This is a genomic window from Streptomyces sp. NPDC051310, assembly GCF_044455245.1.
Lineage (GTDB): Bacteria > Actinomycetota > Actinomycetes > Streptomycetales > Streptomycetaceae > Streptomyces.
In genome coordinates this window covers 224,460-271,456 of record NZ_JBITEO010000011.1, presented here as the reverse complement: position 1 = coordinate 271,456, position 46,997 = coordinate 224,460, and the positions used below count along the sequence as shown (strand labels likewise).

41 protein-coding genes and 1 pseudogene (1 of these 42 only partly in view) are annotated in these 46,997 nt (G+C 69.2%); 19 read left to right on the top strand and 23 right to left on the bottom strand.

Annotation, left to right across the window (positions count from 1 at the left end):
* Positions 1–120 (top strand): annotated as a pseudogene (locus ACIA79_RS18865) (molybdopterin molybdenumtransferase MoeA); the annotation flags it as partial.
* A gap of 910 nt (positions 121–1,030) precedes the next feature.
* Here the strand turns inward: ACIA79_RS18865 and ACIA79_RS18860 are convergent.
* On the bottom strand, positions 1,031–1,459 hold the full coding sequence (locus tag ACIA79_RS18860; protein WP_399429418.1) for a heme-binding protein: 429 nt from the start codon (positions 1,457–1,459) through the stop codon (positions 1,031–1,033).
* Positions 1,460–1,571: 112 nt separating this feature from the next.
* On the bottom strand, positions 1,572–2,792 hold the full coding sequence (locus ACIA79_RS18855; protein WP_399429417.1) for an MFS transporter: 1,221 nt from the start codon (positions 2,790–2,792) through the stop codon (positions 1,572–1,574).
* A gap of 140 nt (positions 2,793–2,932) precedes the next feature.
* Here ACIA79_RS18855 and ACIA79_RS18850 point away from each other — a divergent pair, with 140 nt between their 5' ends.
* On the top strand, positions 2,933–3,394 hold the full coding sequence (locus tag ACIA79_RS18850) for a MarR family winged helix-turn-helix transcriptional regulator (RefSeq protein ID WP_399429416.1): 462 nt from the start codon (positions 2,933–2,935) through the stop codon (positions 3,392–3,394).
* Between the two features lie 64 nt (positions 3,395–3,458).
* Here the strand turns inward: ACIA79_RS18850 and ACIA79_RS18845 are convergent, their stop codons facing one another.
* The 5 genes from ACIA79_RS18845 to dnaB form a co-directional block, all read right to left on the bottom strand.
* The gene (locus ACIA79_RS18845; protein WP_399429415.1) at positions 3,459–4,835 is read right to left on the bottom strand and encodes a serine hydrolase domain-containing protein; all 1,377 of its coding nucleotides are present in this window, start codon (positions 4,833–4,835) and stop codon (positions 3,459–3,461) included.
* A 242-nt stretch (positions 4,836–5,077) separates the two neighbouring features.
* Complete coding sequence (locus ACIA79_RS18840; RefSeq protein ID WP_399429414.1) at positions 5,078–5,764, bottom strand: maleylpyruvate isomerase family mycothiol-dependent enzyme; 687 nt, start codon at positions 5,762–5,764, stop codon at positions 5,078–5,080.
* Complete coding sequence (locus ACIA79_RS18835) at positions 5,761–6,423, bottom strand: M15 family metallopeptidase (protein ID WP_399429413.1); 663 nt, start codon at positions 6,421–6,423, stop codon at positions 5,761–5,763. Before ACIA79_RS18835 ends, ACIA79_RS18840 begins: the two co-directional genes overlap by 4 nt.
* A gap of 45 nt (positions 6,424–6,468) precedes the next feature.
* The gene (locus ACIA79_RS18830; RefSeq protein ID WP_399429428.1) at positions 6,469–6,891 is read right to left on the bottom strand and encodes a LysR family transcriptional regulator; all 423 of its coding nucleotides are present in this window, start codon (positions 6,889–6,891) and stop codon (positions 6,469–6,471) included.
* Between the two features lie 295 nt (positions 6,892–7,186).
* Positions 7,187–8,677: a replicative DNA helicase gene (gene dnaB / locus ACIA79_RS18825; RefSeq protein WP_399429412.1), complete on the bottom strand. Its 1,491-nt coding sequence runs from the start codon at positions 8,675–8,677 to the stop codon at positions 7,187–7,189.
* 422 nt (positions 8,678–9,099) lie between these two features.
* On the opposite strand from dnaB, the gene ACIA79_RS18820 reads away from it, so the two are divergent.
* Positions 9,100–10,437: an MATE family efflux transporter gene (locus ACIA79_RS18820; RefSeq protein WP_399429411.1), complete on the top strand. Its 1,338-nt coding sequence runs from the start codon at positions 9,100–9,102 to the stop codon at positions 10,435–10,437.
* A gap of 108 nt (positions 10,438–10,545) precedes the next feature.
* Here the strand turns inward: ACIA79_RS18820 and rplI are convergent, their stop codons facing one another.
* The 4 genes from rplI to rpsF form a co-directional block, all read right to left on the bottom strand.
* A complete protein-coding gene (gene rplI, locus ACIA79_RS18815; protein ID WP_399429410.1) occupies positions 10,546–10,992 on the bottom strand; it encodes a 50S ribosomal protein L9 in 447 nt (148 codons plus the stop codon).
* A gap of 18 nt (positions 10,993–11,010) precedes the next feature.
* Complete coding sequence (gene rpsR / locus ACIA79_RS18810) at positions 11,011–11,247, bottom strand: 30S ribosomal protein S18 (RefSeq protein WP_005315025.1); 237 nt, start codon at positions 11,245–11,247, stop codon at positions 11,011–11,013.
* Positions 11,248–11,310: 63 nt separating this feature from the next.
* A complete protein-coding gene (locus tag ACIA79_RS18805; RefSeq protein WP_399429409.1) occupies positions 11,311–11,883 on the bottom strand; it encodes a single-stranded DNA-binding protein in 573 nt (190 codons plus the stop codon).
* A 74-nt stretch (positions 11,884–11,957) separates the two neighbouring features.
* A complete protein-coding gene (gene rpsF / locus ACIA79_RS18800) occupies positions 11,958–12,248 on the bottom strand; it encodes a 30S ribosomal protein S6 (protein WP_003956532.1) in 291 nt (96 codons plus the stop codon).
* 281 nt (positions 12,249–12,529) lie between these two features.
* Between rpsF and ACIA79_RS18795 the strand changes: the two genes are divergently transcribed.
* The 3 genes from ACIA79_RS18795 (at position 12,530) to ACIA79_RS18785 (ending at position 15,231) form a co-directional block, all read left to right on the top strand.
* Positions 12,530–12,844 (top strand): hypothetical protein, encoded by a 315-nt coding sequence (locus ACIA79_RS18795; RefSeq protein WP_399429408.1) that lies wholly within the window; start codon positions 12,530–12,532, stop codon positions 12,842–12,844.
* 172 nt (positions 12,845–13,016) lie between these two features.
* Complete coding sequence (locus ACIA79_RS18790; RefSeq protein ID WP_031071894.1) at positions 13,017–14,135, top strand: peptidoglycan bridge formation glycyltransferase FemA/FemB family protein; 1,119 nt, start codon at positions 13,017–13,019, stop codon at positions 14,133–14,135.
* Between the two features lie 64 nt (positions 14,136–14,199).
* Positions 14,200–15,231, top strand: a complete 1,032-nt coding sequence (locus tag ACIA79_RS18785) for an alanine racemase (protein ID WP_399429407.1) — start codon at positions 14,200–14,202, stop codon at positions 15,229–15,231.
* Positions 15,232–15,301: 70 nt separating this feature from the next.
* Here ACIA79_RS18785 and ACIA79_RS18780 read toward each other — a convergent pair whose 3' ends face one another.
* Together ACIA79_RS18780 and ACIA79_RS18775 are read right to left on the bottom strand one after the other, a co-directional pair.
* Positions 15,302–16,786, bottom strand: coding sequence for a glycosyltransferase family 87 protein (locus ACIA79_RS18780; RefSeq protein ID WP_399429406.1), 1,485 nt, complete (start codon positions 16,784–16,786; stop codon positions 15,302–15,304).
* Between the two features lie 247 nt (positions 16,787–17,033).
* A complete protein-coding gene (locus ACIA79_RS18775) occupies positions 17,034–19,721 on the bottom strand; it encodes a transglycosylase domain-containing protein (protein ID WP_399429405.1) in 2,688 nt (895 codons plus the stop codon).
* Between the two features lie 384 nt (positions 19,722–20,105).
* Between ACIA79_RS18775 and ACIA79_RS18770 the strand changes: the two genes are divergently transcribed.
* The 3 genes from ACIA79_RS18770 (at position 20,106) to ACIA79_RS18760 (ending at position 23,422) form a co-directional block, all read left to right on the top strand.
* On the top strand, positions 20,106–20,828 hold the full coding sequence (locus ACIA79_RS18770; protein ID WP_399429404.1) for a helix-turn-helix transcriptional regulator: 723 nt from the start codon (positions 20,106–20,108) through the stop codon (positions 20,826–20,828).
* A gap of 50 nt (positions 20,829–20,878) precedes the next feature.
* Entirely contained in the window at positions 20,879–21,961 is a 1,083-nt protein-coding gene (locus ACIA79_RS18765; RefSeq protein WP_399429403.1) for an inositol-3-phosphate synthase, read from the top strand.
* Positions 21,962–22,153: 192 nt separating this feature from the next.
* Positions 22,154–23,422: an MFS transporter gene (locus ACIA79_RS18760; protein WP_399429402.1), complete on the top strand. Its 1,269-nt coding sequence runs from the start codon at positions 22,154–22,156 to the stop codon at positions 23,420–23,422.
* Positions 23,423–23,551: 129 nt separating this feature from the next.
* Here the strand turns inward: ACIA79_RS18760 and ACIA79_RS18755 are convergent, their stop codons facing one another.
* On the bottom strand, positions 23,552–25,018 hold the full coding sequence (locus ACIA79_RS18755) for a CCA tRNA nucleotidyltransferase (RefSeq protein WP_399429401.1): 1,467 nt from the start codon (positions 25,016–25,018) through the stop codon (positions 23,552–23,554).
* A gap of 161 nt (positions 25,019–25,179) precedes the next feature.
* Between ACIA79_RS18755 and ACIA79_RS18750 the strand changes: the two genes are divergently transcribed.
* The 7 genes from ACIA79_RS18750 to trxA all read left to right on the top strand — a co-directional run bounded on the left by ACIA79_RS18750 (position 25,180) and on the right by trxA (position 34,814).
* Positions 25,180–27,576 carry a DUF6049 family protein gene (locus ACIA79_RS18750; protein WP_399429400.1) on the top strand — a complete coding sequence of 799 codons (2,397 nt, stop codon included), beginning with the start codon at positions 25,180–25,182 and terminating at the stop codon, positions 27,574–27,576.
* Between the two features lie 45 nt (positions 27,577–27,621).
* Positions 27,622–29,841 carry a murein biosynthesis integral membrane protein MurJ gene (murJ, locus tag ACIA79_RS18745; protein ID WP_399429399.1) on the top strand — a complete coding sequence of 740 codons (2,220 nt, stop codon included), beginning with the start codon at positions 27,622–27,624 and terminating at the stop codon, positions 29,839–29,841.
* Between the two features lie 138 nt (positions 29,842–29,979).
* Positions 29,980–31,707, top strand: coding sequence for a protein kinase family protein (locus ACIA79_RS18740; protein WP_399429398.1), 1,728 nt, complete (start codon positions 29,980–29,982; stop codon positions 31,705–31,707).
* A gap of 28 nt (positions 31,708–31,735) precedes the next feature.
* Entirely contained in the window at positions 31,736–32,443 is a 708-nt protein-coding gene (gene sigM, locus ACIA79_RS18735) for an RNA polymerase sigma factor SigM (protein WP_399429397.1), read from the top strand.
* Positions 32,440–33,324 (top strand): hypothetical protein, encoded by an 885-nt coding sequence (locus tag ACIA79_RS18730; RefSeq protein WP_399429395.1) that lies wholly within the window; start codon positions 32,440–32,442, stop codon positions 33,322–33,324. Before sigM ends, ACIA79_RS18730 begins: the two co-directional genes overlap by 4 nt.
* Before the next feature lie 124 nt (positions 33,325–33,448).
* Positions 33,449–34,423 (top strand): thioredoxin-disulfide reductase, encoded by a 975-nt coding sequence (gene trxB / locus ACIA79_RS18725; RefSeq protein ID WP_399429394.1) that lies wholly within the window; start codon positions 33,449–33,451, stop codon positions 34,421–34,423.
* A 49-nt stretch (positions 34,424–34,472) separates the two neighbouring features.
* Positions 34,473–34,814, top strand: coding sequence for a thioredoxin (gene trxA, locus ACIA79_RS18720; protein WP_399429393.1), 342 nt, complete (start codon positions 34,473–34,475; stop codon positions 34,812–34,814).
* An 82-nt stretch (positions 34,815–34,896) separates the two neighbouring features.
* On the opposite strand, the gene ACIA79_RS18715 is transcribed toward trxA, so the two are convergent.
* From ACIA79_RS18715 to rpmH, 9 genes are all read right to left on the bottom strand, one after another.
* Positions 34,897–35,514, bottom strand: a complete 618-nt coding sequence (locus tag ACIA79_RS18715) for a GNAT family N-acetyltransferase (RefSeq protein WP_399429392.1) — start codon at positions 35,512–35,514, stop codon at positions 34,897–34,899.
* Positions 35,515–35,817: 303 nt separating this feature from the next.
* Positions 35,818–36,918 carry a ParB/RepB/Spo0J family partition protein gene (locus ACIA79_RS18710; protein WP_399429391.1) on the bottom strand — a complete coding sequence of 367 codons (1,101 nt, stop codon included), beginning with the start codon at positions 36,916–36,918 and terminating at the stop codon, positions 35,818–35,820.
* Complete coding sequence (locus ACIA79_RS18705) at positions 36,915–37,991, bottom strand: ParA family protein (RefSeq protein ID WP_399429427.1); 1,077 nt, start codon at positions 37,989–37,991, stop codon at positions 36,915–36,917. The genes ACIA79_RS18710 and ACIA79_RS18705 overlap by 4 nt, the downstream gene beginning before the upstream one ends.
* Positions 37,992–38,453: 462 nt before the next feature.
* Positions 38,454–39,164 (bottom strand): 16S rRNA (guanine(527)-N(7))-methyltransferase RsmG, encoded by a 711-nt coding sequence (gene rsmG / locus ACIA79_RS18700; protein WP_399429390.1) that lies wholly within the window; start codon positions 39,162–39,164, stop codon positions 38,454–38,456.
* Positions 39,165–39,282: 118 nt separating this feature from the next.
* Positions 39,283–39,795, bottom strand: a complete 513-nt coding sequence (locus ACIA79_RS18695) for a protein jag (RefSeq protein WP_399429389.1) — start codon at positions 39,793–39,795, stop codon at positions 39,283–39,285.
* A gap of 14 nt (positions 39,796–39,809) precedes the next feature.
* Positions 39,810–41,051 carry a membrane protein insertase YidC gene (gene yidC / locus ACIA79_RS18690; protein ID WP_399429388.1) on the bottom strand — a complete coding sequence of 414 codons (1,242 nt, stop codon included), beginning with the start codon at positions 41,049–41,051 and terminating at the stop codon, positions 39,810–39,812.
* Positions 41,052–41,054: 3 nt separating this feature from the next.
* Positions 41,055–41,378, bottom strand: coding sequence for a membrane protein insertion efficiency factor YidD (gene yidD, locus ACIA79_RS18685; RefSeq protein WP_078887668.1), 324 nt, complete (start codon positions 41,376–41,378; stop codon positions 41,055–41,057).
* Positions 41,375–41,746 carry a ribonuclease P protein component gene (gene rnpA, locus ACIA79_RS18680; RefSeq protein ID WP_399429387.1) on the bottom strand — a complete coding sequence of 124 codons (372 nt, stop codon included), beginning with the start codon at positions 41,744–41,746 and terminating at the stop codon, positions 41,375–41,377. The genes yidD and rnpA overlap by 4 nt, the downstream gene beginning before the upstream one ends.
* A gap of 18 nt (positions 41,747–41,764) precedes the next feature.
* Entirely contained in the window at positions 41,765–41,902 is a 138-nt protein-coding gene (gene rpmH, locus ACIA79_RS18675; protein ID WP_003956500.1) for a 50S ribosomal protein L34, read from the bottom strand.
* A gap of 360 nt (positions 41,903–42,262) precedes the next feature.
* Between rpmH and dnaA the strand changes: the two genes are divergently transcribed.
* The 3 genes from dnaA to gnd all read left to right on the top strand — a co-directional run.
* Complete coding sequence (gene dnaA / locus ACIA79_RS18670; protein WP_399429386.1) at positions 42,263–43,999, top strand: chromosomal replication initiator protein DnaA; 1,737 nt, start codon at positions 42,263–42,265, stop codon at positions 43,997–43,999.
* A 985-nt stretch (positions 44,000–44,984) separates the two neighbouring features.
* Entirely contained in the window at positions 44,985–46,115 is a 1,131-nt protein-coding gene (gene dnaN, locus ACIA79_RS18665) for a DNA polymerase III subunit beta (protein WP_031071944.1), read from the top strand.
* A 148-nt stretch (positions 46,116–46,263) separates the two neighbouring features.
* On the top strand, positions 46,264–46,997 hold the 5' portion of the coding sequence (gnd, locus tag ACIA79_RS18660; RefSeq protein WP_399429385.1) for a phosphogluconate dehydrogenase (NAD(+)-dependent, decarboxylating). It continues 145 nt past the right edge of the window; 734 of the gene's 879 nt are visible here — the first part of the coding sequence; it begins with the start codon at positions 46,264–46,266; the stop codon falls past the right edge of the window.

Genomic DNA, 46,997 nt, shown 5'->3' with positions numbered 1-46,997 from the left:
CGGTTGCACGCCGAGCGCGAGGTGCTGCCGGGGCAGGACATCCGGCCGCGGGGCCAGGAGTGCCGCTCCGGTGACGAGCTGCTGCCGGGGGGGGGGCGCCGCCCCCCCCCCCCGCGGGGGCCCCCCCCCCCCCCCCCGGCCGGCCCCCGCGGGGGGGGGGGGGGGGGGGGGGGGGGGGGGGGGGGGGGGGGGGCGGGGGGGGGGGCGGGGGGGGGGGGGGGGGGGGGCGGGGCGCCCCCGCCCCCCCCCCGGGCGGGGGGCGCCCCCCGCCCCCCCCCCCCCCCCCCCCCCCCCCCCCCAGCCGTATGGAGGTCAGAAGACGGCGTGGGCCCTCCATGCGCTCTCGGCCCGCTCCGGCATCCCCGCCGGTTTCCTGGTCCGGCGCGGCAGGCCGGTCCGACACGGGCCGGCGCGGCGTGAACCAGCCTCCGCCACTGCCGCTGTCACCGGAAGTTCCGTTGTCGGCCGACGTGGTGGTCGGAGCGTCCATAGAGTGCCTCGCCTCGAACGTCTAGCGGTCGGTGTCCGGACTTCCGACCATCCGGAACATGACTCGATTCCCCGCGCTGCCCCGTCATCCGCTCACTGGCCCCCCGTCACCGCGGCGCGCCATGAATCGGGATGACCGTCACCTCTGCGCGACACGGGCGGGAGTGGCCGTCGTCGCAGCATGCCAGCGCCTTCCGGTCCGTCGGACCGAGTGCGGAAAGCCCGCGTTTTCCCATGCGTTTCCCGTTAGGCTGCCTTGCCTCCATGCCCTGGGAACCAGCGGCGACCGCACCGGTCGTGGGCCCCTCGGAGAAGCACCTCCCGCACATCCGCATGCCGTGCGGACCCGGTCTCCGCGTCGGACATGGAATCACCGGATGCAGCGCACTCGTCCAGCCGTACCTCCAACTCTGCACAGAGCCGGTCCCTGATCTTCACTTCGGCAGTTGCCCGCATGCCTGGCGTTCATGCGTGTGCTCCCGCCGTCGGATGTCGCTGACGGCGGGAGCACAGGTGTGTTTCACGTGAAACCGTGACGTCCTCAGGCGAGCGCCTGCACGGCTGCGGAAGCGAACTCGTGGTCCTGGGCGGGGGCGCCGCCGCCCACACCGATGGCGCCGATAAGGCGGCCGTCGCGGTGAATCGGGACGCCGCCCGCGATGAACAGCAGCGGGCGGTCCAGCGCTGTCGGCAGCGTGTGGAACGGGCCACCCGGCTGGACGGCGTCAACCAGCTCGGCCGTGGGGGCGTTCAGCTGGAGGGCGGTGAACGCCTTGCGCGTGCTCGTTTCACCGGCGATGAGGACGGCACGGTCATCGCGGCGGAAGGCCAGCAGGTGGCCGCCGGCATCGAGAACGCTGACAGCGACCGTGACCCCGGCCGCCTCGGCGGCGCGGCGGGCGGTGTCGAGGAGCGTCTCCGCGTCCTGAGTGGTGAGCGGGGCGACGGCGATGGTGGAGGCGGTGCTCATGAGGGTGCTCCTTGGTGCGGGGGTTCTTCTGAGGGGTTGTGATGGCGGGACGGGGGCACGGCCTCTCGTTCCGGGCGACGCGCCCCGGTCAGGACGTGCTCGGGGCGGCTGGTCAGTGGCGCGCCGTCGCGGCGGGCACCACCGTCGGCTCAGGAGTGGCCCCGGCGACGACCCGGCTACCGCGGCGGCCGTCCCGGCGCTCGAGGGCACTGGAGAGAACGGCCAGGGCGAGGGCCGAGGCGGCGAGCACGGCACCGACCCAGTTCGGGGCGGTGATGCCCAGCCCGGCCGAGATGACGATGCCGCCGAGCCATGCGGACAGCGCGTTACCGAGGTTGAAGGCACCGATGTTGACGGCCGAGGCGAGGGTCGGCGCTCCGGCTGCCTGGTCCAGAACCCTCTTCTGCAGCGGCGGTACGGTCGCGAAGCCGAGCGCACCGATCAGTGTGATCGTGACAGCGGCCGCCACCTGGTGGTGCGCGGTGAAGGTGAAGAGCGCCAGCACGAGGGCGAGGGCTCCCAGCGAGACGTAGAGCAGCGGCATCAGCGCACGGTCGGCGAACTTGCCGCCGATCAGGTTGCCGCCGACCATCCCGAGGCCGAACAGAACGAGCAGCCAGGTGACGGAGGACTCCGCGAAGCCGGCCGCCTCGGTCATCATCGGCGTGATGTAGGTGATCGCGGCGAACACGCCCCCGAAGCCCAGCACCGTCATCGCCATGGCGAGCAGTACCTGCACATTGCGGAACGCGGCGAGCTCATGGCGCAGCCGTACGCCTTCGGGCCGGGGCTGCTCGGGCACCAGCTTGGCCACGCCGAGCAGGCCGAGGACGCCCAGCACGGCAACGATGAAGAAGGTCGCCCGCCAGCCCGCGGTCTGGCCGATGAACGTTCCGGCCGGCACACCGACGACGTTGGCGACGGTCAGACCGGTGAACATCATGGCGATCGCGCCGGCCTTCTTCTCCGGGGCGACCAGGTCGGCCGCGACCACGGAGCCGATGCCGAAGAACGCCCCGTGCGCGAGTGATGCCACGACACGGCCCAGCAGCATCAGCCCGAAGACCGGTGCCACGGCCGACACGATGTTGCCGGCGATGAAGAGCCCCATCAGCAGCATCAGCATGCGCTTGCGGGAGACCTTGGTGCCCAGGACGGTCATCAGGGGCGCGCCGAGCACGACGCCGAGTGCGTAGCCGGTGACGAGGTAACCGGCGGTCGGGATCGAGACTCCGTAGTCACCGGCGACCTGGGGCAGCAGACCCATGATCACGAACTCGGTTGTTCCGATACCGAAGGCCCCGATGGCCAGGGCGAGGAGCGCGAGCGGCATGGGTTCTACCTTCCAAAGATGTTGCGTCTGCGCCTTACGAGCGTCCACAATAATTGCAGACGCGGGTTATTTGCAAGCGCTGGCTATTGCAGCCGTCATCTATGCTGAGGTGAAGCCGCTCCGGGACGGAGGAGACCCCCATGACAGCGACAGACCCGGCCCTCACCGCCCTCTCCCAGGGGTGGTGCGCCCTCTCTCTGCTGCACGGGAAGATCGAGGCCCACATCGAGCGCGCGCTGGAGGCGGGACACGGCCTGAGCATGCGCGAGTACTCCCTGCTCGACGTTCTCAGCCGCCAGCACAACGGACCGGGCGGCCATCTGCAGATGAAGCAGGTCGCCGACGCCGTCGTCCTCAGCCAGAGCGCGACCACCCGCCTGGTCAGCCGGCTGGAGGACCGCGGACTCCTCACGCGGTACCTGTGCGACACCGACCGGCGCGGCATCTACACGGATGTGACAGAGGCGGGCCTGGCCCTCCTCGAGGAAGCCAGGCCCACCAATGACGCCGCCCTGCGCGAGGCGCTCGACGAAGCCGCCAAGAACCCGGCGCTCGCCCCGCTGGTCAGAGTGGTCGAAGAGCTGCACGCTCCGGCCGTGTGACGGCCCTCCTGCGGCGGTGCGGACCGGCGCTGTCCCACGTTTCACGTGAAACAGCGCTGTGGTCTCACAGGCCGCGCCATCCGCCCTCGTCCACTCCGCCCGGCACAGCGTCACCGGGCGCGTACGGCTCTCGTGTGAAGACGAACGAGCCCAGGTCCAGATGGCTCACCGATCCATCGTCCCGACGCACCACCCGCAGGGTCTCCCCGGCGAAATAGCCGTCCAGGCCGGTCCAGGTCCCGTCGCCCCCGGCCCGGAAGCGGGAGGCCCGTCCCGGCCCCCGCAGGGGACGCAGCTCCACGCCGCTGTCGGCCACGAGCGCCAGGCCGTAGGCGTACGTCCCCCAGTACCAGGGACCGGTCAGGGCCAGCAGGGCCGGATCGACCTCGGGCAGCGGCCGCCACGGCGCGGGGATGCGCGGCTCGGCCTCCGCCACGATACGGATCAGATCGGCAGCCACCACGCCGGGCACGGGCCCCGATGTGGCGTTGGCCAGCACGACAGCGGCGAGCCCCTCCGACACGTCGATCCACAGCCCGGCAAGGAAGCCCGGCAGGGAGCCGCTGTGGCCGATGAGTGTGCGGCCGTTTCTGCGGACCAGCTGGAGGCCCAGGCCGTATCCGCCGTCCCAGTCACCCTCTTCCGGCGCCACGGCCGGCGAACGCATCTCCTGGACCGTCTCCGCACGGAGCACGCGGTCATCACCGTGGGCGAGGAAGGAAGCGAACCGGCACAGGTCCGCGGTCGTGGACCACAGTTGACCCGCCGGTGCCATCAGCCCCAGATCCTCGGCAGGTTCGGGCAGCATCACATCGGCCCAGGGATGAACCGCCCAGCCACCGGCATGGGGTGGGACGGGCTGCGTGGTCGTGCGGTCCAGCCCCAGCGGTGCGAGGACCTCGGTCCGCAGCGCCTCCTCCCAGGGCACCCCGCGCACCGCTTCGACGAGAGAACCGAGCAGGGTGTAGCCGGTGTTGGAGTAGTGATGGCGGCGCCCGGCCGGGTGCAGCAGCGGACGTTCACCGAGCACATCGGTGAGCCCCGGGCGCAGGTCCCCCGGCGTCCGCTCCCACCAGGGCGCCGGTGATTCGGCGATCAGGCCGGAGCTGTGACTCAGCAGCTGGGCGACGGTGACCTCGCCCACCCCCGTACCCGGCAGGTGCTTCTCCAACGGGTCGGCCAGGTCGAGCAGCCCTTCGTCCCGCAGGCGCATGACCAGAACGGCCGTGAACGGCTTCGTGATGGACCCGATCCGGTACTGCGTATCGGCGTCCGGGGCATGCCCGTCCACACAACTGCGAGCACCCGTCCACACCACCTCGCCGTCCCTGACGAGGGCCCCGACGAGGGACGGTGTACGCCCCTCGGCCTGGGCAGTGGCGATCCGGTGGACGAGTGCCCGTTCGGTCGTGGGGAGCAGTGCTTCGAAGGATGACGTCATGGCTCAGGTCTAGCGCCCGGAGATCACGCCGTCGACCGGTTAACCAGCGGCACGACCTTCAGGGTCGAGCACATGTAGGGTCTCAAGTTCCGTGTCACGGCCCACCGCTCTGACCTGATGCTTCGCGCGGTGTCTCACGCTGGACGGCCTGGCTTCCGTCTCACGGACGTGTCATTTCCTCGGGCGTCGGCCTCGGTCCTCCCGGCCCGACGCCCTCTATAGATCCACTCCCAAAGACGTTCTCACCCCAGCGCGAGCCACCGGATGCCCAGGCGGTCGACGTCAAGCGCTTCTTCCCTTGTGATCGGCTCACGCCCGGTCGCCTTGCGCAGGAAGCGAAGCTGGCCCCAACCCAGCTTCTCCAGTGCCGCCACGCCATCCGCCGGGCCGAGCAGAAGGTCCTGCACCAGATCTGCGGCCTGGGAAGTCAACCACGACTCTCGTCCCAGGGCGTCGGCCAGGTCCAGGCCGTGCAGGGCGACCTCAACCACCCGCGTCAGCAGGAACTCCGACAGGAGCATCGGATCGCCATGCCTGGTGCGAACCAAACGCCCTTCTGGCTCAGCCCGGCATAGGCGGTCCACACGCTGCCAAGTGGCTTCGAAGTCCTCGACGAGCGCGGTGCCACTCAGTTGCTCAGCCGCATGAGCCTGGGCCAGGACGATCCGCGCCGCGTTGGTTTCCGGAGCGAAACGGTCGTCGGGCCGGTAGTACTCCGTTGCCGAGACCTCGGCACGGATCGGCGCCGGTGCGGTCAGCATGTCGGGAAGCCAGGCAATCACCACCCGAACATGCGCCAGCAAGTCGCACACTTTCCACGGTTCACACCTGGTCGGCAGACGCCACTCAGCCTCCGAGACGTCAGTCATCGCCCGCGCGAGTTGCCCGGCCTCGAGACGAAACGCTTCAACTACACGATCCCGGTTCATGCCGAACCCAGTTCCTTGGGCCCGTAGTGGGCCGCATCCGCTCCTGTCATCAAGGCCCAGTAACGGTCTCCGTATGACCAGTGCCACCACTCTGTGGGGTAGTTGACCAGGCCAGCAGCGGTAAGCGCCGTGCCCAAGATGTCTCGATTGGAGCGGGCCTGGTCGCTGATGTTGTCGGCCTGCGTGTAACAGGCGCCCGCGCTCTCCTCAGGAGTCGCGTTCATGCGGGTCCCCATGTCGAGTTCACGACCGTCTGGGTCTGCGAGCGTCAAGTCAACGGCTGCGCCGGCACTGTGGGGTGCGATCTCAGGCGGGGACACGTAGCGGCTGGCTGCCGAGCGGACCTGCTCAGCGGACCAGTCCGGATGATCGGCCCGCAGTTCATCTCCGTATTCGTCGAAGTAGTGACGTTGCAGGGACGGCGGGCGATACCCCTCGACGAACAGCAACCGTATCCCTTGAGGCAGCTGCGCCTGGGCCTTGAGTAGTCGATCGACTACTCCTTGCCGCAGGTGGGCGAAGGCGCCCGCGGAGTCCTGCCACTTTCGCTCATCGACAAGCAGAGAGTTGCCCCGGCGGACATCGACGAGCCGTTCACCACACTCCTGAACAGGTACGGCTGCGACCCTCGCGTCGGACATCAAGACGATCTCATTCATGACGCGATCATCTCGTGACCTTGACTCTCCATAGCCCTCTTCTCATCACTCGCCGAGGAAAGACTCTCGGCCCGCGACTGCCTGTGTTGTTGCGGCAGTCAGCCTGGGCCGGTGAGACGTTTGATGGCCGGCCGCTGCCACCTTTCTGCCGAAGGGCGTGGGCCGCATCCTGCGGCCCCGTTCAGCACGTTCGATCAGGGGTCGGCCCAGGTCCCCTTCGAGCCGGTTGATCTGGGTTGTCAGTGTCGATTGATGAATGCCGAGGGCTCGGGCAGCGTCGGTGACGGTGGGGTAGGGCAGGGCGGCAGCGAAGCGTTCGAGTCGCTGCCAGGCATTTGGGCTAGTCAAGGCGTCACGCAGGATGGCGGGGGCCTCTGCCGCCTGCTCGAGGGTGCGAAGGGCGGTGTCGTGGCTGGCTCCACCGCGTGGCCGAAGGGGGATGCTGTGGGTGTGGGCCCAGCGGGCCATATTCGCGGTGCTCATGCCGGTTTCGCGGGCGAGGTCCGGCAGAGTTCGCCGACGGTGGACGTACTGCTCGATGAGCCAGTCCCGTTCGATGGCGCCATGGCGCTTGTAAAAGGGCGATGGCCCGTGCAGTCAAGGGTGTCAGCGGAACTTCAACGCGCGGTACGAGCCGGAAACCCCTCACCCGAAAGGGTGAACGCCTTCACCGGCGAGTCTCACAACGGCGGCATAAGTGCCGTCGATGTGCCATCGGAGATGAGATTGTGCCGCGAAATCTGAGACCCTACAGCACACCGGATCACGTCTGTGCCATGTCGACGAAGCGGGAGTAGTGGCCCTGGAACGCCACCGTGATGGTCGCGGTGGGACCATTACGGTGCTTGGCCACGATCAGATCCGCCTCGCCGGCACGCGGCGACTCCTTCTCGTACGCGTCCTCACGGTGCAGCAGGATCACCATGTCCGCGTCCTGCTCGATCGAGCCGGACTCACGCAGGTCCGAGACCATGGGCTTCTTGTCCGTACGCTGCTCGGGTCCACGGTTCAGCTGCGAGAGCGCGATGACGGGAAGCTCCAGCTCCTTCGCCAGCAGCTTCAGGTTTCGCGACATGTCCGAGACCTCTTGCTGGCGGCTCTCCGCACGCTTCGACCCGCCGGACTGCATCAGCTGCAGGTAGTCGATGACGACGAGCTTCAGATTGTTCCGCTGCTTCAGCCGACGGCACTTCGCGCGGATCTCCATCATCGACAGGTTCGGTGAGTCGTCGATGTACAGCGGCGCCTGCGAGACGTCCGGCATGCGCCGGGCCAGGCGGGTCCAGTCTTCATCCGTCATCGTTCCGGAGCGCATGTGGTGCAGCGCCACCCGGGCCTCCGCGGAAAGCAGACGCATCGCGATCTCGTTGCGGCCCATTTCGAGGGAGAAGATCACGCTCGGCAGGTTGTGCTTGATCGAGCAGGCGCGTGCGAAGTCCAGCGCGAGCGTGGACTTACCCATCGCGGGACGGGCCGCGATGACGATCATCTGGCCGGGGTGCAGGCCGTTCGTCAGCGAGTCGAAGTCCGTGAAGCCGGTGGGCACGCCCGTCATCTCGCCGCTGCGCGAACCGATCGCCTCGATCTCGTCGAGCGCGCCCTCCATGATGTCGCCCAGCGGAAGGTAGTCCTCGCTCGTGCGCTGCTCGGTGACGGCGTAGATCTCGGCCTGGGCCTGGTTGACGATCTCGTCGACGTCGCCGTCCGCGGCGTATCCCATCTGCGTGATCTTGGTGCCCGCCTGCACCAGACGGCGCAGCACCGCCCGCTCGTGGACGATCTCCGCGTAGTACGAGGCGTTGGCCGCGGTCGGAACCGACTGGACCAGCGTGTGGAGATAGGGGGTGCCGCCGACGCGGTTGATCTCACCGCGCTTGGTCAGCTCGGCGCCGACCGTGATGGGGTCGGCCGGCTCGCCCTTGGCGTAGAGGTCGAGGATCGCGGTGTAGATGGTCTCGTGGGCGGGCTTGTAGAAGTCATGGCCCTTGATGATCTCCACGACGTCCGCGATCGCGTCCTTGGAGAGCAGCATGCCGCCGAGCACCGACTGCTCGGCGTCCAGGTCCTGCGGCGGCACCCGCTCGAACCCTCCGGCACCGCTGTCCCACGGGCCGTCGTCGCTGCCGCGCTCGTGCTGCTCGTCACGGCCCCGGCCGCGGCCCCGGCTGTCACTGCCGCGCTGGCGGGTGACGGGCAGACGATCACTGGGACCGGTGTCCGCCCACGGGTCGTCCAAAGGCTCGGGGATGCTCACCGGCCACCTCCTCCCGTCCGCTCCGCGGACCTCGCCGTGCCACTCTTTCTACGGCACGACACTGACAAAACGAGAGGCTCAACTCCGCTTCTGGCGCGTCGAGCGCCGGACCACGGTAGGCCCGCGGGCACCGTCAGCCAATCTGGTTATCCACAGGGCCTGTGGGTGAAGGACCAGATGCTGTGGAGAACCCCGCAGAACCTGTGCACGGAGCAGGGGACAGCCGTGTGGACAAACTCATACCCACGCCACCACACCGCTCCTGACCTGCGCTTTTTCCATCCACCGGCTGTGGGGGAGAAAAACTTTCCCGCCAGGGCCAAGATCAGAACAAACGGCGCACACAAGAACCGGCGTCTCGCTCTTTGGTAAGGATCACAAACCCTTTACATCTCTTACCTGTGGAAGATTAGATTGAGACCATGAGCCAGGCCCCCGCGCCGCCCGGAAGCGCCCACCGCCGACATGACCGCGAGATCATCGCGCTCGCCGTTCCCGCCTTCGGAGCGCTGGTCGCCGAACCGCTCTTCCTGATGGTCGACAGCGCCATCGTCGGCCACCTCGGCACCCCCCAACTCGCCGGCCTCGGCATCGCGGCCGCTCTCCTCTCGACCGCCGTCAGCGTGTTCGTCTTCCTCGCTTACGCCACCACGGCCGCGGTGGCCCGCCGGGTCGGTGCCGGGGACCTCCCCGCGGCCATCCGCCAGGGCATGGACGGCATCTGGCTCGCGCTCATCCTGGGCGTCGCCGTCATCGCCGTCACGCTGCCGACAGCACCCTGGCTGGTCGATATCTTCGGCGCGTCCGACACTGCCGCACCGTACGCCATCACGTATCTGCGTATCTCCAGCCTGGGGATACCGGCGATGCTCATCGTGCTCGCCGCCACCGGAGTCCTGCGCGGCCTTCAGGACACCAGGACGCCGCTGTACGTCGCCATCGCCGGCTTCGCGGCCAATGCCGCCCTCAACGTCGGTCTGGTCTACGGCGCGGATCTCGGCATCGCGGGCTCCGCCTGGGGCACGGTCATCGCCCAGTGCGGCATGGCCGCCGCCTACCTGTTCGTCGTGGTGCGAGGAGCTCGCCGACACGGCGCCTCCCTGCGGCCGGACGCCGCGGGCATACGAGCCAGCGCGCAGGCAGGAGTCCCCCTCCTCGTCCGTACGCTCTCACTCCGCGCCATCCTGATGATCGCCACGGCTGTCGCGGCCCGGCTCGGGGACGTCGACGTCGCCGCCCATCAGATCATCCTCTCCCTGTGGAGCCTGACGGCCTTCGCGCTGGACGCGATCGCCATCGCGGGGCAAGCGATCATAGGCCGCTACCTCGGTGCCGATGACGCCGACGGGGCCCGCCAGGTGTGCCGGCGCATGGTCCAGTGGGGCATCGCCTCCGGCGTGGTTCTCGGGGCGTTGATCGTCCTGGCGCGGCCGCTCTTCATCCCGCTGTTCACGGCCGACCCGACCGTTCAGGACACCTTGCTGCCGGCGCTGCTCGTCGTAGCCCTCTCCCAGCCGATCGCAGGCGTGGTCTTCGTCCTGGACGGCGTGCTGATGGGTGCCGGCGACGGCCCCTACCTGGCCGCAGCGATGGTGCTGACGCTTGCCGTCTTCGCGCCGGTCGCACTGCTGGTCCCGGTCCTGGGCGGTGGGCTGACCGCTCTCTGGTGGGCCATGACCCTGATGATGGCCGTCAGGATGCTGACGCTGTGGTGGCGCGCCCGCTCCGGCCGCTGGGTGGTCACCGGCGCCACGCGCTGAAGCTGTGAAGCCACCCGCTGATCCAGGCACGGCGGCTGTTTCACGTGAAACAGCAGAAGGGCCGCACCCGGCTGGGTGCGGCCCTTCTGTTACTGCTGAGCGCGACGCTTAGGCAGCGACGATCTCGACGTTCAGCTTCGCAACAACGTCAGCGTGCAGACGCACGGAGACCTGGTGCGCGCCGAGCGTCTTGATCGGGGAGCCGAGCTCCACACGACGCTTGTCGACGTCGGGGCCACCCGCAGCCTTGATCGCCGAAGCGATGTCGGCCGGGGTCACGGAGCCGAAGAGACGGCCGGAGTCACCGGCACGGACCGCGTGACGCACCTTCACGCCCTCGAGCTGGGCCTTGACCTCGTTGGCCTGCTCGATGGTCGCGATCTCGTGGATCTTGCGGGCGCGGCGGATCTGCGCCACGTCCTTCTCGCCACCCTTGGTCCAGCGGATCGCGAAACCACGCGGAACCAGGTAGTTGCGCGCGTAACCGTCCTTGACCTCGACGACGTCGCCGGCGGTGCCGAGGCCGGAGACCTCGTGCTTGAGGATGATCTTCATGATTCGGTCACCCTCTCCTTATCGCGCGGTGGACGTGTAGGGCAGCAGCGCCATCTCACGGCTGTTCTTGACGGCCGTGGCGACGTCACGCTGGTGCTGCGTGCAGTTGCCGGTCACGCGACGGGCACGGATCTTGCCGCGGTCGGAAATGAACTTCCGCAGCATGTTCGTGTCCTTGTAGTCCACGTAAGCGGTCTTGTCCTTGCAGAAAGCGCAGACCTTCTTCTTCGGCTTGCGCACAGGCGGCTTCGCCATGGTGTATCTCCTGTGTGATCAAGAAGTGTGGGTGCGAGCCCCCACCCCCGAGGCCGTGAGGGCCTAGAAGGGAGGCTCGTCCGAGTAGCCGCCGCCGGAGCTTCCGCCCCAGCTGCCTCCGCCGGCCTGCTGGCCGCCACCGGCCGGCGCGCTGGTCGCCCACGGGTCGTCGGCGGGAGCACCGCCGCCACCCTGCGGGGCACCACCCGGGGCTCCGCCCCAGTTGCCGCCGCCCTGCTGGCCGCCACCGTAGCCACCCTGGCCGCCGCGACCGGTGGTCTTGGTGACCTTGGCCGTGGCGTTCTTGAGGCTGGGGCCGACTTCCTCGACGTCCAGCTCGAAGACCGTGCGCTTGACGCCCTCGCGGTCCTCGTAGGACCGCTGCTTCAGTCGGCCCTGCACGACGACACGCATGCCGCGCTGGAGCGACTCGGCGACGTTCTCCGCCGCCTGGCGCCAGACCGAGCAGGTCAGGAACAGGCTCTCGCCGTCCTTCCACTCATTGGTCTGGCGGTCGAAGGTACGGGGAGTGGACGCGACACGGAACTTCGCGACCGCCGCACCGGACGGGGTGAAGCGCAGCTCGGGGTCGTCGACAAGATTGCCGACGACCGTGATGACGGTCTCGCCTGCCATGGGGAACCTCTCGGCGGGATTGCTTCTGGCTGCTTGCTGCTGCTACTCGAACCCGATGACCTCTGAGCGAGTGCTCAGTGGGTCTCGGGACGGAGGACCTTGGTCCGGAGGACCGACTCGTTCAGGTTCATCTGGCGGTCGAGCTCCTTGACGACCGCAGGCTCGGCCTGCAGGTCGATGACCGAGTAGATGCCCTCGGGCTTCTTCTTGATCTCGTAAGCGAGACGACGACGGCCCCAGGTGTCGACCTTCTCCACCTTCCCGTTGCCCTCACGGACGACGGAGAGGAAGTTCTCGATCAGGGGGGCGACAGCGCGCTCCTCCAGATCGGGGTCGAGGATGACCATCACCTCGTAGTGACGCATGTGGAACCCACCTCCTTTGGACTCAGCGGCCACGGTCGTTCCGTGGCAGGAGGGTCGTGATGCGTGCGCAACGGTATCGGCCGCCACTGACAACCACCCCGGTCGGCCGGGCCGACGAGAGCACCTGACGATGGGCATGGGCAGACACCGGTGCAGACCGTACAGAGTACCCGCACACCGGCTTCCGGTTGAAATCCCGTGGTGAGGGGACGCAATCTGTACACATCGGGTGCGTGCGGCGCTACGATGCGCCGCCTTCCGGCACAGCCAGGAGGTGCCTCATGGCCCAGGCATTCCATCGTCATCCCACTTCGTCCCTCTTCGCCACGGACGGCAAGCCCCACCCCCTCCCGGACACGCTGATGGCAGTGACCCTGGTGCTGGGCGTGCTTGCCTTCATCACCGCGCAGTTCCACAGCCTCCACCTGCTGAGTTCCTGGGCGGGGCTGGCGGGCATCCTCACGGGCGCGTACGGACAGTTCATCTCGGAGACCACCCGCGAGCGGACGCTGCTGATCATCGGTCTCGGCGCATCCGCGGTCGGCTTCTTCCTCGGGATGGCGCACGGAGGCCTCTTCGGCGGCGTCCTCGGCTAGCCGCCGCGGCCACCCCACTCACACGGCGCGGGCCCGCGCCGTGAGCTGACAGGGCCGGTACGGCCCGTAGATGGCCCACAGCCAGACGGGGCGCTCCCCGGTGCCAGTAGGCTTCGGCGCGAGAGCCGGAGCCCCTGACCAATGGGGACACACCTGCCGAGGAGCGCCCCGCATGAGCCTGACCCTGAGGACCATCAGCCGAGAGCAGCATCTGGCGTACATCCAGAGCCTGCCTGCGGCGAGTCACTGCCAGGTCCCGGCGTGGGCGGACGTGAAGACCGAGTGGCGCTCGGAGAACCTGGGCTGGTTCGACAAGAGCGGCCAGCTCGTCGGCGCCGGTCTGGTCCTCTACCGCCAGCTTCCGAAGATCAAGCGGTACCTCGCCTATCTGCCCGAGGGCCCGGTGATCAACTGGTACGCGCCGAACCTCGACGACTGGCTGCAGCCGATGCTGGCGCACCTGAAGAACCAGGGTGCCTTCTCGGTGAAGATGGGCCCGCCGGTCGTCATCCGCCGCTGGGACGCGGCCGCGATCAAGTCCGGCATCCAGGACCCGGACGTCAAGCGCCTGCGCGACGTCGAGGCGAGCCACATCGAGCCGCGCGCCTTCGAGGTGTCGGACCGGCTGCGCAAGATGGGCTGGCAGCAGGGCGAGGACGGCGGCGCCGGCTTCGGTGACGTCCAGCCCCGCTACGTCTTCCAGGTGCCGCTGGCGAACCGTTCGCTCGACGACGTCCTCAAGGGCTTCAACCAGCTGTGGCGGCGCAACATCAAGAAGGCCGAGAAGGCCGGCGTAGAGGTCGTCCAGGGCGGCTACGAGGACCTGGCCGAGTGGCAGCGCCTGTACGAGATCACCGCCGTGCGCGACCGCTTCCGGCCGCGCCCCCTCTCCTACTTCCAGCGCATGTGGACCGTCCTCAACAACGAGGACCCGAACCGCATGCGGCTGTACTTCGCGCGCCACAACGGCGTGAACCTGTCGGCGGCCACCATGCTCGTCGTCGGCGGCCACGTCTGGTACTCCTACGGCGCCTCCGACAACATCGGCCGCGAGGTCCGGCCCTCGAACGCGATGCAGTGGCGCATGCTGCGCGACGCGTACGCGATGGGCGCGACCGTCTACGACCTGCGCGGCATCTCCGACTCGCTCGACGAGACGGACCACCTCTTCGGCCTGATCCAGTTCAAGGTGGGCACGGGCGGCGAGGCCGTCGAGTACATCGGCGAGTGGGACTTCCCGCTCAACAAGCTGCTGCACAAGGCGCTGGACATCTACATGTCGCGTCGCTGACGCCCCCGCAGTCTCGTACCCACGTTCGATCCCCCGCAGCCATCAGAAAGGTTCCGTGCCGGCCATGGCGCTCTCCCTCTACGTCGACACCGCTCGCTGGCGGGCGCACCAGAAGACCGTGATCGACCAGTTCCCGGGCCTCGTCCCGGTCTGCAAGGGCAACGGCTACGGCTTCGGACACGAGCGGCTGTCGGAGGAGGCGGCACGTTTCGGCGCCGACATGCTGGCCGTGGGCACCACGTACGAGGCCGCACGGATCAAGGACTGGTTCAGCGGTGACCTGCTGGTCCTCACGCCCTTCCGGCGCGGCGAGGAGCCCGTGCCGCTGCCGGACCGGGTGATCCGTTCGGTGTCGTCCGTCGACGGCGTCCACGCGCTGGTCGGCGCCCGTGTCGTCATCGAGTGCATGAGCTCGATGAAGCGGCACGGCATCGGCGAGCACGACCTGGGCCGGCTGCACGCCGCCATCGAGGACGTCCGCCTGGAGGGCTTCGCGCTGCACCTGCCGCTGGACCGCACGGACGGCACCGACGCCGTCGAGGAGGTCATCGGCTGGATGGACCGGCTGCGCGCGGCCCGGCTGCCGCTGCACACCATGTTCGTCAGCCACCTGAAGGCGGAGGAACAGGCCCGGCTCCAGCAGCAGTTCCCGCAGACCCGCTTCCGCGCCCGCATCGGCACCCGCCTCTGGCTGGGCGACCACGAGGCGACGCAGTACCGCGGCGCGGTCCTGGACGTCACCCGGGTCGCCAAGGGTGATCGTTTCGGCTACCGGCAGCAGAAGGCGGCGTCGGACGGCTGGCTGGTCGTCGTCGCCGGCGGCACGTCCCACGGAGTGGGCCTCGAGGCGCCCAAGGCCATGCACGGCGTGATGCCGCGGGCCAAGGGCGTGGCCCGCGCCGGTCTGGCGACGGTCAACCGCAACCTCTCGCCGTTCGTCTGGTCGGGCAAGCAGCGCTGGTTCGCGGAGCCGCCGCACATGCAGGTGTCCATCCTCTTCGTCCCCGCGGACGCCCAGGAGCCGAAGGTCGGCGACGAACTGGTGGCGCACCTGCGGCACACCACCACCCAGTTCGACCGCCTCGTGGACCGCTAGGGGGTGTCGTCGAGCCCGGCATGATCGGCAAGACGACCCCTAGGTCCGGCCGGCGTCCGCGGCGGGAAGCTCATTCCCGTACGACGCCCCACTCCACCCGCGGCCCCCGCACCGCGTGGGCCGCGTGCTCCGGCGGGTGTGCCGCCTGGCCGAGCACGAAGACGTCCTGCGCCCCGTCCAGCACCCCGCCGGACGGGTCGTCCTCCCCGTCCCGCCGTACGGCGTCCCGCTCGGGCAGCAGGATGTCGCGGACGACCATGGCGCAGACGAACAGCGTCCCGGCCAGGTGCAGGGCGATCGCGAACTGGTACCCATCGGTCGGCAGCCCCTGCTTGTTGCCGCTCGTCGTGTAGGCGAGGTACATCCAGATCCCGAGGAAGTACATGACCTCGCACGCCTGCCAGATCAGGAAGTCCCGCCAGCGCGGGCGGGCGAGGGCCGCGAGCGGGATGAGCCACAGCACGTACTGCGGCGAGTAGACCTTGTTGGTGAGGATGAACGCGGCGACCACCAGGAACGCCAGCTGGGCGAACCGCGGTCTCCGCGGCGCGGTGAACGTCAGCACGGCGATCCCGGCGCAGGCCAGCAGCATCAGCAGGATGGCGTACGTGTTGACCGCCTCGACCTCGATGGCCTCACCGGTGCGCTGGGTGATGATCAGCCAGAACGAGCCGAAGTCGATGCTCCGCTCGCTGCTGAAGGTGTAGAACTTCTTCCATCCCTCGGGCGCCAGCAGCATCACCGGCAGGTTGACCACCAGCCAGGAGCCCGCTGTCCCCAGCAGCGCCACCCCGAACTCGCGCCACTTCCAGGCCCGCCAGCACAGCAGCAGCAGGGGGCCCAGCAGGAGGAACGGGTAGAACTTGGCGGCCGTGGCCAGCCCCAGCAGGATCCCGAAGGCGAGCGCCCGCCCGCGCGACCACATCAGCATGGCGGCGGCCGTCAGCGCCACGGCGAGCAGGTCCCAGTTGATCGTCGCGGTGAGCGCGAGAGCGGGCGCCAGCGCGACCAGCAGGGCGTCCCACGGCCGGTTGCGGTGCGTACGGGCGACGCACACGGCGAGGACGGCCGCGCAGGCCATCAGCATGCCGGCGTTGACCATCCAGTACACCTGCTCGCGCGACTGGACATCACCGTCGAACGGAGCCACCGCCCACGCCGCCACCTGCATGAACAGTCCGGTCAGCACCGGGTACTCGAGGTACTCCATGTCCCCGCCGAGCCGGTCGAAGTACGGGATCAGACCGTCGGCGAACCCACGGCCCAGGAACAGGTGCGGGATGTCGGAGTAGCAGGCGTGGGTGTACTGCGAGTTGGTGCCGCGGAACCAGGCCCAGTTGTAGCAGGGCAGCTTCTGCACCATGCCCAGCGCGAACATGCCGATGGCGACGAGTGCGACGACCCGGACGGGACTGAAGGGACTGCTGCCGAGCCGCGCCCACCGGCCGGACGGCCCGCCGATCAGCTCGCTGCCCGCGGCCGCGACCTCGTCCCGCCACGTGGGCCGCACGACGGGCCGGTCCTGGTGCGCGCTGGTCTTCTCTGGGCTCGGCATGGGGACATCCTGCCGTACCGGGCTGTGGATCCGTGCGGCCTGTGGACAACGTCCGGGGAGCCGTGCGGCAGCCGCACGGAGCGGCCTGCGGACAACCGTGCCGAACGACGGCGAGGGCCGCCGCGCCCGCCTCCGTACGTCATGTACGCAGCGGGTGCGACGGCCCTCGCATCGGCCTCGGGCGCCGGTGGCCCGGTCGGCGGACCTCCCGGCGGCCGGTCCTCCGGCTCAGGGGGCGGGCGGAGCGCTAGCCGTCCGTGCCGCCGAACCAGCCCCCACCCGGGTCACCGCCGTTGCCACCGTTGTTGTTGCCGTTGCCGCCGCCTCCGGTCGGAGCGGTCGGTGTGGGCGTCAGGCCGCCCCCGGTGGTGGTTTCGCCCTCGGTGGTACCGCCGGTGTCCGTGGTACCGCCGGTGTCGCCACCGCCGCCGGTCTGGCCGCCACCGCCGGTGTCCTCGCAGTCCCACTCGAGCGGGGCACAGGACTTGCCCGGCTCGGGGCTCTTCGAGGGCGGCGTCTGCGACGGGCTCGCCGAAGGCGTGTCGGACGGGCTCGCGGACGGTGTGTCGGACGGCGTCGGCTCCGGGCTCTTGGCGCCGCCGCCCCACATGGGCTCGGCTCCGAGGTCCTCGGGCTCGGGGAACCTCTCGACCTTCTCACCCTTGAGGGCGTCCGACATGTACTTCTGGAAGATCTCGGACGGGAACGACGAGCCGTGGATCTTCTTCTGGTCGCCGGTGCCGTACATCTCCAGGAACCTGCGGTTCTTGTTGGCCGCGTTGTCGTCCATCCGGTACATGTCGATGGCGGTCGCCAGCTGCGGCGTGTAGCCCACGAACCAGGCGGACTTGTTGCCGTCGGTGGTACCGGTCTTGCCGGCGACCTGCCGGCCCGGGATGGCGGCGTTGTTGCCGGTGCCGTCCGGGTGCTCGACGACGTCCCTCAGCACATCGGTCACGTTGCTCGCCACAGCGCTGGAGAAGGCCTTCCTCGCCTTGTCCTCGTGCTTGTAGACGGTCCGCCCCTGCTTCTTGACCTCCGTGACGGAGTACGGATCGCGCTGCTCGCCGTTGGCCGCGAACGTCGCGTACGCGCCCGCCATGCGGATGGCGCTCGGGTCGGAGATACCGATCGAGAAGGACGGAACGTTGCCCTTCGCGAGGCTGCTCTCGCGCAGACCCGCGTCCACCGCGGCCTGCCGCACGGTCGGGATGCCGACGTCCATGCCGAGCTGCACGAACGGCGAGTTGGCGGAGTGGATCATCGCCTTGCGGAGGTTGATGTCGCCGTAGCTCTGATCACCGTCGTTGACCTGCAGCCACTCCTTGCCGTCCTCGTTCTGCCAGACGGTGCGGTTGTAGTTCCTGATCTTGACCTTGTTGTCGCCGTTGTAGACGGCCGTGTCCGGGTCGATGATCCGGCGCTCGTCGGGGCCCTGCTCGGGCCCGAGCTCGGGGTTGCGGACGCCGTCCCGCATCGCGGCGGCCAGCACGAACGGCTTGAAGGTCGAGCCGACCTGGGCGCCGGTCTGGTCGGCGTTGTTGGTGAAGTGCTTGGTGGCGTCCTCACCACCGTAGATGGCGACGATCGCGCCGGTCCCGGGGTCGACCGAGGCGCCGCCGAACTGGACGTGGGTGTCCTCCTCCGGCCGCTTCTTGGGGTCGATGTGCTCGTCGTAGACCGCCTTGACGGCCTTCTCCAGCTTCTCGACCTTCTGCTTGTTGAAGGTGGTGTGGATCTCGTAGCCGCCCCGCGCCAGGTCCTTCGTGGTGATGCCCTGGTCGTTGTTGTTGATGAAGTAGGCCTTGGCGAGGTCGACCAGGTAACCGATCTGCCCGCTCAGCGTGGCGCTCTTGCGCGGCTCCTGGATTTCGGGGAGCCCCGTGTACTGGGCGCGCTCGGCGGCCGGGAGGTGGCCGTCCTTGACCATCTCGTCGAGGATCCACGCCCACCGCTTGGTGGCTCTCTCGGTGTTGGCTTCGCGCGTGGCGTCCGGGTCGATCTCGGTCGCGCCGGCGGGGTCGTAGTACGTGGACCCCTTGAGCAGCGTGGCGAGGAAGGCGCACTGGCTGGCGTCGAGCTTGCTGGCGTCCCTGTCGAAGTAGGTGCGCGCCGCCGCTTGGATGCCGTAGGCACCCCGCCCGTAGTACGAGGTGTTCAGATAGCCCGCCATGACCTGGGGCTTGTCGACCTCGTTGCCCACCTTGATCGAGATGAACAGTTCCTTGAACTTACGGCTCAGCGTCTGCGACTGGTCGTTGAGCATGGCGTTCTTGACGTACTGCTGGGTGATGGTCGAGCCACCCTGCGTCTGCTCGCCCCGGGCCATGTTGAACAGCGCGCGGCCGATACCCATCGGGTCGATGCCCGAGTCCGTGCGGAACGTCTTGTTCTCCGCCGAGATCACGGCGTTCTGCATGTTCTCGGGGATCTGGTGGATCCCGATGATCTGCCGGTTGATCTCACCACCGGTGGCGGCCATCTGCGTGCCGTCGTCCCAGTAGTAGACGTTGTTCTGCGCCGTGGCGACCTTCTGCGGGTCCGGCAGCTCCACCATGGCGTACGCGATGGTGGAGGCCGCCATGACGATGCCCAGGAAGCCGAGGGTCAGGCCCGTCACAAGGCGCCACGACGGCACCCAGCGGCGCCAGCCGTACTTGTCGTGGCGGGGGTAGTCGATCATCCGCTTCTTGCCGGGCTGCCCGACTGCGCCCCGCCCCCGTCCGCCACCGCGTCCGGTGCCGCGCTGGGCGGCACGGCGGGCCTCGGCGCGGCCGCCGTACGGGCGCTCCGTACCGTACTCATCGGATGGGGAGCCGGTACTGGCTCCCCGTGCCTGAGCTGCCCGGCGGCCTGAGGGCTGCTGGGCGGCTCGCCTGGCCGCGGCACGTCCGCCACCTTGCGGCTGGGGCGGTTTGCGACGGTGCTCGCTCATCGAACGACTACTCCTCGGGCAGGCGAGTACGCCTGGAAGCGGCAGTGAGTTCCGGTCCCCCCGAAATGGCTGCGGACCAGCCCTGGCTCGAGCTCGTCCGCGGTGCACACAGTGCACTCAGGACGAGGACGCCCCCTGGCGGCGCATGGTTCCCGGTGGTGTGCATGCCGCACAGACTACGCACGGTCAAAACCCAACTAGCGGGGAAGTTCACCCCAAATCAGGCAACTCGCCTGCTGCGAATTGACGATGTGACGCCGCTCACGATCACCCCACTTGTCGCAACAGGGGCGTCGCTCTATCGTCGGGATGTATCGAGTCGATACATCAGTACGACATAAGCATCGGTACGAGCGACGGTGACGGGGGAGGAGGAGGCGACGGATGAGCAGGCGCTCCGGCATCCTCGAATTCGCCGTCCTCGGCCTGCTGCGCGAAGCCCCGATGCACGGATACGAGCTGCGCAAGCGGCTCAACACGTCGCTGGGGATCTTCCGGGCGTTCAGTTACGGGACCCTGTACCCCTGCCTCAAGACGCTGGTCGCAAACGGCTGGTTGATCGAGGAACCGGGCAGCGCTCCCGAGGACGCTCTCGCCGCCTCGCTCGCGGGACGGCGGGCCAAGATCGTCTACCGTCTGACGGCCGAGGGCAAGGAGCACTTCGAGGAGCTCCTGTCCCACACCGGCCCGGACTCCTGGGAGGACGAGCACTTCGCGGCCCGCTTCGCCTTCTTCGGGCAGACCGAGCGTGAGGTGCGGATGCGGGTGCTCGAAGGGCGCCGCAGCCGCCTGGAGGAGCGCCTGGAGAAGATGCGCGCCTCGTTGGCCCGGACGCGCGAGCGCCTGGACGACTACACGCTCGAGCTGCAGCGGCACGGCATGGAGTCCGTGGAGCGCGAAGTGCGCTGGCTGAACGAGCTCATCGAGAGCGAGCGGGCGGGCCGGGCCCAGCGACGATCCGGAACCGACGCCCCCAAGGGCGACGGGACCTCCGGGCCGGGCACTGAGGGCTCCGCGCAGCAGGACAACACATCTGGAGAGACGGGCGGCCTGCCCCGGCACGGGGGCAGTACCCGGCCGGATCCGTCCGACGACACCGCAAAGTGAGGCCCCGCGACCCGCAGGGCCTCGTCGAGAACACACAGGGAGCAACCGGAATGGGTTCGGTTCGCGTAGCCATCGTCGGCGTGGGCAACTGCGCCGCCTCGCTGGTGCAGGGCGTCGAGTACTACAAGGACGCCGACCCGGCGGGCAAGGTGCCGGGTCTGATGCACGTCCAGTTCGGCGAGTACCACGTCCGGGACGTCGAGTTCGTGGCCGCCTTCGACGTGGACGCGAAGAAGGTGGGTCTTGACCTCGCGGACGCCATCGGCGCCAGCGAGAACAACACCATCAAGATCTGCGACGTGCCGTCGACGGGCGTGACCGTCCAGCGCGGCCACACCCTGGACGGCCTGGGCAAGTACTACCGCCAGACCATCGAGGAGTCCCCCGAGGCCCCGGTCGACGTCGTCCAGGTCCTCAAGGACAAGCAGGTCGACGTCCTCGTCTGCTACCTGCCCGTCGGTTCCGAGGACGCGGCGAAGTTCTACGCCCAGTGCGCCATCGACGCCAAGGTCGCCTTCGTCAACGCCCTCCCGGTCTTCATCGCCGGCACCAAGGAGTGGGCGGACAAGTTCACCGAGGCCGGCGTCCCGATCGTCGGTGACGACATCAAGTCGCAGGTCGGCGCCACCATCACGCACCGCGTCATGGCGAAGCTCTTCGAGGACCGGGGCGTCGTCCTGGACCGCACGATGCAGTTGAACGTCGGCGGCAACATGGACTTCAAGAACATGCTCGAGCGCGAGCGCCTGGAGTCCAAGAAGATCTCCAAGACGCAGGCCGTCACCTCGCAGATCCCGGACCGGGACCTCGGCGAGAACAACGTCCACATCGGCCCGTCGGACTACGTCGCCTGGCTGGACGACCGCAAGTGGGCGTACGTCCGCCTCGAGGGCCGCGCCTTCGGTGACGTCCCGCTGAACCTGGAGTACAAGCTCGAGGTGTGGGACTCCCCGAACTCCGCGGGTGTCATCATCGACGCGCTGCGCGCCGCGAAGATCGCCAAGGACCGCGGCATCGGTGGCCCGATCCTCTCCGCGTCCTCGTACTTCATGAAGTCCCCGCCGGTGCAGTACTTCGACGACGAGGCCCGCGAGAGCGTCGAGAAGTTCATCAAGGGTGAGGTCGAGCGCTGAGCCTGCCGGCGCAGCGCTGACCCCGCGGACGACGCGCCGGCCCCGGAGGCCGAGCGCTGAGTCCCACCGCCGGTGAACGCCCGGCCCGTGCTGCTGCTGTTCAGCCGCACTCGCCCTCTTGGCGGCACCCGCTGTGTCGAAGGTCCCCGTGGCATCTGCCCGGGGACCTTCGCCGTATGTGACCCTTGGGCCATGCCTGTCGTACGTGATCTGCGCGTACTCCTGCGCCTTGCGCACTTCCGCCGCCTGCTCGCCGTACGACTGCTCTCCCAGTGCGCCGACGGCGTCTACCAGGTGGCGCTCGCCACGTACGTCGTCTTCTCCCCCGAGAAGCAGACCTCGCCCGCCGCGATCGCCTCCGCCATGGCGGTCCTGCTGCTGCCCTACTCCTTCGTGGGCCCGTTCGCCGGCGTCCTGCTCGACCGCTGGCGGCGGCGCCAGGTCCTGCTCTACGGGAATCTGCTGCGAACCCTGCTGGCCGGCGTCACCGCGTTACTGATCCTGATCTCCGTGCCGGAGTGGGTCTTCTACGGCTCCGCGCTCACCGTCACGGCCGTCAACCGCTTCGTCCTGGCCGGACTGTCGGCCGCCCTGCCCCGGGTCGTCGACGCCGACAGACTCGTGATGGCCAACTCCGTCTCGCCCACCGCGGGGACCCTCGCCGCGACAGCCGGCGGCGGGCTCGCCTTCGCCGTACGGCTGCTCGTGGCCGACTCCGACGCGGCAGTCGTACTGCTCGGCGCTGCGCTCTATCTCTGTGCGGCGCTCGCCTCGCTGCGTCTGGGGCGCGAGCTTCTCGGGCCCGACCCGGATGTGGTGCAGCCCCGCTTCGGCGTCGCCCTGGCCTCGACCGCGCGGGGCCTGGCCGACGGGCTGCGGCACCTGGCGGAGCGCAGGGACGCCGCGCGGGCGCTGGCCGCGATGACCGTGATGCGCTTCTGCTACGGCGCGCTGACGGTCATGGTGCTCATGCTCTGCCGGTACGCCTGGTCCGCCAGCGATGCGGAGGGGCTCGGGCTGCTGGGACTGGCCATCGGAGTGTCCGGCGCAGGGTTCTTCGCCGCGGCGGTGCTCTCACCCTGGATGGTCGGGCGGCTGGGGCAGTACGGCTGGATGGCGGTATGCGCCGGGTCAGCCGCGGTGCTGGAGCCTGCGCTGGGAGTGCCCTTCGCTCCCGTGCCGATGCTGGTCGCGGCCTTCGTCCTGGGGCTCACGACACAGGGCACCAAGATCTCCACCGACACGGTCGTACAGAAGGTGGTGGACGACTCCCACCGGGGCCGGATCTTCTCCCTCTACGACGTGCTGTTCAACGTGGCCTTCGTGGGAGCGGCCGGGATCGCCGCACTGCTGCTCCCACCCGACGGCCGGTCGCTCCCGCTGGTCGCCCTGGTCGCCGTCCTGTACGCGACCCTCGTCCTTCTGCTGCTGCGGTGGCGGCGGACCGGCGCGCTGCTGTAGCGCGTCCTACCTTCCGACGCTCGACGGGAGCGGGCGATGTTTCACGTGAAACATCGCCCGCGGGTCTTACACATAGCGGCCGTCATGTTTCACGTGAAACATGACGGCCGCCACACTGAGGCCAACCGGTCAGCTCCGGCCCGCCCACCACTCCGTGAGAGCAGCGACAGCAGCGTCGCGCTCCATCGGTCCGTTCTCCAGTCGCAGCTCCAGCAGAAACTTGTACGCCTGCCCGACAGCCGGACCCGGGCCGATCGCCAGGATCTCCTGGATCTCGTTGCCGTTGAGGTCGGGACGGATGGCGTCCAGCTCTTCCTGCTCCTGCAGCTTGGCGATGCGCTCCTCCAGCCCGTCGTAGGCGCGGGAGAGCGCACCGGCCTTGCGCTTGTTGCGCGTGGTGCAGTCCGACCGGGTCAGCTTGTGGAGCCGGCTCAGCAGCGGCCCCGCATCGCGCACGTAGCGGCGTACGGCCGAGTCGGTCCACTCGCCGGTCCCGTAGCCGTGGAACCGCAGGTGCAGCTCCACCAGGCGCGCCACGTCCTTGATCATGTCGTTCGAGTACTTCAAGGCGGTCATGCGCTTCTTGACCATCTTCGCTCCGACCACCTCGTGGTGGTGGAACGAGACCCGCCCGTCCGGCTCGAAGCGCCGGGTGCGCGGCTTGCCGATGTCATGGAGCAGCGCCGCCAGCCGCAGCACCAGGTCCGGGCCGTCCTCCTCCAGGTCGATGGCCTGCTCCAGCACGGTCAGGGAGTGCTCGTACACGTCCTTGTGCCGGTGGTGCTCATCGCTCTCCAGCCGCAGAGCGGGCAGCTCGGGAAGGACCCGGTCGGCCAGGCCGGTCATGACCAGCAGACCCAAGCCCTTGCGCGGGTGCGCCGAGAGAAGGAGCTTGTTGAGCTCATCGCGGACACGCTCGGCGGAGACGATCTCGATCCGCTCGGCCATCTCCATCATGGCGGTGATGACCTCGGACGCCACCTCGAAGTCGAGCTGCGCGGCGAACCGGGCTGCGCGCATCATCCGCAGCGGATCGTCCGAGAAGGACTCCTCCGCAGTTCCAGGAGTCCGCAGAACGCGCTCGGCGAGATCCTGAAGACCGCCGTACGGATCGATGAACTCCTTCTCCGGCAGCGCGACGGCCATCGCGTTGACCGTGAAGTCACGACGGACGAGATCTTCCTCGATGGAGTCGCCGTAGGAGACCTCAGGCTTGCGCGACGTCCGGTCGTACGCCTCGGACCGGTACGTCGTGATCTCGATCTGGAAGCGCTGCACCGCGTCCCCGACGCGGGCGTCCTTCTGCGACCCGACGGTGCCGAACGCGATGCCGACGTCCCAGACGGAGTCGGCCCACGGCCGGACGATCTTCAGCACGTCCTCGGGACGGGCGTCGGTGGTGAAGTCCAGATCGTTGCCGAGCCGCCCGAGCAGCGCGTCGCGCACCGAGCCGCCCACCAGGGCCAGACTGAACCCGGCCTCCTTGAATCGGCGGGCGAGATCGTCGGCGACCGGCGACACACGCAGTAGTTCACTGACCGCGCGGCGTTGCGCCTCGCTCAGTGCAGTCGGGTTCTCTTCGTTCGGGTTCGGCACAGCAGAAAAGGTTACGTGCCCGGGCCCGGCGGGTCGTCCTCGTTTCCGCCCGATCATGTGGAGCACTCCGCGGCACTCAGGTCCGGCGAGCCTCGTTACCATGCGTGGACGCAGGACCGACAACCACCAACGGACACCAGACGACGAGGGACGGGTAGCGCGTGGCCGAGGCGGCAGATTTCCAGGGCACCCGCCCCTCCCCTGCCCGCCGGTGGCTGCGGCGTACAGCCTCCGTCGTCGCCGGCCTGCCCCTGTTCGCCGGGCTGCTGTACGGCCCCGTCGCCCCGTCGGCCCAAGCGGACGAGAAGACCGCCGGTTCACGCACCGTCGATGTGTCCCTGGACACGTTCAGTCCCAGCGCGCCGATGGACGGGGACACCCTCACGATCAGCGGCACGGTGACCAACGACGGCAAGGAGACGGTCACCGGCGGGACGGTGGACCTGCGGGTCGGTTCCCCCCTCCCGAACCGAGGCGCGATCGACGAGGTGGCCAGACGGAAGGGCTTCACGCCCGGAAGCGACGGCACGGAGCTCGGCGATACGTACACCTACAAAATCCCGGCGCTCCCGGCGGGGATCACGGAGGACTTCACCCTCTCCGTACCGGTGGACAAGCTGGGCCTCGATGAGGAGGGCGTCTACCAGCTCGGGGTCTCCCTCACCGGACGCACCCCCAGCGAGCCCTACGACCAGGTGCTGGGCATCGAGCGCACCTTCCTTCCGTGGCAGCCCGACGCCACGGAGAGGAAGACGGGGCTCACGTACCTGTGGCCCTTGATCTCCTCGACGCGTCTGTCCGCCGTGACCGGCTCGGACGACCAGCAGACCCCGGTCTTCGAGAACGACGACCTGGCCGCGGAGCTGGCCCCCGGCGGCCGGCTGGAGCGGCTCGTCGCGCTGGGCGCGGAGCTCCCCGTCACCTGGGTCATCGACCCCGACCTGCTGGCCACCGTCGAGGCCATGACCAGGAACTACCGGGTCAAGGAGGGGGACGCGGACGTCCCCGGGCGGAATCAGGCCGTCGCCAGGCAGTGGCTGAGCTCCCTCGACAAGGCCGTACAGGACGGCACGGTGGTCGCCCTTCCCTACGCCGACCCCGATCTGGCGTCGCTCGCCCACCGCGGCAAGGACGTCTCCGGCTCACTCAGCCACCTGCAGCCGGCCACGGAGCTGGCCGAGACGACCGTGGAGACGATCCTCCACGTGAAGCCGTCGGTGGACTTCGCCTGGCCGGTCGACGGAGCGATCGACCCGTCGGTCGTCGACGTCGCCACCTCGGCCGGTGCCGACAAGGTGATCGCCCGCAGCGACAGCGTGCGCGACGACTTGGCGTACACGCCGACCGCGGCACGGCCCATCGGCGGCGGCACGACGGCCGTCGTGGCCGACGAGGCGCTGTCGACCGCCTTCACCGGCGACATGACGGGGGCCGAGGACTCCACCCTGGCGGTGCAGCGGTTCCTCGCGCACACGCTGGCCGTGACGCAGCAGCAGCCGGGCAAGCAGCGCAGCATCGTCGTCGCCCCGCAGCGCATGCCGACCGCCGCCCAGGCCCAGTCGATGGCGACCGCCCTGCGGGGCCTGTCCGCCCAGCGCTGGACGCAGCCCGTCGACCTGGTCACGGCGGCGGCGGCCAAGCCCGACCCGCGCGCCACGACGAAGGTGCCGGGCAGCGCCCGCTATCCGCAGAAGCTGCGCCGCCAGGAGCTGCCCCTGCAGGCCTTCCAGGACATGAAGGCCACCCAGGAGACCCTGGACAACTTCAAGGTGATCCTCACCGCGGCGTACCGGGTCGTCACGCCGGTCGGCAATGCGATCAACCGGGAGATGTCGACATCCTGGCGCGGTCGGCCGCAGTCGGCGGCGGTCTACCGCCAGGGTGTGCTGGCGCACCTCAAGAGCCTCACCACCGAGGTGAAGCTGATCGACAAGTCGGATCTGACGCTGTCGGGGCGCAGCGCGACGATCCCGGTGACCGTGCAGAACAAGCTGCTGCAGGGCGTCGACCACCTGGTGCTGAGGCTGACGTCGACCAAGCCGACCCGCCTGAAGCTCAACGGCGACACCGTCTCCGAGCTGCCGGTCAGGATCGAGGGCGGCCACAGCCAGTCGGTGAAGTTCACCGCGTCCGCCAACGCCAACGGCCCCGTGCCGATGACGGCGCAGCTGTACACGGAGGACGGCAGGCCGTACGGCAAGCCCATGAGCTTCACCGTCAAGGTCTCCGAGATCACACCGACGGTGATGCTGGTCATCGCGGGCGGTGTCCTGCTGCTCGTCCTCGCCGGCATCAGGATGTACACCCAGCGCAAGCGCGCCGCGGCCCGTGACACCGCGCCCGACGGTGACCAGGGGGCCGGCCCCGGGGCAGCCCATGAGGATCCGGAGGCGGCCGGGGAATCGGCCGCGGACGCCGGAGCGGAGCACGCACCGGAAGCGGGGCACGCGACGGCGGCCGCGGACGACGACGGTGCGGAGCAGCCGAGTGACCCGACACCGGACACCGGAGCGCAAAACACGGAGCCGTCGGGCCCGGGTGAGAAAGTGGACCGTTGAGCGATGTCGTGGCCGGTCGGCCGGGGACGATGAGGTGGGGTAACCATGAACGCGCCGTATGACGGTGACCGCGGTCAGGGCGCGGGCGGCAGCAGTGCGCCTTCCGGTGGGACGCCCGCGGCGCCCCCGGCCGGCCAGGTGCCGCCACCGGCCCGTCCGCACGGCCATGACCCCCAGGGTCAGGATCTCCAGGGCCCAGACCCCTACCTCCAGGACGCCTACGAGCAGGACCCGTACCGGGCGTACGACCTCTCCAGCCAGGATCCGGTGAGCGAGGCGCTCTACGACCGCGCCGCGCACCCGCCGCCCCCGCCCGGCACCTATCCGGAGCCGCAGCCGCTCTACCAGCAGCCCGCCGCGCCGCAGTACGCCCCCGATCCGCGCATCTGGGCGCAGACCCCGCCGCCCGAGCCCGGCGGCCCCTCCCGCCACCTCCCGTACGGCGACGACGCCAGGACCGTTCAGTTCACCGGCGTCGACGACCTGGTCACCCGGGCCGGCGAGGACCAGCCGGAGCCGGACGCCTTCGCGCACCTCTACCGGGACCAGCAGGCCCCTGGCCAGCCGCCTGCTCCGCAGGAACCCGAGCCCGACCCGGTGCCGGCCGCGCCCGCGCCCGCTCCGAAGAAGTCCGGCGGCCGCGCGTCCGGCCTGCTGAAGTCGAGCGCCGTGATGGCCGCGGGCACCCTGGTGTCGCGCCTCACGGGCTTCGTCCGCGCTCTCGTCATCACCGGCGCTCTCGGCGCCGCACTGCTCGGTGACTCCTACACCGTCGCGGCCACCCTGCCGACGATGATCTACATCCTCACCGTCGGCGGCGGTCTGAACTCCGTTTTCGTCCCCCAGCTCGTCCGCTCGATGAAGGACGACGAGGACGGCGGCGAGGCATACGCCAACCGGCTGCTCACCCTCGTGATGGTCGCGCTCGGCGTGATCGTGGCCCTCGCGGTGCTCGGAGCGCCTCTGCTGGTGCGGGCCATGTCGCCCACCATCGCAAGCGACCAGGCCGCCAACAGCGTCGCCGTCACCTTCGCCCGCTTCTGCCTGCCCACCATCTTCTTCATGGGCGTGCACGTGGTGATGGGTCAGATCCTCAACGCGCGCGGCAGATTCGGCGCGATGATGTGGACGCCGGTCCTCAACAACATCGTCGTCATCTTCACCTTCGGGATGTTCATCTGGGTCTACGGCACCTCCGCCGAGACCGAGATGGCCGTCACCACCATCCCGGACGAGGGCGTACGGCTGCTGGGCATCGGCACGTTGCTCGGTCTCGTCGTCCAGGCGCTGGCGATGATCCCGTACCTCCGCGAGGCGGGCTTCCGCTTCCGGCCGCGCTTCGACTGGAAGGGCCAGGGTCTGGGGAAGACGGTCAAGCTGGCCAAGTGGACCGTTCTGTTCGTCCTCGCCAACCAGGCGGGCGTCGTGGTGGTCACACAGCTCGCCACGGCGGCCGGCAAGGCGTCCGGCACCGACGGCGCGGGCATCCTCGCCTACTCCAACGCCCAGCTGATCTGGGGCATGCCGCAGGCCATCATCACCGTCTCGGTGATGGCCGCCCTGCTTCCGCGCATCTCCCGTGCCGCGCACGACAACGACCCGGGCGCTGTCCGGGACGACATCTCCCAGGGGCTGCGGAACTCGGCCGTCGCCATCGTGCCGATCGCGTTCGCCTTCCTGGCGCTGGGACTGCCGATCTGCACCCTGCTGTTCGCGTCTGCCACCGACGAAGCCGCGCGCGGCATGGGCTACATGCTGATGGCCTTCGGCCTCGGCCTGATCCCGTACTCGGTGCAGTACGTCGTGCTGCGCGGCTTCTACGCCTACGAGGACACGCGCACGCCCTTCTACAACACCGTCATCGTGGCCGGCGTGAACGCGGCCGCGTCCGGCGTCTGCTACGTCGTGCTGCCTGCCCGCTGGGCCGTGGTCGGCATGGCCGCTTCGTACGGTCTCGCCTACGCCGTCGGTGTCGGCGTCGCCTGGCGCCGGCTGCGCAACCGGCTGGGCGGCGACCTGGACGGCTCTCACGTCGTGCGGACGTATGCCCGGCTGTGCATGGCGTCCGTTCCGGCCGCGCTCGCCGGCGGCGCCACCGGCTTCGCCATCCTCAACGCCCTCGGGCAGAGCGCACTGGGCGCGAGCACGGCGCTGGTGGCCGGTGGGGTCGTCCTGCTGGGCGTCTTTTACCTGGCCGCGAAGAAGATGCGTATCCAGGAGCTCAACGCCATGGTGGGCATGGTTCGCGGCCGACTCGGCCGCTAGGGAAGAGAAAGAGGCCGACAAGTAGCGGCCACCGCGCAACCATCGTGGGCCACCGCGTGTCGTGCACTGCGGCGGACTGTGGGCACAATTGGCATGGCTGTTGGATATGGCGCAACGGATGGGGAGGCAGGAACGACGGTGGCGGAACGTAGCACGGCTGCCGTCGACGTGGCCGACAACAGCGGAGACGACCCGCTGACCGCGAAGGCGGACAAGGCCGCGGCCGACGGGGTGGCGGAAGCGCAGGACACGGCGGAGACGTCTGCCGAGAACACCGACGACGAACGGCGGACCGGCGGCCGGCCTCCCCGTAAGAGCCCGGAGCTGCACAGCGGCCACAAGCTCGCCCGGCGCTACCGGTTGGAGGAGTGCGTCACCCGACTGGACGGCTTCAGCAGCTGGCGTGCCGTCGACGAGAAGCTGCGCCGTGCGGTGGGTGTGCACGTGCTGCCGGCCGACCACCCGAGAGCGCGGTCGGTGCTGGCGGCGGCGCGCTCCTCGGCGCTGCTCGGCGACCCTCGTTTCGTGCAGGTCCTGGACGCGGTCGAGGAGAACGAACTCGTCTACGTCGTCCACGAATGGCTGCCGGACGCCACCGAGCTCACCGCTCTGCTCGCCGCCGGGCCGCTGGAGCCGCACGACGCCTATCAACTCGTCACCCAGGTCTCGCAGGCCATGGCCGCCGCGCACCGGGAAGGGCTCGCCCACCTCCGGCTCACCCCCGGCGCGGTCCTGCGCACCTCCACCGGCCAGTGGCGCATCCGCGGGCTCGCGGTCAACGCGGCTCTGCGCGGCATCAGCGCCGACCGTCCGCAGCGCACCGACACCGAGGCGATCGGCGCCCTGCTGTACGCCGCTCTCACTCAGCGCTGGCCGTACGAGGACGACGCCCACGGGCTGTCCGGGCTCCCCAAGGGTGTGGGACTCATCGCGCCCGACCAGGTCCGGGCAGGTGTGCACCGCGGCCTCTCCGAGATCGCCATGCGCGCCCTGGCCAACGACGGCGCGACCGCCTCCCGTCAGGAACCTGCCTGCACCACCCCCGACGAGCTCGCCAAGGCCGTCGCCGCGATGCCCCGGATCCGGCCGCCGGAGCCCCAGTTCCCCGCGCCGCCCGACTACCAGCGCACGACGTACCAGCAGGGGACCTACGGCCGGCCCAAGCCCCGCCCCAGCGCGGTCGCCCCCCAGCCGGCCCCCGTTCCGCCCGCCCCGCTCCAGACCCGCACGGGCAAGGCCCTCAAGTGGGCCGTGTCGGCTCTTCTCATCGCGGCCCTGGGCCTGGGCAGCTGGCAGGTGGCCGACAAGCTCCTCGAGAGTGATCAGGGCGCCGGGAAGCCGAAGCCCACGGAGACCAACACCACGACCGGCGGCAACGAGAAGCCGAAGACGCCTGTCCCGCTGAAGATCGCTGACGCCGAGGAGTACGCCCCGGACGGCATTCCGCAGAACGCGGACGACGCCGACAAGACGCACGACGGCGACAGCGGAAGCTACTGGCGGACGAAGTACTACCTCGACGGGCCGGAACTCGAACCCTCGATCAAAAAGGGTGTCGGCATCGTCTACGACCTCGGCTCGGAGAAGGACGTCGCCAGCGTCTCGATAGGCCTGCGGTTCGTGGGGAACCACACCACCATCACGCTCTACGCGACCGATGCGCTGTCCCCTTCCGGCTCCGTCGACGACATGAAGAAGATCGCGACCGGGACGGGCGACGGCACCACCCTGCAGATCACCGCCGACAAGCCGGTGAAGACGCGGTACGTACTGCTGTGGATGACCGCGATGCCGTACTCCGGACAGGACGGGTACAGCAAGCCGGGCTTCAAGCAGGCGATCACCGACGTGCAATTCACCGGCTGACACAGAGACGTGGGGAGGGGGCTCACCGTTGGATGACGCCGAACTGCGCAGTACCGGCGACCAGGATCTGCTGGCTCGCCATGTTGCCGGGGATCCCGACGCCTTCGGTGAGCTCGTACGCCGCCACCGCGACCGGCTCTGGGCCGTGGCCCTGCGCACGCTGGGGGACCGTGAGGAGGCAGCCGACGCCGTCCAGGACGCGCTCGTGTCCGCTTTCCGGGCCGCGCACACCTTCCGGGGACAGTCCGCCGTCACCACCTGGCTGCACCGCATCACCGTGAACGCGTGTGTGGACCGGGCCCGCAAGGCCGCCACCCGCAGGACGTCACCCGTCGAGGACACCGAGCGGCTGGAGCAGCTTCTGGAGCCGCACGAGTCGGCAGAGGCTCCGGCCGAGCGCCAGGACCTCCACCGGGAGCTCCTGGCCGCTCTGGCGAAACTTCCCCCGGATCAGCGGGCCGCGCTGGTGCTGGTCGACATGCAGGGCTACCCCGTCGCCGAAGCGGCCGGCATCCTCGATGTCCCGACCGGGACGGTGAAGAGCCGCTGTGCGCGCGGCCGCGCCAGGCTGCTGCCCATGCTCACTCATCTGCGCGGTGACACGGGGGGTAAGGGTGAGCTCGGAGGGGGAAGGAACCGGACGCCGGGGACATCCGTCCCACCTGCGTCGGGAGCACGTCGTGATGCAGGACCCAATGATCCTGCTGCTGTGAAGGGCGGAGGTGGACGCGCGTGACATCCACGGCCGACACGACTCAGCACCCGGACGTCTCGGAGATCTCCGACCTCACTGAGGGGCTTCTCTCGCCATCCCGGATGGCCGATGTGCGCCGGCATCTGGACAGCTGCGCCCTGTGCGCCGACGTACGGACCTCCCTGGAGGAAATCCGCGGCCTGCTGGGCACGCTGCCCGGTCCGTCGCGGATGCCGGCCGACATCGCCGGGCGCATCGACGCGGCACTGGCCGCCGAAGCACTGCTGGATGCCACCGCTCCTGCCGAGACGGACGATGTTTCACGTGAAACAACCCCCGCCCCGACGGCAGTGGAGCCGATGCGAGTGGACCGCCCCGCGGGGCGCCCTCGCGCCGCCACCGGACCGGGTCGTGGTCGTGCCACCGGGAGGCGCCGGCGGAACACGGTTCTCGGCGCCGTGTTCGGTGTGGCCCTCGTCGGAGCGAGCGTGCTCCTCCTGCAGAGCGTCCAGCAGGGAGACGGAGACGGCAGCTCCAAGACGGCCGACATCAGCGCCAGCGCCCCCGACAACGCTCTGTTCTCCGGGTCACCCCTGGACAGCCGTGTGCAGACCATGCTCACCGCTGCCGAGTCCTCGGCCTCGGCTGCCCCCGAGAAGCAGAACCGCTCCCTGGGCACCAACTCGGTGAAGCGAGGGGGCGACGCTCCAGTACCGCCCTGTGTACAGGCGGGTACGGGCCGTACCGAGGCCGCCCTGGCCGCTGAGCCCGGCGAATACCAGGGGAAGAAGGCATTTCTCGTGGTCATGCCCCACTCCACGGACGTCCGCCGGGTGGAGGCCTATGTCGTCGACGCGGCCTGCATGACGTCGAAGGCACCCAAGGGTGACCTCCTGCTGACGCACTCCTACCCGCGTCCCTGACGACGCTGCCGTGCCACTCGGTCACTGCGGGAATGCAAGCCCCGTAGGATCCGTTGGGTGGGGTGAGAGTCCTTGACCCGGCCCCGTAGGCAGTAGGCAGTCTGCAGAGACGAGGAAGAAACCCGTGAGCGACGTCCGTAATGTGATCATCATCGGCTCCGGGCCCGCCGGCTACACGGCCGCGCTCTACACGGCGCGTGCCTCGCTGAAGCCGCTGGTCTTCGAAGGTGCCGTCACCGCCGGTGGTGCGCTCATGAACACGACCGACGTGGAGAACTTCCCCGGCTTCCGTGACGGCATCATGGGCCCCGACCTGATGGACAACATGCGGGCCCAGGCCGAGCGCTTCGGCGCCGAGCTCGTGCCCGACGATGTCGTCGCCGTCGATCTGACCGGGGACATCAAGACCGTGACGGACACCGCCGGCACCGTTCACCGCGCCAAGGCCGTGATCGTCACCACCGGCTCCCAGCACCGCAAGCTCGGTCTGCCGAACGAGGACGCGCTGTCGGGCCGGGGCGTCTCGTGGTGTGCCACCTGCGACGGCTTCTTCTTCAAGGAGCAGGACATCGCCGTGGTCGGCGGCGGCGACACGGCGATGGAGGAGGCGACCTTCCTCTCCCGCTTCGCCAAGTCCGTCACCATCGTGCACCGCCGGGACACCCTGCGTGCCTCCAAGGCCATGCAGGAGCGCGCCTTCGCCGACCCCAAGATCAAGTTTGCCTGGGACAGCGAGGTCGCCGCGGTCCAGGGCGAGCAGAAGCTCACCGGTCTGACGCTGCGCAACACCAAGACCGGCGAGACCTCCGAGCTGCCGGTCACCGGTCTGTTCATCGCCGTGGGCCACGACCCGCGCACCGAGCTCTTCAAGGGCCAGCTCGAGCTCGACGACGAGGGCTACCTGAAGGTGGAGGCGCCGTCCACGCGCACCAACCTGCCCGGCGTCTTCGCCGCCGGTGACGTGGTGGACCACACCTACCGCCAGGCGATCACCGCTGCCGGCACGGGCTGCTCCGCCGCACTGGATGCCGAGCGCTACCTGGCTGCTCTCGCCGACGGCGAGAAGGTCGCCGAGCCGGAGAAGACCCCCGTCGTCTGACCCCCGTCCCATCCCCACTCCCACACCCCGCAAAGTTAAGGAGGCCGCCGTGGCCGGCGCCGTGAAGATCGTGACCGACGACTCCTTCGAGGAGGACGTCCTCAAGAGCGACAAGCCCGTACTCGTGGACTTCTGGGCCGAGTGGTGCGGTCCGTGCCGCCAGATCGCTCCGTCGCTGGAGGCCATCGCCAGCGAGCACGACGAGCTCACGATCGTGAAGCTGAACATCGACGAGAACCCGGCCACCGCCGCGAAGTACGGCGTCATGTCGATCCCGACGCTGAACGTCTACCAGAACGGCGAGGTCACCAAGACCATCGTCGGCGCCAAGCCCAAGGCCGCGCTGCTGCGCGACCTGGAGCCCTTCCTCGGTAACGAGGCCAAGGCCTGACGCCTTCTGTTTCACGTGAAACACGAACGGCCCATCCCTGGGGATGGGCCGTTCGGCGTTCATGAGTCGGCGGTGGAACCGCTCAGAGGGGACGCAGCGCCGGCTCCTTCTGCACCGCACCCAGCAGACGATCGAGCGCCAGCTCGACGTCCTCCTTCCAGGACAGCGTGCTGCGCAGCTCCAGCCGCAGCCGCGGGTGCGTGGGGTGCGGCCGGACGGTCTTGAAACCGACCGCCAGCAAGTGGTCGGCAGGCAGCACGCACGCCGGTTCCTTCCAGCGAGCATCCCCGAACGCCTCGATCGCCTTGAAGCCCCGCCGCAGCAGATCCTTCGCCACGGTCTGCACCATGACCCGGCCCAACCCCTGGCCCTGATGGCCGGGAGCGATCCAGGCCGTGATCAACTGCACGGCGTCGGGCGACACGGGACTCGTCGGAAAGGCACTCGACCGCGGCACGTAGGCCGGCGGGGCGTAGAGGACGAACCCCACGGGGACCTCATCCACATAGACGACCCGTCCGCACGACCCCCAGTCCAGGAGCACGGCGGAGATCCAGGCCTCCTTCTCCAGCCCGGGAGTCCCGGCCTTTACCGCGGCCTCTCCGCTGACCGGGTCAAGTTCCCAGAAGACACACGTTCGGCAACGCTTGGGGAGGTCCGGAAGGTTGTCCAACGTGAGCGGTACGAGCCGACGCCCCATGAAGGCTGTTCCTCACTTCCTTCGCGTGCCGCCCCGCGGGCGGCTGCCAGCGCGCTCCGTTCCAGGAGCAGACTGCCGATGAACCCGCCGACCGCGCCGAGTCCCAAGCCTGCTGTCACCAGATGGCCGCGGCTCACCTCTCGCATGCCTGGTTCTCCCTCCATGGTGGGTCAGGCTGATGCGCATACCAGAACGCATCGTATCGATCGGGTGATGACGCGCATACGGGAAGACGCCAAAGGGCGGACCGTGTTCCGGTGAACACCGGACACAGCCCGCCCTCGACGGTCGCCGCGAAGGGACTCAGCCTTCGTCGTCCTGCTCCTGCTCCGCGAGCCGCTGTGCGAGGACGCGTCCCTCACCCGGGGCCAAGGTGCCCAGGATGCGGTCGAGATCGTCTATCGACGCGAACTCGACGACGATCTTCCCCTTCTTCTGTCCGAGGTCGACCTTCACACGTGTCTCGAATCGGTCCGAAAGCCGGGACGCGAGGTCGGTGAGCGCCGGCGACACCCGGGCACCCGCCCGCGGCCCCTTCGGCTTGGTCGGCGTGCTCCCGGTCTGGGAGCCCATCAGCGTCACGATCTCCTCGACCGCTCGCACCGAAAGCCCCTCGGCCACGATGCGGTACGCCAGCTTGTCCTGCGCCTCCGGGTCGTCCACCGACAGCAGGGCGCGGGCATGACCGGCCGACAGCACACCGGCGGCAACTCGACGCTGCACGGGCGGCGAGAGCCGCAGCAGGCGAAGGGTGTTGGAGACCTGGGGACGCGAGCGCCCGATACGGTCGGCCAGCTGGTCGTGGGTGCAGTTGAAGTCCTTCAGCAGCTGGTCGTAGGCCGCGGCCTCCTCCAGCGGATTCAGCTGCGCCCGGTGCAGGTTCTCCAGCAGGGCGTCCAGCAGCAGCTTCTCGTCCTCGGTCGCACGGACGATGGCGGGGATACGCTCCAGGCCGGCCTCACGGCACGCCCTCCAGCGCCGCTCACCCATGATCAGCTCATACCGCTCCGGGCCCAACTGGCGCACGACGACCGGCTGGAGCAGGCCCACCTCCTTGATGGAGGTGACCAGTTCGGCCAGTGCGTCCTCGTCGAACACCTCACGCGGCTGGCGGGGGTTGGGCGTGATCGCGTCCAGCGGCAGCTCGGCGAAGTGAGCCCCCGCCGGAGACTCGACCTCGGGCACCGCCTCTGCCTCCGGTGCCCTGACGGCCGGCTCCGCAGGCAGCGGGTTCGCCGGCAGCGTGGCCACCTTCGCGGCCGCCACACCGCGCTCCGCCGTCAGCGTGGGAATTGCACCGGGGGAGGTGGAACCCGTCCCCACCGAGGGCGTCTGCCTCTCCTGGGGAGCAGCGGGGATCAGCGCACCGAGTCCACGCCCCAGCCCCCTACGTCGCTCGCTCACTGGATCCCCTCCGACATGCTGTGCTTGCTGATCTGGTTGCCCACATGGGCGGGCTGTGCCTCGTAGTACACGCCGGCACCCCGCAGGGCGATCTCACGCGCCGCCTCCAGGTACGACAGCGCACCGCTGGAGCCCGGATCGTACGTCAGTACCGTCTGCCCGTAGCTCGGCGCCTCCGAGATGCGGACGGACCGGGGGATGCTGGTCCGCAGCACCTCATCACCGAAGTGGCTGCGCACCTCCTCGGCCACCTGGGAAGCGAGCCTGGTCCGGCCGTCGTACATGGTGAGCAGGATGGTCGACACATGGAGGCCGGGGTTGAGGTGGCCGCGCACGAGGTCGACGTTCCGCAGCAGCTGTCCCAGCCCCTCCAGCGCGTAGTACTCGCACTGGATGGGGATGAGGACTTCCGCACCGGCCACCAAAGCGTTGACCGTCAGAAGACCGAGTGACGGCGGGCAGTCGATCAGGATGTAGTCCAGCGGCTGCTCGTATGCCTGGATCGCCCGCTGGAGCCGGCTCTCCCGCGCCACCAGCGACACCAGCTCGATCTCCGCACCGGCGAGATCGATGGTGGCCGGGGCGCAGAAGAGGCCTTCGACGTCCGGGACCGGCTGGACCACATCGGAGAGCGGCTTGCTGTCCACCAGGACGTCGTAGATCGAAGGAACCTCGGCATGGTGATCGATCCCGAGCGCCGTGGAGGCATTTCCCTGCGGGTCGAGGTCAATGACCAGGACACGGGCTCCATGCAGAGCCAGCGACGCAGCAAGGTTGACCGTCGTGGTCGTCTTGCCGACGCCGCCCTTCTGGTTGGCAACCACCATCACACGTGTCTGCTGGGGGCGGGGCAGCCCCTCGCCGGCGCGGCCCAGAGCCTCCACCGCCAGTTGGGCAGCACGACCAATGGGGGTGTCGTCCATCGGGGGCAGTGTTTCACGTGAAACATCCTCCCCCGCCGATTCGGTACGGGGACCGGGGACCGGATCGGTCATCGGTCCCGCGATGTTGGCGTCGGACCGCAAGGATTCACTCTCCTCGGCTTCAGGCTCGCGATGGGGAGAGCCTGCCATGCTTTCGGGGTCGTGAACCAGCGAGGCCCGTGGTTCTGTGGAGAACTCCACCTCTGTGGACATCTCTCTCGCCCCCACGGGGGGCCTACGGTCGCGCGGCGTGGCAGCCGCGCGCCCGCGACTGATGATTCCCTGCAGCAGTGAGCGACGTTTCACGTGAAACATTGATGCACTCAGCGTCCACCGCGGGCATCACGACACTCCGAAATGCGTACGTATGAGGATCAACGACATCGAGGCCCACCGGGGCCTCAGGGTGTCGGTCTAGGGGGTGCCTTGTGGATCAGGCCGGATCAGTGAGCGGCGTTCGGTGCCCTGCATCGCAAGGCGGAGGAGGGAGTGCCGACGCGGTGGGGGCACCTCCCGTGCCCGAAGGGCAACGGGGGCCGTCGGCGACCGACGACAACGCAGCGAGGTGCGGCACCGAACGCCGCGAGCCCGGCGTGATCGGCAAGACACCCCCTAGCGACGGCGTCGAGACGTCCGGGCCGCCTTGGCGCGCTTGGCTGCGAACCGGATGCCACCGGGGCTCTCGCCCACTTCCACCCGCACGACGGTCGACATCGGATCCACGATGCCCTCGCCGACGTGCAGCACGGAGGTCTGCACGACACCCAGCTTGCTCAGCGCGGCCCGAGCGCCTTCGAGCTCCTCCTCGGCCGTATCGCCCTTGAGCGCCAGCATCTCTCCGTACGGACGCAGCAGCGGTACGCCCCAGCCGGCGAGCCGGTCCAGCGGCGCCACCGCGCGGGCCGTCACCACATGCACCGGAGGCAGCTTGCCCAGCATCTCCTCCGCGCGACCGCGGACGACCGTCACATGGTCCAGACCCAGCAGCTCGACGACTTCCTGCAGGAAGTTCGTACGGCGCAGGAGGGGCTCGAGGAGGGTGATCTTCAGGTCGGGACGGACCAGCGCCAGCGGGATTCCGGGCAGCCCCGCCCCGGAGCCCACATCGCATACCGTGACGCCCTCGGGCACGACCTCCGAGAGCACCGCGCAGTTCAGCAGGTGCCGCTCCCACAGTCGGGGCACCTCACGGGGGCCGATCAGACCGCGCTTGACCCCCGCGTCCGCAAGGAGCTCCGCGTACCGGACCGCCTCCGGGAAGAACTCACCGAATACCGTCCGCGCTTCTTGAGGCGCATGGGGAAGCTCTTCTGCCTCCGTCACGGGAACCGTCCTTCCGTACCGCATTACCGCACCAGGGTTCCGAGACCGAAGTGCTGACTTACAGGCTGACAAAGATCGGCCCCGCCTGCGAACAGACGGGGCCGACATGAAGAGGGGCTCAGGCAGGGAGCACGACGACGAAGCGCTGCGGCTCCTCGCCCTCGGACTCGCTGCGCAGACCGGCGGCGGCCACCGCGTCGTGCACGACCTTCCGCTCGAAAGGCGTCATCGGCTTCAGCTTGACCGGCTCACCCGAGGTCTTGACCTCATCCGCGGCCTGGGCGCCCAGCTCGGCGAGCTCGGTGCGCTTCTTCGCCCGGAAACCGGCGATGTCCAGCATCAGCCGGCTGCGGTCCCCGGTCTCCCGGTGCACGGCGAGGCGGGTCAGCTCCTGAAGGGCCTCCAGCACCTCACCGTCGCGCCCCACGAGCTTCTGCAGATCGCGGCTGCCCGTGTCGCTGATGATCGAGACTGCGGCGCGGTCCGCCTCGACGTCCATGTCGATGTCGCCGTCAAGGTCGGCGATGTCGAGCAGACCCTCGAGGTAGTCGGCCGCGATCTCGCCTTCCTGCTCCAGGCGGGTCAGGGTGTCGCCACCCTCGGCGGCGGCGGAGGTGGTGCCTTCCGTCACGGATGGACTCCTTCTTACTTCTTGGACGACGGGTGCTTGGGCCGCTGCTGGCCCTTGCGCTGTCCGGACTTGGCTTGGCGTGCGGAACCGGAGGCGGTCTTACCCGCCTGCTTGGGCTGGGCGTCCTGCGGCTCGTCGGCCTGCTTCTCCAGCGACGGCTTGGCGGCACCCTGCTGGGCACCGGTGGCCTGACGCTTGGACTTGGGCTGGCGCTTGGGCTGCTGGCGGCGGGCCGCGGCCGCGTTCTCGGCCTCGGCCACGGCCGGGTCGACCTTGGTCACGGTGCCGTCGGCCTGGGCGGAGAAACCGGCCTTGGCGAGGGCACCGATGAAGCGCCGCTCGTTCTCGTTGCGGTCCGGCCCCTTGGCGACGATCGTCTGGACGACGGCGCGGCGGCGACGGCCACGGACCTCACCGTGCGAGGAGACGCTCTTCAGCAGGCGCTGCAGGTACTGGTCCTGGGCCTTGCTGCCCGGAGTGGGGTTCTGGTTGATCACGTACATCTGCTGGCCCATGGTCCACACGTTGGTGGTCAGCCAGTAGACGAGGACACCGACCGGGAAGTTGATGCCCATCACGGCGAAGATCACCGGGAAGATGTACATGAGCATCTTCTGCTGCTGCATGTACGGCGTCTTCACCGTCAGGTCGACGTTCTTCTGCATCAGCTGGCGCTGCGTGAAGAACTGCGACAGCGACATCATGATGATCATGATCGCCGTGACGATGCGGACGTCCAGCAGCGTGGCGTTGAGGGCCTCGACCTTGCCCGGGTCGTCCATGAACTTCGCGGCGATCGGAGCACCGAAGATCTTGGCCTCACGAGCGCTGTCCACCAGTCGCTGGTTGAGGACGCCGATCTCGTCACCAGAGGCGATCTTGCTCAGCACGTGGTACAGAGCGAAGAAGAACGGCGACTGCGCCAGGATGGGAAGGCACGAGGAGAGCGGGTTGGTACCCGTCTCCTTGTACAGCTTCATCATCTCTTCGGACTGACGCTGCTTGTCGTTCTTGTAGCGCTCCTGGATCGCCTTCATCTTCGGCTGGAGCGCCTGCATGCCGCGGGTCGACTTGATCTGCTTGACGAACAGCGGGATCAGGCAGATCCGGATGACCACCACAAGGGACACGATGGACAGACCCCAGGCCCAGCCGGTGTCCGGGCCGAAGATCGCCCCGTACAGCTTGTGGAACTGGACGATGATCCACGAAACAGGTGTGGTGATGAAGGCGAACAGACTGGCAATCGTGTCCACTAATCAGGCTCCTTGAGCATTGGGCGAGGTCTCTGCGGCCGGGCTCGTCTCGGCTGAGTGCCCGCCCTTGCCGCGCAGGGCGCCGCGCAGCAGTTCGTGCCAACGAGGGCGCTTGCGTGGAGGGACATGGTCCACACCGCCCGGCGACCACGGGTTGCACCGCAGGATCCGCCAGGCGGTCAGGGCCGTGCCCTTCACCGCGCCATGCCGGTCGATGGCCGTATATCCATAGTGGGAACACGACGGGTAGTACCGGCACACGGGGCCGAGCAGCGGACTGATCGTCCACTGGTAGAGCTTGATCAGAGCCAGCAGCGGGTACTTCATCGCGCGCCCCCTCCCAGCAACCGCTGAAGGGCGGCGTCCAGGTCTCGGGCCAGCTGTGCATGGTCGGCGTCGCCCGCTCCGGGCAGCGCCCGTACTACCACCAGGCTACCGGGGGGCAGCACGGGCAGCCGGTCGCGCACCAGGTGGCGCAGTCGGCGCTTCACCTGGTTACGGACGACCGCTCCGCCCACGGCCTTGCTGACGACGAAACCCGCACGTGTCGGGGGAGCGCTCTCCCCTGACGCGTGCGGGTCCGTTGCACCGCTTCTTAGGTGGACGACGAGGAGCGGGCGGCCGGCCCGGCGTCCTCGGCGTACCGCGGTCGCGAAGTCCTCGCGCCGCCTCAGCCGATTCTCGGTAGGCAGCACGTCATGACCTGTTGGCGATCAGGCGGACAGGCGGGCGCGACCCTTGCTGCGGCGGGACGCGAGGATCGCGCGGCCGGCACGGGTACGCATGCGCAGACGGAAACCGTGGGTCTTCGCACGACGACGGTTGTTCGGCTGGAAGGTGCGCTTGCTCACTCGGGGGCTCCAGAAATGATTCGGGTGGTGGCGGGACATCGCCTGGCTGTCACCGTGCGCCCACGAGTAGCTCGCAATACGCCCGAGTGCACCGCTTTCACGACCACTGATCGTGATCTTTGCCCATCGGAGGCAGGCGGCAGCAGCCATCGACAACTCGACCTGGTTACGGTACGCGCGGCTACGCCATCCGGTCAAACCAGCACCACGCCGGGGCCCACTATGCACAGGCTGTGGACAACAACTTGAACCTCGCGAGCCGCCACGACTACCGTGGCTGAACTCGGATTCCTTTCCTGCCTGTCTTCCCATCCCGTCCCGAGAACCACACATTCGTGGGACCTGTGAGAGAGCGTGCCTGTGGCTGACGTACCTGCTGATCTTGCCGCAGTGTGGCCACGAGTGCTGGAACAGCTCCTCGGTGAAGGCCAGCAGAGCATCGAGCCGAAGGACAAACAGTGGGTCGAGCGCTGCCAGCCGCTCGCACTGGTGGCCGACACGGCTCTCCTCGCCGTACCCAACGAGTGGGGCAAGCGCGTCCTGGAGGGCCGGCTCGCCCCGCTGATCAGTGACACGCTCAGCCGCGAGTGCGGGCGCCCCATCCGGATCGCGATCACCGTCGACGACTCGGCGGGCGAACCGCCCGCCCCGCCGGCGCCGCCCGCGCGCGAGCAGCCGCGCTACGACGACTACGGCCACCGGCCGCTGCCCGACGACGGTCTGCCGACCGCGCGCCCGGCCTACCCCGAGTACCAGCAGCACCGCCCGGAGCCGGGCGCCTGGCCGCGCACCCAGGAGGACCTCTCCTGGCAGCAGCCGCGCCTCGGCGGGTTCCAGGAACGCGACCCCTACGCGACGGCCCGCCCCCAGCAGCCGCACCACGACTACCGGGGCCCCCAGGCGCCGGACCACACCCGGCACGGGTCGCCGTCGCCCTTCGAGCAGCAGCGCGGCGCCGAGCGGCGCGATCTCCCGGAGCCGCAGTCGCCCGGGACGGGTGCCGCGGGCGGCGGTCAGGGAGCGGGCGCCGGAGGCGCGGCCGGGGCGGGGCGCCCCGGCGAGCAGCACGCCCGGCTGAACCCCAAGTACCTCTTCGACACCTTCGTCATCGGGTCGTCGAACCGGTTCGCGCACGCGGCCGCCGTCGCGGTGGCGGAGGCGCCGGCCAAGGCGTACAACCCGCTGTTCATCTACGGGGAGTCCGGACTCGGCAAGACCCACCTGCTGCACGCGATCGGGCACTACGCGCGCAGCCTCTACCCCGGCACGCGCGTGCGGTACGTGAGCTCCGAGGAGTTCACCAACGAGTTCATCAACTCGATCCGCGACGGGAAGGGCGACACCTTCCGCAAGCGCTACCGGGACGTGGACATCCTGCTCGTCGACGACATCCAGTTCCTCGCGAGCAAGGAGTCGACGCAGGAGGAGTTCTTCCACACCTTCAACACCCTCCACAACGCCAACAAGCAGATCGTGCTCTCCTCCGACCGGCCGCCGAAGCAGCTGATGACGCTGGAGGACCGGCTGCGCAACCGCTTCGAGTGGGGTCTGACCACCGACGTACAGCCGCCGGAGCTGGAGACGCGGATCGCGATCCTCCGCAAGAAGGCGGTGCAGGAGCAGCTCAACGCCCCGCCGGAGGTACTGGAGTTCATCGCCTCCCGCATCTCCCGCAACATCCGGGAGCTGGAGGGCGCGCTGATCCGTGTGACGGCCTTCGCCAGCCTGAACCGGCAGCCGGTCGACCTGGTGCTCACCGAGGGGGTCCTCAAGGACCTCATCCCGGGCGGCGAGGACGCGGCCCCGGAGATCACGGCCGGCGCCATCATGGCGGCGACCGCGGACTACTTCGGTCTGACGGTGGAGGACCTGTGCGGCTCCTCGCGCAGCCGGGTGCTGGTGACGGCCCGGCAGATCGCCATGTACCTGTGCCGGGAGCTCACCGACCTGTCGCTGCCGAAGATCGGCGCCCAGTTCGGCGGGCGTGACCACACGACGGTGATGCACGCGGACCGCAAGATCCGCGCGCTCATGGCCGAGCGCCGCTCGATCTACAACCAGGTCACCGAGCTCACGAACCGCATCAAGAACGGCTGACGCGGCTCTCCGCGAGCCGGCGGGGGCACCAGGGGCGAGACGACGACAAGGGCGCTTCGGGACACGGTCCCGGGGCGCCCTTCGCCGTGCCCGGAGCCCGTCGTGGCGGTCCGGCCGTCCCCGGCGGAACCTCCGCACGGGCCCCGCGCGGACCTCCCTCCGCGCCCTGCGCCGGGCCGTCGACGGCCTGCGGGAGAGCCCCGGCGAAGGTCCTGGGAGGTCCGGCGAGGGTCGGGGAGGTTCCCGGTGGGGCCACGGTGTTCGAATACACAGACCCGTCACGCCGTTCTCCACAGAAGGCGGCGCGATCTTCGGTCCACAGCCTGGGGACCGGGAAGTTGTCCATACGGTGTCCACAGGCGGGCCTGCCGACACCGCGTTCCCCCAGCTCACCGGGTTGTGGAATTGTGGCCGAGCTCGCTCCACAGGCTGTGGACAGAGGTTTCGTCCACAGGCACGGGAGAAAGTTGTCCACCGGCGGCCCACAGGCAGCAGTCCATGGTCCACAGCTTGGCGGCTCTTCTCCACACCGCTGTCCACTGTTCGGCAACGAAACACCCGACCTCACCGCGCCGAGTGAAAGCGGTCACACGAAGATGCCGGATTGGGCTGTGGGGAAGGTGGGTAAAACTGGGGACGGCGCTGGGGAGAAGTCGCCCCCGGCTGTGCATCGACTGTGCAGAACTTCCGCGCGTCCACAGATCCCCCGGGTTGTCCACGGGCTCCGCCCACAGGGGCGGTGGACAAAAAACTGGGCCTGACCTGCGTGGACGACGTTATCCACGGTTTCCACAGGCCCTACTACTACTCCCACTCATAGTTACCGGGGAATTCGCTTCGAAGAGGGGCCTGTGCACAACTCGGCGCCGGAGCCTCCGGTGCCGCTCGTCGCGACTTGACCCCGAGCCGCACCGAGTGCCGGTGGCGTGCGTCAGACTGGTTCCCGCAGTCGACGAAGAGCCAGCAACAGCAGGAGGCGGTTCCGGTGAAGATCCGGGTGGAGCGCGATGTACTCGCGGAGGCGGTGGCCTGGGTGGCCCGCAGCCTCCCGGCCCGTCCGCCGGCGCCCGTACTCGCGGGCCTTCTTCTGAAGGCCGAGAACGGTGCGCTCAGCTTCTCCAGCTTCGACTACGAGGTCTCCGCGCGGGTCTCGGTCGAGGCCGAGGTGGAGGAGGACGGCACCGTCCTGGTCTCCGGCCGCCTGCTCGCCGACATCTGCCGCGCCCTCCCCAACCGCCCGGTGGAGATTTCCACAGACGGTGTACGGGCGACCGTGGTCTGCGGCTCCTCCCGCTTCACGCTGCACACCCTCCCTGTGGAGGAGTACCCGGCGCTGCCGGAGATGCCGTCCGCGACCGGCACCGTCCCCGGTGAGGTGTTCGCCTCCGCCGCCGCCCAGGTCGCCATCGCCGCGGGCCGCGACGACACGCTGCCGGTCCTCACCGGCGTGCGGATCGAGATCGAGGGCGACACGGTGACGCTCGCGTCCACCGACCGCTACCGCTTCGCCGTCCGGGAATTCCTGTGGAAGCCCGAGTCCCCGGACGCCTCGGCGGTGGCCCTGGTGCCCGCCAAGACGCTGCTGGACACCGCCAAGTCGCTGACCAGCGGTGACACCGTCACGCTGGCGCTCTCGGGCTCCGGCAAGGGCGAGGGCCTGATCGGCTTCGAGGGCGCGGGCCGCCGCACCACCACCCGGCTCCTCGAGGGTGACCTGCCGAAGTACCGCACGCTCTTCCCGACGGAGTTCAACTCGGTCGCGGTGATCGAGACGGCGCCGTTCGTCGAGGCCGTCAAGCGTGTGGCGCTGGTGGCCGAGCGGAACACGCCCGTGCGGCTCACCTTCGAGCAGGGCGTCCTCATCCTTGAGGCCGGTTCGAGCGACGACGCACAGGCTGTGGAAAGGGTCGACGCCCAGCTGGAGGGCGACGACATCTCGATCGCCTTCAACCCGACCTTCCTGCTGGACGGTCTGAGCGCGATCGACTCCCCGGTCGCCCAGCTCTCCTTCACCACCTCCACCAAGCCCGCGCTGCTGAGCGGCAAGCCGGCGCTCGACGCGGAGGCGGACGAGGCGTACAAGTACCTGATCATGCCGGTGCGGCTGAGCGGCTGACGCTCTCCGTCAGGACCGGCGCGGTCCCCCGCGGGCGCCGCTCGGCCGAGCGGCCGAGTGAGCGCCCGACCCCACAGGTGTGCAGCGAGGTCCGGGCGTAGTCTCGGACGCGGGTACGAACTCGCACACAACGATTGAGGAAAATCTGATGGAGCTCGGTCTCGTCGGTCTCGGCAAGATGGGCGGCAACATGCGCGAGCGCATCCGCCGCGCCGGCCACACCGTCATCGGGTACGACCGCAACCCGGACCTCGCCGATGTCCACAGCCTCGAAGAGCTGGTGAGCAAGCTCAAGGGCCCGCGCGTCGTGTGGGTCATGGTGCCCGCCGGTGCCGCCACCCAGTCCACGATCGACCAGCTCGCCGAGCTGCTCTCGCCCGGCGACGTCGTCGTCGACGGCGGCAACTCGCGCTGGACGGACGACGAGAAGCACGCCGAGGAACTGGGCCGCAAGGGCATCGGCTTCGTCGACTGCGGCGTGTCCGGCGGCGTCTGGGGCCTGGAGAACGGCTACGCGCTCATGTACGGCGGCGACGCCGAGAACGTGGCCAAGGTCCAGCCGATCTTCGACGCGCTCAAGCCGGAGGGCGAGTTCGGTTCGGTCCACGCGGGCAAGGTCGGCGCCGGCCACTTCGCGAAGATGGTCCACAACGGCATCGAGTACGCGATGATGCAGGCCTACGCCGAGGGCTGGGAGCTGCTGGAGGCCGTCGACTCCGTCACGGACGTCCGCGAGGTCTTCCGCTCCTGGCAGCAGGGCACCGTCATCCGCTCCTGGCTGCTCGACCTGGCCGTCAACGCGCTGGACGAGGACGAGCACCTGGAGAAGCTGCGCGGGTACGCCCAGGACTCCGGCGAGGGCCGGTGGACGGTCGAGGCCGC

Coding starts and splice junctions, on each gene's coding strand:
- ACIA79_RS18860 (WP_399429418.1), bottom strand. CDS start 1,459: ATGAGCACCGCCTCCACCATCGCCGTCGCCCCGCTCACCACTCAGGAC.
- ACIA79_RS18855 (WP_399429417.1), bottom strand. CDS start 2,792: ATGCCGCTCGCGCTCCTCGCCCTGGCCATCGGGGCCTTCGGTATCGGA.
- ACIA79_RS18850 (WP_399429416.1), top strand. CDS start 2,933: ATGACAGCGACAGACCCGGCCCTCACCGCCCTCTCCCAGGGGTGGTGC.
- ACIA79_RS18845 (WP_399429415.1), bottom strand. CDS start 4,835: ATGACGTCATCCTTCGAAGCACTGCTCCCCACGACCGAACGGGCACTC.
- ACIA79_RS18840 (WP_399429414.1), bottom strand. CDS start 5,764: ATGAACCGGGATCGTGTAGTTGAAGCGTTTCGTCTCGAGGCCGGGCAA.
- ACIA79_RS18835 (WP_399429413.1), bottom strand. CDS start 6,423: ATGAATGAGATCGTCTTGATGTCCGACGCGAGGGTCGCAGCCGTACCT.
- ACIA79_RS18830 (WP_399429428.1), bottom strand. CDS start 6,891: ATGGCCCGCTGGGCCCACACCCACAGCATCCCCCTTCGGCCACGCGGT.
- ACIA79_RS18820 (WP_399429411.1), top strand. CDS start 9,100: ATGAGCCAGGCCCCCGCGCCGCCCGGAAGCGCCCACCGCCGACATGAC.
- rplI (WP_399429410.1), bottom strand. CDS start 10,992: ATGAAGATCATCCTCAAGCACGAGGTCTCCGGCCTCGGCACCGCCGGC.
- rpsR (WP_005315025.1), bottom strand. CDS start 11,247: ATGGCGAAGCCGCCTGTGCGCAAGCCGAAGAAGAAGGTCTGCGCTTTC.
- ACIA79_RS18805 (WP_399429409.1), bottom strand. CDS start 11,883: ATGGCAGGCGAGACCGTCATCACGGTCGTCGGCAATCTTGTCGACGAC.
- rpsF (WP_003956532.1), bottom strand. CDS start 12,248: ATGCGTCACTACGAGGTGATGGTCATCCTCGACCCCGATCTGGAGGAG.
- ACIA79_RS18795 (WP_399429408.1), top strand. CDS start 12,530: ATGGCCCAGGCATTCCATCGTCATCCCACTTCGTCCCTCTTCGCCACG.
- ACIA79_RS18790 (WP_031071894.1), top strand. CDS start 13,017: ATGAGCCTGACCCTGAGGACCATCAGCCGAGAGCAGCATCTGGCGTAC.
- ACIA79_RS18785 (WP_399429407.1), top strand. CDS start 14,200: ATGGCGCTCTCCCTCTACGTCGACACCGCTCGCTGGCGGGCGCACCAG.
- ACIA79_RS18780 (WP_399429406.1), bottom strand. CDS start 16,786: ATGCCGAGCCCAGAGAAGACCAGCGCGCACCAGGACCGGCCCGTCGTG.
- ACIA79_RS18775 (WP_399429405.1), bottom strand. CDS start 19,721: ATGAGCGAGCACCGTCGCAAACCGCCCCAGCCGCAAGGTGGCGGACGT.
- ACIA79_RS18770 (WP_399429404.1), top strand. CDS start 20,106: ATGAGCAGGCGCTCCGGCATCCTCGAATTCGCCGTCCTCGGCCTGCTG.
- ACIA79_RS18765 (WP_399429403.1), top strand. CDS start 20,879: ATGGGTTCGGTTCGCGTAGCCATCGTCGGCGTGGGCAACTGCGCCGCC.
- ACIA79_RS18760 (WP_399429402.1), top strand. CDS start 22,154: ATGCCTGTCGTACGTGATCTGCGCGTACTCCTGCGCCTTGCGCACTTC.
- murJ (WP_399429399.1), top strand. CDS start 27,622: ATGAACGCGCCGTATGACGGTGACCGCGGTCAGGGCGCGGGCGGCAGC.
- ACIA79_RS18715 (WP_399429392.1), bottom strand. CDS start 35,514: ATGGGGCGTCGGCTCGTACCGCTCACGTTGGACAACCTTCCGGACCTC.
- ACIA79_RS18705 (WP_399429427.1), bottom strand. CDS start 37,991: ATGGCAGGCTCTCCCCATCGCGAGCCTGAAGCCGAGGAGAGTGAATCC.
- yidD (WP_078887668.1), bottom strand. CDS start 41,378: ATGAAGTACCCGCTGCTGGCTCTGATCAAGCTCTACCAGTGGACGATC.